A 57,671-nucleotide genomic window follows, 5' to 3' on the forward strand; every position below is an offset into this window, starting at 1 on the left:
GCGACCTACTCGACGCCGCCACCGCGATCGACGGACCCGGAACAGGCTGGGATCTACACGAACTCCGGCACTCCGGCCCGACCCACCTCGGGGAATCCGGAGTCAGCCTGCTCGAACTCATGGCCAAATCCCGGCACCGCAAAGCCGAGAACCTGCGCCGCTACTTCAAACCTTCACCGCATGTGATGCGCGATCTCACCGCGCTGCTCGGTCCGGGGGCCGACCGCCGACGCTGAGCTGCGGCGTTTCCATATCCGTTGTTTTTTCGGCGATTGCTACCGGGACCCCATATCAACGCGCGTCAATGCGGCACGTCCTGGCGGATCCCAATTTCGGTGCGCGTTGGTGGACATGCCTGGCTTGGTCCAGACCACACGCACCGGTCTGGACCATTTTCATCGGCCAGCCGGCCGACTATACAACCGAGCATCTCTCGCCGCAGGACCTCCTCCGCTTCACGATCGTCCGCAATGACGGACCTGACTGCGCTGGAAACTAACTCTGAACCACTCGAAACCACGCGGAAATTCATCACCTGAAGCCATCCCCCAGGATCCTGAATCAGTCCCAGCTCTGATAAGGATCGGATTGCTCCGGATGCCACCTCCGATATCCTCCCAGGATGCCTGGTGAGCGTGTGTCCTCGGAGTCTGGCAGCCCCGTCGTGATGCTTCGGGAGTATGAGTTCGCGGTACCCGATGAAGATCATGGATATATGTTGGCCACCGATCTGATCGATCGTGGGCACCGGTGGGTGCGGGTGCGGCCGATCTACCTCCCGCACCTGGACCCTGCAAGCGCATTGTTCGGCATGCCGGAGTTCTCGCAGCCAGAGCTCGAGGGCTGGTGGCAAGTCAGATCGGTGGTCGACGAACTCGCTATCGATGATGATGCCGCAGACCACCAGCGCGGGTGTGAACACGTCGCGGCGGTAACCCTCGCGCGCAGTTACTGCGGGTTCTTAGAGGGTGGATCAATGGCCCACCGTGAAACGCTTTTGCGCCACCTGAACCTCGACGGACTTCTCCACGATCTGCCCCAGGAAGACGCATACGAACAGCGCGGCGCCGTCACGCGGTCCTTTCCCCCGCCCCGGGACATCCCGGCCCCGACCATCGCAGCAGCAACACCGGCGCGCAAAGAGCTGCCACCACTATTGGACACCGTTCGCGCGGTCGCCACCCGACTGGATGCCGACGGCGCGGCCACCCCGAGGACGAACTGGTGGCTGACCGACGACGCCGAACAGTTCGAAGACGACCAGGAAGTACTGTCCTGCCTGTCCGACGCCGTGCTGTACCAGGGCACATGCTCGCCGGACACCGCAGAACAGATTCCCCTACTGGCCGGGATCATCGAACACGAGCACGTCTCGATACCCTATCGGGCCTACCTTGTGCTCCTGCTCGGCGCAACAGGAACCGTCGGACGCCGGCTCGCGGCACAAAACGCTGACAGACGATCCGCCCTCGGGCTCGGATCCGTCCAGAGCCCTGACGAAACGGCAGCTCAGAAAGCTGTCGAAACCGTCGCCTCCTCCATGCTGCGTCGTTGGCCGACTGAGTGCGATGCCGTCCGAAATGGGTTGGCCTTCCTCGCCGCAGCCTTTCCCTCAAGCGCGCATACCGCCGGAGTCGTCCAGTCGATCGCGGAGGCGGCCACCACCCGTCCCGAACACCACCAGGCCACAATGCTCCGACTCGCACACGCCGTCGCATCTGCCCACGACGCCGCGCTTCATTCCGCCTACTCCGCGGCGATCGCCAGTACCCCAATTGAGCTCACGAACATCCCCAGCCCCGTCGCACCCGCCACTGCCGCTGGCCTGGAGGTCCTGCACCGGATGCTCGAACTGGAAACAAACCTCGTCCTCAAAATCGATGCACGAGACGCCGACAACTCTGCTGAACGTCCCTAGCAATCAAGCGTTTCCGGACAAACATGATCGTGGGGGTATGCGGCACGCTCATTCACGGGGTCTCAGCAGTAATTGTGCGAAATCAACGACTATGGCTTGACCAGAGGTGATGGTGTGTTGATGTGCTTCGCACTGCAACTATGTCTTCGGCGCGGTGCCACTGATGATGCGGTGGATGGTGGAGCGTCCGACCCTGTATTCGTCGGTGAGATCAGCGAGGCTCGCGTCGTCGTCGGGGTCGTGGTACCGACGGTGGATCGTATTCCGGGCCGTGAGTGGAGGTTTCGGTTGCTTGCCTTTGAGGCGGCCATTCGCATGAACCCAGGCCATGCCCTCACGGGTGCGCAGATGGTTCAGGTTGGCCTCGAACTCGGCGACCATGGCCAGAGTTTGGAGGAACAGTTTACCGAACGGGTCGGCCCAGTCGTAGATCTGGCTGCCGAGACCGAACAGCACCTCACGTTCGCGCAGACCGGTCAGGATCTCGCCAGCCTCGGCCATATTGCGCGCGAACCGGTCGAACTTCGTCGTGGTCAGTACGACCTGTCGATCGGTGACGGCAGCAGCGGCGGAAGTGACTGCGGCGAGCGCGTTGTCGAGACCGGCTCGGTTCTTGCGAGTGGTTCCGGAGAATCCCTTGTCGATGAAGATCCGATCGCGCGGTACTTCGAGCGCGAGCAGTTGGTCAGTTTGGATCTCAACATCTTGTTCGTCGGTGGAACAGCGGACATATCCGACCCGGAACGGTTTGCCCATGCACCAACTGTTCCTGATAGCGAGGGTTCACCGGAACAGTTCGTGGAACACGCTACGGAACAGGTGAGAGCTGGGCCGGAAGTCGCCGCACGTGGTGTTCCGTTGGTCGATCGGCTTACGAAACAGCTCGCAGCAACACCGTTCCTTCGTTGCCAGCAAACTCTGGCAACCACGCGGAGGTTACAGGCGAAGCGCTGAACGCATCAAAGCGTCCAATTCCTTGCCCAGATCGCTGACATCGAACTGATCCTCGAAGAGCACTGCTACTTCACCGACAGCCAACTCGGGCGACGAACACAAGACGGTGTCGAAGCCGTTGCCTGTCAACCACAGCATCGCTGTCGAGTCGATGACACCCTCACGGTTCCATTCGGGGATGTCACCCAGCCAGCCCGCCCAGGTCGCGAAAGTCGACATATACGACGGCTGAGCAAGGCCGTAGGATTCGCCGTCGAGCATGGTGAACCCAGGGTGCACATCCGTGAGGAACCGGTGCACCGCAGGTGGCAGCGTCTCCCAGAAAGGTGGTGTCGGTCCGGTGAAGGTATGCGGATCCCATCCCACCCAGACCACCGTATTTCCGTCGGTGTCTTCGACGAAGTAGAGCAGAGCCTGACCCTCCGAATGCCATCGGCAGACGCGCACGTCGCGCAGCCTGGCATGCAGTTCGGAGGCAAAATCGGGGATCAAATCCAGGAAGTCGGAATCCCAGCGTCGCAGCGCCAACCGTACCCGTTCTTCACGATCACCTGCCGTGTCGATTTCTAGGAACGGCGCTGTCGCATGGACCTCCGGCACGTCGAACATGAACACGATCGGGCCATCGCCTCGATCACCACCCAATAGTTCCTGGAGTTTGTGCGTGCCCGAGACCATCGATGGGGCACCGAATTCGAGCTGGTCGAGCAACCGCGCGTCGCCTGCGGCGGCCGATGACACTGCGCGGTGCAGGTCAGATCGCACCCTGTTCTCCAACTGCACCTGCTCGGCCTGGTGGTCCTGGTCGATCCCGTTCACCACGGCAGCGCTGCGCCCGCGTTGGTGCCAGTACGCCGGCCGTGACACCCACTGCATGTTTGCTGGCGTGTGGGTCACATGCCACATCTGCTCCGGCGTGAGATCAGCAAATCCCGGGAACTGCACAAGCTCCGACAGCGGGATGATGCGCGCCGCGGCGACTGCGGAGTCGAACTTGCCCGGGCCGATCTGTCCCCCGTGCCGTAACTGCCCCTGCATAACCTCGAACCTCTTTCTCCGACCAACAGCGCCACAGCGGAAAAGGTTTGCTCAGACGGCCCGAGCGCGCCGCCTCATCCGCTGCCTGCGGCCATCGTGGCAGCACCCGACCCTGACCTCCTGAGAGATCTTTCCCAGCCACGGAGGCTGGCTCCACAACACCCTCTTCTGACAAGGCTGAATCGCCGATATCCCAAACCGATCGGGTCGCAGAACGGCCAATCGGCCTTCCCAGACATGGTGGTAATTGGACGCACCTGCACATTACGGTCAGATGTGTGGGAATCGCACACCAGTTCGCAGGCGAGTTCGAGATGCATCTGACAGTGCACCCAGACGTGGATGAAGCACGCCTGACCGACTGGGCTGTTACCCACACCCTGCGCTACTCGCACATCGTGCTCGACCGCGGCGCCACACCCGATCAACCGATGCTGACGCTCACAGAGTCCGGAACAGTCGACGGCATGAAGCGAACCGTACGAACCCTCACCGCCGCCATGCGCTCGGCAGGGTTCTCCGTCGTCCGCGTCAAGATCGAAGCCAGCCCCCACAACGCCCAGATACCGCAGTCCGCGCAGGAAGCCGAGAGCCTCTCGGCCGACTGCTATTTCGAGCACCACATCAAACTTCTCCTGTCCGGCCACGACGACCTCAGACGCATCCGGACACTCGCCGAACCACACTCTGCCCATGTCTCCCGCAATGCGCGCCGACCAGTCGGCCACGACTGCCACGAGCGATTCGTGACCCAGCGATGCCGCGGCGTCGGTCTGACGGAGGCAAGTCGGCAGTTCGAGGATTTGCGGAAAGACCTGAGCACCAACGGATTCACCATTGTCGAGGTCGAACAAGAATACGTCGTTCACGACGACCATCCCGCCCTCGACGCTGGATGGATCGCCGAATCGGACGCAGCCGCGCCATGATCGCCATCGATGCGCACCGAACCACGCTGGACCATGTCCTGGCCCTGGTCGCCAACTCGGACTGGGGTGCGGGAATGGTGCTACGTGGCAGCATGACACTGCATGCTTGGGTAGGACACCAAGCGCGGCCACCGGGCGACCTGGACTGGATCATTCCCGAACCCCAGTTGTGCGACCCGCTCGAGCCCTTCCCCTACATCGACAGCATCGAATCGGTTCAGCAATGGCCAGAGGCCGCCGCTGGCGCTGCGCGTTACCAGATCTGGACCGCCGAGGACTTCGACACCTTCGGACTGCATCCGAAACTTCCCCCGGAAGGGTTGCGATGGATACACACCGACGAATACGAACGCCCTTCACTGAAAGATGAACTGATCGAAACAATTGCCCAGGATCCCCATGCGAGCGACGACGTAATGCTCGATGCCGACGGCGTCCACACCGACGAGCACTGGCCGTATTTCGACGACTACGACAGCACCGGCACCAGACTGATCGTTCCCTGGCACAGCAAGCGGCACGGATCGGGGCAGGTGCAGCTGGATTTCGCCGTCGACCAAAGCCTTCCCGACCCGCCGGTGTGGACCGCCATACCTCGTACCGACGGTCGACTGCCTACACCGATCCTCACCGCAACCAGGGAGTTGTCCCTGGCCTGGAAACTCCTATGGCTGCATACCGACTCGGCCCAAGCGAGAAGCGCAGAGGGCAAAGACCTCTACGACGCAGTAATTCTGGCCGAATGCCCGCAAACCAACCTCACACCCCGACTACTGCGAACAATACTCGGAACCAACGTGCGCGATTTCACCCCCACAGCTGTCCGAGACTGGCGCGTCGACTGGACCAAATTCCTCGACACCCATCCAGATATCCATGGCGATCTCGGTGACTGGCTCGATCGATTGGTCCGCGCCATACCAACCCCGACCATTCGAAAAGAACATTCCTGACTGGTCAGAGCCCGAGAAGGTGGTGTTCGGTAAGCCGATCAACCACCGGAACACCAACACCAATGCATTCCGCCCAGGCCACCGATGTTCCGTGACAGTGCTCCAGGAGCTGTCCTGGTGCCCCGGCCTCATCCGGAACAATCCGAGCCATGGACGGCCACCTGCCTCGGCAACTTTCTCGATGCCTCTCCCCTTTCGAGCTGCCGGCCCCCTCGATCCCGCAACCCGACAGGACCGAACCGTGTTCTCCCGGAACAGGTTCGGTCACCACAATGGCGGATCCGGTGGGCATTCACACGCCCGTCCTTCCACCACCCGCACCACACGCACGCGATCGGCAACGCCGCGAACTCGCGTAAAGAACAATAGCGCGGCTATCGGTAGCTCCGAAGGTCACCGGTTCGCCTGACATCAAGTGTGGCGCAATGGAACCCGCCTCCGAGTGAACGTCCTTGCCGCCACGCCAGAGGCGCGCAGGTGATCCCCTTGTTCTCGAGCAGTCGCATGAGCTGGATCTGTGAGTGTTCTACAACAACCAGGTCGGGAGCAAGACTCAACAGATTCATGCTGATCCAGGGCGAACTGAAGGGGTAACCTCGATAGCCGGTATCGATCGGCTCGGGCGCCTTGAGGATCTCCCACGACTTCAAACACCTCGGTATGGTCTTCTCGGTGACCCGGGAGGGGTTGACCAGCAACAATCCCGGCCTGAGGGCTGTGAGGGTCGTATCGATGTGCGTTGATTTGTACAGATTGTCGCAAGGGTGAACGCGATACTCCGGTCCCAGAGTGTTTTGTAGCCATCGTGCACCTAAGCGGTTACCCGAATCGGAGACCAGATAGAGGATGTCGGTACCGAGGCGCAGGCAATTCGCCGCGTCGAACACAGGCTCTTCTTCTCGGAGCGCGATTTGTGACCTATCGGTCCTGTTGTACATCGTTTCACGTAACCGGGGCCGTGGCGCAGCGATCCAGCGGGCTCCGCTGTCGAGGTAGTCGAGCAGAATCTCCCGATACGCCAGGGCTTCGTGTTGGCGCGATCGCAGGGACATCGGCGTTTCGATAATCGAGTGCCCGATCGCCAACAGCGTGTCCCGAGGGCAGAAGGTGTGCATGCCATCGGAGGACCAATCCGGTGTCGAGAACACTTCCGTGTGATCGACTACCCGAGGGTGACGGACAACAATTCCAGTCGCTCGCAGCAGCGATGTCAGCGCGGCGATGTCTTCTTCGGCCTCAGCGATGCATCGGTCGTCGAACGGGCCAGCTGGTATAGCCGTGACATCGCGGCAACGGATTGTGTGTCGTCCCTTGTCCGATGTGGGAACCTGGGCACCAGAGGCGCGGCCGACGATGACTTCCTCCAGCGGGCTCCACTCGTCATGCACCGATACCAGAGAGTCGGTCATCGTCCCTCACTCGCGAGTTCGTCCCCGATGCAAGTGCTGGGTGTGGGCACCCCGCCAGCGCTTGCAGGAAAGGTGCGGGGGCCGTGGCCGACGTACCGCGCGTCCGGTCGGATGAGCGGTTGGCCGGTTCGGCGCTCTTCGACAATGTGGGCGACCCAACCGACGACTCGGTAGCAGACGTGCAGCGGCGCGGAGATATCGAGCGGAAGCCCGAGCGATTCGTACAGTAGCCCCCCGAACAAATCGTAGTTCGGTTGAGCACCGCCCTCTCTCGCGATCGCTGCGTCGAACATGGCGTTGGCTTTGTCGAGTCCCTCGTAGTTGCCCTCCCGTTTCGCGACTTGCGTTGCCACGTCACGGAACAGGCTCAATCGAGGGTCGCCCGTTCGGCTGAAGATCGCATGACCGAGGCCCTCGACCGGCTCCCTGTTGTCGAGTCGGCGTTCGATATACGCCGTGACCGCCTCGGGGCCCTCGAGCCCCTGCAGTTGTCCATAGGACGTTTCCGAGGCATAGCCGTGGCGGGCGCCCGAGAAGACGTTGGCCGCCGTGGCCACCGCGGCCTGAACCGTCGTGTGCGCGCCACTGGCCACCAGCGCAGCGAAAGTCGATGCGGTGGTGCCGTTATCGGCGTGAATGATCGCGTCCTTGGTGATGGCCTCGATGTTCGACGGCGTCGTCGGAAGGTCGAGCATGCGCAGGAGGTTCTCTATGTGACCGCCCCCGTGGCGGGGCGGTACCGGGCTTTTGTGGTGGCGCAGACGCTGGTACGCGCTCAGTATCGTCGGAAGTTTGGCGATCAGATCGAGACCGGCGCCCAGGACTGCCTCGCTCGTCTGCAGTTGCAGGCGGTCGCCCGAGCCGGAGTGTTCTGCGGCGAGTACCGACACGGCGGTGGCCAGTGTCGCCATGGGGTGGGCGTCGCGGCGTGCGCAGTGAGCCAGGATCCGAACCAGGGCGGGTTCGATTGTTCGCTTCGATGCCAGCGCAGCATTGAAGGAAACGAGTTGATCGCTGGTGGGCAGCTCGTGATGAATGAGGAGGTAAGCGACCTGCTCGAAGGTGGCGTGGGCTACCAGGTCTTCGAGGCGGTATCCGCAGTAGTACAGTGCTGCATTTGCCACGTCGTTGTGGGTTATCTCGGTGTCAGTGACGAGTACGCCTCTCAGGCTTCGATTGACCTCACGTCGGCTGGTGCGTCCACGCACGAAGTCGAAGATCCCCTGAATCGAACGCAATTGGTGCTCGTACTCAGGACCTATCGTCCTGCCGAGGCGCGTTTGAAGTTCCAGCACAACACTGATCTGGGCCAGCGAATCCCAGCCTGCGATCGAGTGCAACTGCGCACTGTCCTCTATCTCGTGCGCGGGCGTCCCCACGATACGAGCAACGACAGACTTGACCTGCGCCAACGTCATGATCGACCCAGTCGCCGTACGCGAAGTGGCCCCTTGGGATTCGGCAACCAGAACGGCCACCTCGTCACGAGCTATCTTGCCGTTCTGGTTCAACGGCATCGCCGTGACAGGGACGAGTTCAGCGGGAACCATGTACGGAGGAAGTACCTGTCGAACAGCCTCGAGATCGGTACCGAGCCCTGTCACCGCAGCAACGAGGAACTGCGGATCGCTGCTGGGCCAAGGCACTGCTACCGCATCGTGCGCGCCGGCGCCGCGCAGCGCCGCTTCAACGTCGCCGAGTTCGATGCGGTGCCCTCTGATTTTCACCTGCTGGTCGGTGCGCTGGAGATACACGAGGGTGCCATCGGCAAGACACTGGACGATGTCGCCGGTGCGGTAATAGCGACAGGGCTGGCCGCTATCGGAGCCGTGGCTCACAAAGCTGCGCTCTGTCTGGTCCTTGTCTGCGAGATAGCCCTCGAACACCTGGGGGCCGGCGATGCACAGCTCTCCTCGGTGCCCGGCACCGACCTCGTGTCCGGAGGCATCCACGATGATCGCGGTGTGGTGCTTGTAAAGTTCACCGATCGGCACGAGCCCGTTGACGCACAGACTCGGAGAGCGCTCGGACTGCCACACATGTTCGGACACAGAGATGGTCGACTCTGTGGGGCCATACTGGTTGACGATGATCGAGTGGGGTGCCGCCGCTTGCCACGCGGTGGCGATATCCTCGGGCAGCGCCTCTCCGCAGAACAGGCTGTACCGCAGGCCCGGCATACTCGCCGACCTCAACGTTCCCCCGCGGGCAATCGACTTGGCGACAGAGGGAACCGAGGACCACACGGTCACGCCATAGTTGTTGATGAAGTCCACCGGCCTGGCGATCTCACCGGGTGTCATCGTAATCGCGTGCGCGCCTACCTCCCACGCCATGAAAGGGCCGAAAATCGAGAGGTCGAACGCTGCCTCGAAAGTCAGGGCGAAGACGTCACTTTCACCGAAATCGTGCCGGCACCCAAGGATATCGAGGTAATGCCGCAGGTTTCCATGGCTGATCGGGACACCTTTGGGTTCCCCGGTGCTGCCTGAGGTGAACATGATGTACGCGGTGTCGCCAGGATCAGGCGTGGCGCATTGCTCGAACGGCAGGGGGGTGGTGTGCGCGAGATCGACCGCGTCCACAATGCGTGGAACCTCATCGAGGGGAAGCATTTTCGCCACTGCCTCCGGTAGGAAAAGGGTCGGCGCCTGGGCAGCCGATTCGATGATCTCGAGTAGCCGCGGCACCGAGAAACTGTCGGCGATGATCGTGTCCACTCGAGCGCGCGCGATGATCTCAGCGGTTCGCTGTGCGGGAAGTTTCGGGCTCAGCGGTATGAACGCCGCGCCAGCCACAAGCGAAGCGAGCTTGCCAACATGCTGGGTCGGGCCTTGAGCGGCGAGAATCGCGACCTTCAGTTGCTTACCGGGGGTTGCCGACTCGCGCAGGCGGGTGGCCCAACAGCGAGCTTCCTCCAGCATCTCCGCATAGGTCCATCGGCGACCGCGATGCACCAGGGCCGCCCAGTCCGGGTGTTGCTGTGCAGTACGGACGAACCCAGAAGCAAGGCCGCTCAAACCGCCTCGATCGTCGATCATATCGTTCCCTGTCCCAATCGATCTCGACCGCCCAGCGCGGCCCACCACGCCGCGCGACCGCGCTGGCTGCGATCGGCCGGCAGGCACACCGCGCGTATCGCCCTAGCCCGCGCACTGAGGCCAGCGGTCTCAACGGCAGATAAGGGGTGCTCTACCAATCGGTTTCGCGATCGGCTCGGAAGGCAGAGCCGTACCTGTCCACGGGCGCAGCCTGCAACTCGCCCGTGCGCTGAGCACGCGAGCGAGTGTCCTCGATGAGAGATACTGCGCTCGAGCGTATGCCGAGACCGACTGACATCTCGATCGACTGCAGGTGCGGTCACGCCGACCCCCTCTGGCATAGGTTTTATGGTGCCGCACGCCGCGGCGAGAAGAGGGTGTTTTGCCTGAACCCTAAAGGCGACACTTCCTGGGCTGAGCGTCGCCGATTTCTTGGCCTCGTCCTTCACACACCAGCACCCGTGGTCGCCCTCACCCCGAGACCACTGTCACCGAAAACGGCTGACCTGCACCAGTTCTCGAGACGCGCAACACTTCCTTGTCTACACCCGGCCCCCCGGGTGACAACGACGCCGCGACACGCGGTGGCCCCTCACCCGAGTGAGGCCCGATGTCACCGTGACAGGTCGAGTTCCCAGCCCGCACAGTGCGTGCAGACAGTAGCTATCCGAAGATCGACTCGTCATGACAGCCCCCGCCGCCCCCAGATTGCGGCAGAGGGTCACGCGCGCGCTCAACTGATCGGATCGCGACCCCGCTATCTGCGCAGGGGACTCTCACGACGAAGACCTTCGATCCACAAAATGTGCTGATCGCACAGGTCAGCCGAAGGTGGCTGCAAAGACGAGTCCCGATTCCAGTTGCAGCATCCGATGCAACACATCCAACCCGGCGAAGACAGCAGGGGCGAGCGGACTGGGGATATCCGACAGTTCGATTGGTGTGATAGTTATTGCCGCCTTATAACTATAAGGCAGAGCCGACTCCTCTGCTGAGGCCAAGGCATACACGAGCGTTAGCATCGCCGCCCGGTGGGGCTCACACGTAGCAGCGAACTCGCCGATCGACTCGATGATCCCAACCTCGTACGCGCTGTCCGGGAACGCTGCAGAGAGAAAGGCCAACCCACATCTAACGGCCTCGCATTCATCTGGCCAACGTCGCAACAGCACACGAGCAATCGCCTCGACGGCTCTCTCAACAGCCAATTCGTGCGCACTCAGGATGACGCCGAGTTCAAGAGCAGAGCGTCTGTCTGCGTCCTGCGCCGCTAGTCGTCGCCCCACAGTGCCGATCTCAGCAATCAGTAGGACGAGCCAAAGACGGAACGGCGCTGCGACCCGGTCGTTCCTGAAAACCCCCGCCAGTAACTCGATGGGTTCAACAGTCTGCGGCGTGCACCTCACCTGATGCAATACAGAGTCATGGAGTCGGGCCAGCAATTCGCGGTCATCTTTGAGCTGCGTGGCTTCCTCGCTCAGCCACCAATTAGTCACTCGCATAGCCATGGCATCAGCCTGCAAGCGACTCGCGCCCACACGGACAGTGTCCAACAGTGGAGGTAGCCCCTCAACACGAGGCGACGCTGCAGCCTCCGTCGGTGCCCTGGCGGCAGTCTCGCTGGTGACCCAGTGTGGCATTCGGCATCATCATCGCGACAGCGAGAACGCGCTGTGTGATCGTGGATGTTGATTCACCGTACGGAGGTTGCGAGAGATACGTTCAATCCCAGGAGGTCGGCCAACTCGACAAGTTTGCTCAGGGACACGCGATCCACGTAGAGATTACGGATTCTCCACAGCGTCCCGAGATCGAGGTTGAGTCGACAGGCGGTTTCGGTGGGGGTGAGTTCGAGCTGGTGGATGCGTTGGATGATTTCGGTGGCGAGTGCTCTTCTCACATGTAGATCTTGGCTGCACAGGGTTCGTTTGGGCATGGCCACAGGGTAAGGACGCTGCAAGGAACTCCGTGGGTCGATGCGGTTCCCATTTGTGGGAACCGAGCGGTCGACCGTTCCATGGAATCGAGCTGCTGAGGACCGTGCCCAGTCGGAGCCTTCGGTAATCGTTGATGATTCTGTGGGGAATCCCCGTGACTGCCTGTGCTCGTTCTCTTTTCGGCCTTCTCGAGGGTTCGAACAGATGCGCCCGCCACGGCACCGACTAGTGCGCGGATGCGTTGCCTGCGGCGCAGTAACAAATCCGACCAGGTGAGCGCATGAGAAATATCATTGCAGTCGGCAGTTCGAATTCCCATGCGCGGCATCATTATTCACCTCGATGCCGCCGATCGGGCAGGACAGCTGTCGATGACCGGTGCTGCACCGGCAGCCCAGATCCAGTTGGCACAGTGTGCATCCACTGTCCGACCGCCGATATCGGATGGGATTGTTCGTGATTCGATAGCGGAGAGTATGGTTTCGCCGTGAATACGTGGCCGCCCGACCTACCTGCTCTCACATTCCGCCCGATCTCAACGTCGGAGGACGAGGCCATCGTGAGTGGCTGGCTGGACGAGCAATCGACTCGACGTGGGCTCTGCATCCCAGATGGAATGCCGAAGACGGCGATCGTACCTCCTGCTCGACAATGGATCTTCCTGAACTCCTTCAACGAGAGGGTCGCCTACATCTCGGGAAGTACGTGCGAAACGCACAGGCACAACCACGGCCGCCGCCACGACGGGCGAAATCGTCAAGCGCTCAGGCTCACAACGATCGTTCCAGAAATGCACCGCGGGCAACGGTACGGGCCCGCTGCCAAAGTCACGATCTTCACTGCTCCCGAGGTGCGAGACATAGATATCTTCTGCTTCTGTGTTGACCAGGACAATCCAACAAGCCAGAGGAGTCTCGCGACCATGGGTTTGCGGCTCGTGGGCCCGGAGCCGAATCGGGCGAACGGTTTGTACTACCGATATGTCCGCGATATGGAAGCGTCGTAGGCCCAGTTAGTACGTCGGGCACTCTCGAGAGAGGTTCTCGCGACCGCCTAAGTCCGATTCGGGGTTCCGGTAGTAACGCGCAGAAAACAACGAAGTTCGTGTAGCTGCTGGTCAGGCAGGTGTTGGGTGATTGGCGGTGCAGGATACCGCGATTGGTGCTTGGCTGTTGGCGAGAGTTGATCAGTAGCGTGAAGGTTCGGGTTTTTGGCGACGCGGGTGTTCGCAGATGAAGAGTTGCAGCGCCTGCGGGAGTTCCCGGAGATCAGCCGCGCGGAGCTGATCCGGTTCTTCACCCTGACCCGGGGTTCCGGTAGTAACCGCGAAAAACAACAGATATGGCGTAGCCGCTGGTCAGTGTCGGCGTTCGGATCCCGGGCCCAGGATAGAGGTCAGCTCCCGCATGGCCTGTGGGGACGGTTTGAAATAGCGGCGCAGGTTCTCGGCCTTGCGGTGCCGGGATTTCGCCATGAGCGCGAGCAGGCTGGCACCGAATTCACCGAGGTGGGTCAGGCCGGAGTCTCGAAGTTCGTGCAGATCCCAGCCCGCTCCGGGCCCGTTGAGGGCGGTGGCGGTGTCGAGTAGGTCGCGGGCTTGGTCGTAGGACAGCCGAGCCCGGCCAGTGTCGAGGCACAGGTCGCGTTCGCCCAGCGCCTTTGGATTTCACCGATGCGCATCGGCTCGCCAAGTCCAAATCCTAGATGTTGAGCCGGAGCAGTCCCCTGCGCGAGCGCATGTTACATACAGCATCCGCCACAGCGTCCTCTCGCGCGCCAAGATTCACGACCGCAGCCACAGGTCCGACTGCAAGGCGCACGAGAGTGTCAGCAGCCCTAGCCCGGCCAGCGCGCCGGGGTCGGGCGCAGCTGACCGTCGGGGCGTCCAAAGCCCTGGCTCGTTTGCGTTGCAGGGCCGACGATCCGCCACAATGCGGAGGTGACAGGTTCGGACGATGAGGGCGACCACGTGTTCAACGATGTGCCTTTTGCCGAGACGGCGCTGTCCTGGCGCCAGAATCTCGGTCTGCTCACCGAGACCGAATGCGAACTACTCACCGCGTACTCAGGCAACGACTTCAAGCTACTCAACCCGGTGTTGTGGGGAGCAGTCGAATCAACACCGAGCATAGAGCGACGTATCCACCAGCTCAGAACAGCGCTGCGCAAGTACCCACTACCGATCACCGTTCGTGCGTCTCGACTGACCGAGGCGACAGACTTCGAGGTCCCGTCATTGCACCGCGCAGACGTCGAACGAGCTCACTCGCTGGTCGACGGGGTGTTCACCCATTTCGGGTTTATGTCGACAAGCGGGCTGGCAGATCCGCGTCGTCCCAAGACCGAGTACCTCAATCCCGTGATTGTGGATCTGATCATCCTGAAAGGCACGCCAGCGCTGCGTCTAGGCGAGCTGGCCGAGATACCGGCAGAGAAGGAGGTCCTGGTCATCGATGCGCGTGAGCTGCTGGTCGTTGGCGTCGCGTGGGACGAAGCGCGTACCATATGGCGAATCAAAGCAATCGTGACGGGAGGCGATGAATGAGCGCGTTGACCGAGCAGCCGATGCACCTGGTCCGTAAGAAGTTGACTCCAGCGCAGGTGGAGCAGCGTCGTAAGGAAGCCGAGCAGATCCTGGGCCACAAGCTCCCGCCGCGCTCACGGCCGGTCGGAGCGGACAAATAGGCACGACCTGCAAACACATCCTCTGCCCGTTCAGCGCGACGCTGAACGGGCAGAGACGTTTTTCAGGCATTGTGCAGGATCCCTCCCTGACAACCTCCCGCAATGACTGCCTGCGTTGACAATCACACACTGCCGAACAGAATGCGTTCGAAGCGTCCCATGCACGACTACACCGAGCGGATGATCCGGAGGCGCGGTTAACCATGCCTTTCCAGGGCTTGACCACGCTGGTGGAGCTGCCCATGCCAGACTCGCACTCCCCTTGTCTCCTGCTCTCCAGGCCACAGGCAGTCGGAGGTCGCTACCACGGTTGGAAGCGTCAATGCCATCAATGCCAGCCATCGCCCAAAGATCGGATCGCGACCGCGTCTGGCAGAAGCCGTCTCGATAGCCGTCATACAGATCTACTATCCGCGGGGGGGGCAATTCACGATAGGTCCCCGGCCAGAGCTTCCCGGTGACACCATCGCCGTAAATGCTTCCGGACTGACATCTGCACCGCTGCGCACAGCCGCTTCGAACAAGACCGGCCAGCTGTGTCGGCAACTCCTGAAGACTGACCCCTGGCGATTTGGTAGTTCCCAGCGATCAATGCAACAGGATGAGTTCCTCGGACGCTAGCAGCCGTTGGAAGATTTCCGCGGGCGTGTGGTCGTTGAGAACAGCGCGGGGCCGGTGGTTGAGTTCATGTTCGACCCGAGCCAGGATTGCTGGACTGTGACTGGCGAGGTCGGTGGCCTTCGGGAAGTACTGACGCAGAAGCCCGTTGGCGTTCTCGTTGCTGCCTCGCTGCCAGGGGCTGCCGGGATCGCAGAAGTAGACCGGCGAATCCCAGCGCAGCCGCGATTTCGTTGTGGCGCGCCATTGGTTCAGGGGTGGCAGACAGAGGGATACCGGAGGTGATCGAGATCCCGCACATCTTGCCCGGGAACCTCGAACCCGATGCGAACTGGTCGACCGGCGCAGCATCGGCGGCACCCGAGCCGATCCAACCGCGGCGATCGATACCAGGCACGCACCGAGCGCGAGGTACGCAGCGCAGCACCATCACCGAAATATCCATCACGGGAGAGGTCGCTCGCGACGATCGCGAACCCCGGTGATCAGATCCGCGACCTGACTGCAGGTCGAAATGCCATGCGAAGGGGTGACAACCTCAGTCATCGCGGGCCCATTCCTGCTCACAGCGCCAACACCGTGGTCCGCAGGTCTGCTCCCCCGAAATTATGAACAAGCTGTGCACCTTTCCCGCCCGGGAACGTCGATGGCTACCGCCGCGCCCGTCATGTTCCGACAAGCTGTCCCCTCGCCTTCAGGTCGACATCACGAACAGCAGCGACCATCGAGCCGGCAGTACCTGCTCGCGCCGAGCTACAGTGCACGCGCACAACGCACTACATGGTCCGGACTGCTTCGCATCACCACAGGAAGCGACCGACCTATCACCACCCGCCCAGAGCACACCGTGCCTTCTCACCGTGCCACGCCAATCGCTTTATCCGACAACCAGATCCAGACACTCGCCACCGAGCTCGCCGCAGGTCGATCCCCGACCGTCTGGTTCACCGCCGACGCGGTCGGTATCGACCCGAGCCGATCAGGCAAGGTCGTCGCACTCTCCGATCCCGCCGAACCCGACTGGATACGAGTCCGGCCCGCCGGATCAACCGACACACTGGCATTCTCTCCAAGCGAACTCACCCTCACCAGACCTGCCCGCCGCCAGAACCGGCACACCACCGACACTCTGTTCGACGTTCAACCCGATCTCAGACCCGACAGCCGTACTCATACTCATACGCCTATGTCAGCGGCCGAACGCGCGGTAGTGACACGCTCGAACGCGGACAGCAATGCACCTGACAAACTGCCCCGATCAGGCATTTCAGAGGGCAGTTCCACAATCAGCTCTCGCAGCGGGTAGCCGTCACCTGTGACGATTCCGGTGCTGGAACCGCCACGTTGAAACAACCTGTTCATTCCACCATTGGCGCGGTTCGTTTGCGCGAGCAGTCGAACACGCCGCTGATCGGGATGATGAACGCGCATGCCAGCGACGACACGCGAACCATGATCGAAGACAACGTTTGCTATCGCCGCCAGGGGCCTGTCCCGCAGTAGTCCTCGAACTTCCCCCGTGAAGCCCACGATGAAAATCAGTATGGCATTGGACCATTCGCCCGGTGCGGCGACGTGGCGACCGCGAAGCTCGATATCCTTGAGTCCCTCTGTGACACAATACAAGGCCTCGCCATGAGCGTTGAGCGGAAGTATGGACGACATCCCTATAGGAACATAGGTATCGTGAACGTTGGCTTCCACCACCGCAAAAGCAAGTGCATTTACTTCGAATATGCTCAGATTTCGCCGATAAATAGCCTGACGCGATTCCGCGAACGGACCCCGTAAGAAGAGCTCGTGCTCGAGACGACAGAGCAGATCCAGTTCACTCGGGCCTATCAGCCGAGTACGGTATTCCAAGGAATGACGAATTGTCAGCGGTGAGATTGCTGGACTGTCATGGTGGGTACTGCTCTTCACATCGTGTCCTTGTTCGTTCTCGCCCATGGTGTCCACCCCGCTGGCCGGAAACGGGCGGGATCGTCCGAGCGGGTTCTTCAACTATCGAAATGCCTTCCAGGTCTGGGTGAACCGACGGAAGGGCCGACATTCAGGTGCCGGCCTCGAGTGCGCGGGCGATCAGGGGCCACGCACGAGCCGACTCCTCGGCCCAATAGGGCCAGGAGTGGGTGCCGGTCAGGCGCAGGTTCACCAGCGCGGGAATGTCCAATTGTGCGAGCCGCTCGGCGAGGGCGACGGTGCAGACGAAGGCCCCCGCCTCGAGAGGACCGCCGATGGCGATGGCCTCGGGTAGGTCGGCACGCCCAGTCACGTCATGCGCGCCGGGGACACCGCTGCCCGAAGACAGGTAGATCGCGATGCCACGCAGATTCTCGGCATGAGTCAGGACATCGTGAGCGAGCCAGTCCGGATCATCCGGCAGGCCGAACATGTTGTCGGGATTGCCGCCGTACGTTGTGACGATTGCACGAGCCTGAGCCTGCCCGAAACCGGGAGCGGTACTGTAGCAGCCGCTGTGCGCGGCCACCGCCCGATACAGGCCACGATTGCGAGCAGCGAGCACCATTGCCGCTCCCGCACCCATCGAGACCCCTTGGACCGCGTTGCGCCCATTGCCTTCGAAATGCACGTCGATCAATGGTGGCAGTTCTCGAACGAGGAAGGTTTCCCACTTGTTGATGCCCAGCACGGAGTCGCGAGACTGCCAGTCAGTGTAGAGATTGGCCGGTCCTCCAGTGGTCATCACGACGTTGACATACTTGTCAGCGAAGAACTCCACTCCATGCCCCTGCATGGTCCAAGTACTCGCGTCCTCCGGCGCACCACGCCCATCGAGCAGATACACCGTCGGCCGTGGCCGATCACGATTCACCGGCAGCAATACCTGCACCTGCATCACCCGATGCATAGCCGGCGATTGCACGAACACCCGTAACCACCTATCGGTGATCGGCTCGATGCGATCGATCACAGGAAAGGCGGAAAGACCTGTGCTGCTCTCGGTCGGTGCCTGATAGCCGCCCGATGAACCCGTATCTGGACCAGAGTTCGGCAGAGCCGACGCAGTCCCTCCAGCCACCAGCGTCAACACAGTGGCCGCCGAAACAATAACGCCAGCAAACCGCCCCGCGCGCTCATGCATCACCTCGAACCACCGCCACGCCATTTTCCCGACCTCAGCGATCATGTTCCCAGCGGACTCGGACGGTCCATTCCTCGGTTCGCCTTCAACGCTCCGACAAACGGGTGCTTCACGATCACAAGCCATGTCCGCGAGTACACAACATGGACCACTGGATCGTCGCCCATGGGAAGGCAAGGCGGCTCCCTCGGACAATACGTTGGGTCGCGTGCTGGTGCACGGACCTGTGCACCAGCGACTCTCGCGCACCAGTGTCGCTCCTGATCCGATGCCAAGCCTGTCGGTGATGGACACCGATGTCCGAGCCAGTTCTCTGTGTCCGTCGGCCTTCGGGCATCATGCGAAGGATATCGCCGACTACTGGACAGTTGTCTGGGTGAGACCGTCAGTCCGCAACGGACAACACCGAAGTCCTGCTACACGATCAGCGCCTGCTTGCAACTCAACATTTTGACTTCACCGACAATGAGTGGCTGGGGCATTCCCGATATCCTTGATCAGAGCGGCCGACGCGTCATCATCACCGGCGCCAACAGTGGACCGGGTGCCGCCGCGGCCCGCGCGCTGACCGGGGCGGGTGCCGAGTGATCCTGGCCTCCCACGACGTGCACAAGGCTCGCGAACTGTACGAGCTGTCGGAGACAGTTGACTGGTACCACCTACCCACTCGAGCAGCGACGGGGCTGCTGCACGACCGCCTATTCATGAATCTCGACGTCACGCCGGTCCGCGTGTCCGATCCTCGGGTGTGTCAGAACGGTGGCGTGTGAAGGTCTTTCGCGCGATCGTGAGGTTCTGAACAACGGTGGCGAACCGGTTCAGGTCGGCAAGCACGTAGCCGTCCGCACCGAGGAAGGCATGCAGAGACCGCGCGGCAACCAGGTGGCTGTTGACTGGTCAGTGGGCATGATGGCCTTCCGAGCCGGAAACGTTGGTGGGCAACTCACCAGGTACATCGCGTCCGCAACCGATGACATCACCCACGCCGTCCTTCCCACCACGTAGAACGGGCACCTGTGTAGCGGTCCTAGGCTCAGAACAACACAACAAAGACCAATGAGGAGACTGCGTGTCCAAGGATGTTCCAGCGTGGCAATCGATCGTCAACTCTCCATCGGAAGCACTCCTCAATGCTGCGGACCGGCTCACGGAAAGCGGGGTCGTCGGAGTCTCGGCGGCATACTCCACCACATTCGGCACCGTCACCGGCGACTTCATCCTCACCACGACCGGCTACACGACCGGCACGATCAAAGACAACTATGGCCGCGACCAAGCGGAATTTCTTGCGTCGCCGACCATCAGCGCTGTGCGTGGCGATGTCGACTGGTGGGCGCGACGAGCGCCCGGCCAGATCAGTCAGCTCGCGGACCGCTGGATTCGCCTCGACCGGGACATCGACTGGACTAACCCAGACCAAGGGGGACCGTTCGCGGTCGACATCGTCGGCACACTCAGTCCCCATGGCCTCGCCGACGCCATACGGGCTGTCGCACCCCGGGCCTTAGTCGATATGTCAGAGGTATCCGACGACGACATCTTCGCCCCGATAGCTGTGACAGCAGGCAAATGGATCGTCTGGCTGCATGGGAGTGCACCGCACGACGTATCGTCCATCTGGATGCCACTCGCAGACGGTATCGTCGACCGTTCCGCAGTCCAAGACCTCGCCGTCGACCCGCAATCCGACGATGACGACGTACCCCTGTGGGACGAAGCAGGTAGGCCAGTAGGAATCCACATCTCGATCACCGAACGGTCCGGCCACGCTGGGGCGCTTCAGATCCGAGCCGAACGCGTGCTCACGGACGCCCTCCGACTCATTACCGCGACCGCTGCCCAAGTTGGTCTCACCGAACACGCGAGCCGCGTCGGCAACCTCCTCCTGGAAACCGCGCCCGCACTCGATGACCCCGACAATCCAGGGCAGGCACTCAATCACGTTCTCGCCGGCCTCACGGATCTGGAACCGGTAATCGTGACGAAGCCTCCGGATGTCATTGTCGAAGTTGATGTTTCACCGGTTCTCACCCCCGCCATTTTCCTGATCAATGTACTCACAGCCCGCGTCGCTCACCTCGAAAACACGTCCCGAGACGCGGTCATCTCCACCCTCCGCGATCAACTCGACGCCACCGCCCGACACGCACCCCCACCCAGCGAATCCCCCGCCGCGAGGTAGGGGTTCCGGTAGCAACCGCTCGAAGAACAACGAATATAGCGAGGGCGCAGTTCAGCGTCGACCGTCGGCTCCCGGCGCCAACAGCGCGGTGAGATCGCCCATCGCCTACGTCATGGTTCGACGTAGGCGCGCAGGTTTACGACTCGGCGGATCCAGGACCGGGCCATCGATTCCAGCACACTGACCCCGCGCTCCCTGAGACGCACCCTGCCGCAATTGCGCGAGTGCAGGTTTCGTAGAGCATCCGCCACAGCGTCCTTTCCCGCCGCGACTATCAACTCTGGGAGGATGGGCCGATCTTGGTGAGCACCGTACGAAACGTCACCGACACCCGGCGCCCGCGTGGCACCCGCCCCGCTGAGGAGGGATCGCTTTTGCGCGCGGGAATGGTATGGCGCCACTGATATCGCGCGGCGCGGGTCATTTCACACAGACTGCCTTTTCCTAGCCTGACCGGGACGCGGACCCCGCTGTCGGGGTCCAGGAAGTCCATCGTGCATGCCGAGCCGAGACTCAGCGTCGCTACGATCGGCCCGAAACAGGGCACGCAGTCAACATGTGGGCTGATGCCCTGACCGGGTAGGTATTCGTTGACGATGACCTGATCTGGTGGGACATCCCACCCCAGGCGGTCAACCAGCATCCGGGACCACCCGGGAAGTGGTGGTGCCGGGTCATGTGCGCCCACCGAGCGACGACCGTAATCGTACCGATGACCGAAATGCTGGACCCGGCGGCGTAATTCACTCGACCACGGTGTCACATCGATCGCGGCCAGCAGCTGTACTTGATCGGAGGCGTCGAGCCAATCCGCCGCGTACCGGAGACCCGCCACGGCAACGACCTCGTCGAATTCCACTGTCACGCAGTCACTGTCCCACCGCAAACTGCATACACCGGTGCCGCCTGTCCCCAACAGTGAAAACGGACCCGAAAGCACGCAACGATCGCAGACACCGTGTGAACAGCGATGTTCGCTACAAAATCTTCCGCCGAAATCGAGCACCGTTTAGCAGACGTCGTGAGACCAGAGCAGACAGGAACTGACACGCCGCCAGTCACGCCGTCGGTGGTCTCCACCGAGTACGGCGCGACGCGGCCAGGCTCAGCGTGTGGCATCGGAACAGCTCCTCGCAGCTGATCGCAGGGAGGTCCCGTAGACGATCGAGTCCTTCGTCTGCGCACACTCGGGTCGCCACGAACTCTCACCCCCAAGTGCGCCGATCACGATCATCGGCAGAGCCAAGCACCATCGTGTACAACACCGTGAGCGCCGGCCACACCGTCACAGTGCAAGCCCCAGTGAACCCGAGTCACGCCGGAGAGAACCGTTACCGCGACTTCGGCCACATTCAAGCTGCCCGTTCAATACGCACAAAATCACTCGGACGGCAACAGCGCCATCATTTGCTGCGTGAGCGTTGGCTCTTAGGTGCCGGCCTTTCGAACCTCCGGCATCTACAGGTGCTCGCCTGAACTCGGTGGGGGCGCAGCGCACACTCGTGTCACTGTTGAGAGGTTCCCGCAACTCGCGACGCCTGGTCCGCACCCGGATCCTCGCTGTCGCGCGCAGTCTCGAACAGGGGCCTCAAACGCTCGCCCAATCCAGGCTCCCCCACGACATTGAACAACACTGTGACCATGTTCTCCCACGTCTGCAACTTCGTGGGGTCACCGTGCACCCTATCGACCAGGGACGAAATCACCTCCGCGAAAGCCACTTTCAGGTCCTGGCTACGGTCAGCACTGTCGATCACAGGGCCGATGTGCTCATCGAACACAGACCACTCCAATCGCGACCCCTCGAGATGGTCCACTTGACTGGCCAACCACCACAACTTCGCTCGCCTGCGGTCACCCAGGATGTCCTCGCCGAGATACCGCAATCGCTCCTTGCGTACCACCGCCTCCACGTGAGCAGCACGACGAGCCAACGCGCACTCGTGTGCTCGCCGCGCGCTCTCCGGCCCCAGCGACACCTGCAACTCCGCCCGAACCTCGATACCCTCGTTCCCGGCCACACCGACCCACTGACCCAACGCGATCGCCAGACGCTGCCCGGTCTCGAACAACGACTCGGGCGCCGCCGCGCACGTCACCTCGCTCGCCACCTCACACACAGCAAGCAGCGCGATCGCACGCGCAATCCGCACAGGGACCTTCGATGCCTGAGCTGATGATCGCCGGAACCACACTCGTCCTCGCACTGACATGAACACATCAGGGGTATCTGTAGGAAGGTCCGCCACAAACCGTGCTCTGCGCACCAGGCGCCACCCCCGAACCCGCGCCGGCACTAGCCCTGGTTCCACAGCGGCTCGGTAGCTTTGGCCAGTACCTGCGCCCAGAAATTCTTGTCGTCGAACTGACCGGGGGCAAAGAACCGCTGAAGGATATTGTCCTTCAACCGCGGCGCCAGAACGACCCCGAACGTGTCCACCGTGGCATCCCAATCCAGAACGCCGTCCTCGGCGAATCCCGCCCACTGCTCCAACACAACATTCACTACCGACTCGCACCCCCGATGCCTCAGCGCGGTCCCGAAGTAGCGAACAAGCACATCGGTGCCAGTCAGCATCGGCGAGTGCACCGATGATCGATCAGAGAGCAACCGCGCACCTTCCGCATCAGAAGCGAGCGCCAAAAAAGCATGCACGCCGGAGATCTCAGCGGTGGACTCGCCCATCCACGCGCAGATTGCCTGCAGGGTCTTGCTCGGCTCGGCTACGGCAAGCCTGTTCACCGCACCGGCCAGAACCACACTTCCCGGTGCCGAACGCTGCGCCGTATGCCGAAGACGCACCAGCGCCGGCTCGGGCATGACCTCACCGAACCTACCCCCACAGATCTCGGTCACCAGATCGATATCCGAGCTGGATGTTGAACGCGCCCACGTGTTCAGACACGCGCGCATATGCGGACCGAACCGCGGATCCAACGCGCCGCGAGTGAACACCTCCACAGCCAAGGAACGCCGCTGACCGACCAAAGCATCACGCAACTTGCGCAACAGTGCGTCATCGCGGAAGCTCACGACAAGATCGAAGACCGCATCGGCAACCCTCTTGGCATCCTCGACCGGCAGCGACCCCGCCTGCCCCACGATCCAGTCACCCAACAGCCCGGTCTGACCGTTGTACTCCTCCCATAGATGACGTCGCACAGCCGCATCGAATTCGGGACGACCCGACTCGAACCCGATACCCCCCTCCTTGTTCGCAAGTTTCGCCTCCTGCAAGCGACGCGTGGTCGGCAGATCTGTCAAAACATCCAAGCTCGAACGCTTTTCACCCAGCTTCTTCCGCAGTGACTCGGCCATCCCCACGATCGAGGTTTGCCTACCACCCTCACAGAACGCACACGACCACCACAGGGCGCGCGCCCCCACACCGTCCGGGATCTCCGCATCGATCAATCCACGCCAGTCGGTGTACTCCGCGACAATATCCGCGACCTTCCCATCTGGGCGGGCGCGAATGATCTCCACCAGTCGGCGAGCATCAGCGGCGGTGGGGTGGGACTCGAATACCGGCGAGAACTCTGGATCAGCAACGATCGACGAGGCATCCACCACACCAGCGTCACTCAACTCCTTGATAACGAGCTGCTTCGCAGACGGCGACTCCACATCGATGATCACCGCCTCATCCACGCCCGTGGTCCACGCCCCTGTCCACGCCGCACGGGTCGTGGTCACCACGAGAAAGATGTTGTTGTTCTCCGCGTACTGCTGAAGCTGGACCGCGAAATCCTCCGACGCCTGCTCGGTGGTCGGCTCGGACATATCCATCAGGTAGCCTTCGCCGCCGCGAACCGAGTTCGGCAACAACTGCTTGCGCGGGCGAGTCCACTCGGGAGTAAGCGCCCAGATCCGGCCGATACCACAAATCTGCTGCAACAACCACAATGCCGCGGTCTGCCGTCCCGTACCACGCTCACCTCGTAGCACCAGCAACCTGTTCAACTCCAAACGAGAACGGGCAGTGAACCATTCGCCCGTCCGAGGGATGAAGCGCTCGTGTGAACACGGGCCGAATTTCGTGGGAGCGATCGTGTCGGTCCGCACGAAACCGTCCACATAGTGCGCGGTGTTGAACACCTGGTCCCGATGCGCAACGTACAGGGGGCCGTGATTGTTGATACTGGTGCTTGCGTCGGTCACCGACACTCCTCGATCTGTTCACTCGAAAGGGAATACGACTGCTGAACACCCCGGCAGTCAGAAGTTGAACGTGTTTCCATGAAATACCTGGTCGCCTTCAGCCACGATGGTCGGGCCGTTGCCGTAGCTGTTCACCACGATGCCTGCGCTGCGGCGCGCGAAATGTCCCGTTGCAGGCAACGAAAGATCGACACCGTGTCGACTGCGCATCGCTGCACGCAAGTGCGCCGCGTCGATATCTCCGCTACGGGTTCCGTACTCCTGCACCAGCTCACGCAGACTGCCGAGCAGGTTCGCCGGCACGATCTCAGATCCGGCCGTCACGCCGGTCAGGCCGTCGAGCTCACCGCGCCAGTCCCGATTGTCGTGGCCAACATCGACCTGCCACACATACAACGCCTTGAGTACTCGATGAGTCAGACCGTCGATGTCGGATGCGTTCTGCGGCGAGCAGACCCGACTGACAACATCGGCGATCTCGCCCAGACGATCGCGCAGAGACTTGTTGGTCACCTTCGGCCGAAACAGGTCGTCGAAGGAGGACGGAGACGCGTGTGCTCGCGCGATCGAGGTCAATTCGGCCAAACCCGCCAACCCGGGAGTCGACTCTGCAGCAACCAGTCCCAGCATTCGCGACCCGTCGGCAACCTGCACCGGGCACTGATCGACTACCGTGCACGCCGACCGCATCACCTCCGCGAAGTACGCATCACCTGCTGTGACCTGAAGTTTCCGCTTCACCTGGAACTCGATGGCAACCGAGGAACCCCCCGATTCGGCGAACGCAACCACATCATCCAACGGATATCCACTGTTGCGTTGCTGCAGCGCTATGCGGGAGATGGGCAGATCGATTCCGACCGGGACGTGCGCACCACGCAGCAACTTACTGAACAACAGAGTCGCCACATGAAACTCGAATACGAAACCGGCGCCTCCCGAGGCCAAAGGAGAAACCAACTGCTTAGTCATATTTTCCTATCCCGCAACAGCTTTCGTTTCACGAAGGCTAACCGAGCCGACCGACAAAGCTCAGACCCTCGCCAGCGCGGACACATCTGCAACCACTCGAACCACCCCGACCGACCACCCTGATCCGCCCGCAGCAGTTGACATCGACATGTTCGATGCTGCACAAACCACAATCACGGGCCCATGGACAAGCAGGCGATTCTCACGCTGAGCGCGCGACTGTCGGCCCCGACGGGGCATCGGAGTCAGCACGATCCTGGTCTCCCGATGCCCACGCCGCGACGACCGGGAAATCTCAAGCGCGACCCGGACCACCAGCTGCCGTGGCGGTGTCGCAATAGGAACCGTTCGCCGCAGTGCTGCGTCCAAGAAAGGGCGAGCCGGCGAACGTCGTTCTGCTGTCGCTGCGTCCGGAAGGCGTGAGACCACCGCCGCGACGCACACCCTGCGCGACAGCGTGTGCGTCGCGGCCGGCCACGAGCTCGACAAGCACCCGTTCCGCACCACCCTGACCGTGCTGCACCCGCACTACCAGCCGTACACGCACTGCGGTGAACTCACCCCGTGGACCACACCCATTGTGCCGGCGCCGCGCTACAGGAGGGAATGCCCATCGCCGGCACGGCCATCGACGACACACATTTTCCCCGTCGAGCACGAGCTCACCGACATCCTGCGCCGGGAACACGAATCCCTTCCCCCACAACGGATCTGAACCGATCCCACGCCCCCGTCGTGGCCACGCCTCTCCGCCGTCGCACGGCAAAGGGAGCCCGCGCCCATGATCACCATGCGTACTCTGGACCGGCGCCGATGTCCGAGCGCTGCGCGAACCACGCCGCACGACTTTTCGTGTTTCCTCGGCGATGAGAGGGCACATGATCCAACCGTTGTGTTCGTTCCGTGTTGCCCGCTGGGGATAGCGAGAGGTTCTGGTTCTCCCGACTGCCGGCAGCAAGCCTCATGTCGGTAGGGCTGTGCGGATTTCCAGCACAACTCGTGTGGGGCAAGAGCCTTGTCGCTCACCGGTTCCGAAGTCGACGGCGCAGGTAGAGCCGGTCGATCCTGCAGTAGCGGGCCACTTCACCAGTGCTGCGTGCAATGACCGCGGACTGTGGCTCGCGATCAGACTCTGCGGTGCGGCAGTGGGGAGGCAGTTTGTTGTCGGTACTCGATCAGAGCAGATTCGTTGCTCACTTCAGCCACGCGTGGCGAGAATCGTTGTCGCATTGCGGTGACCCGAAGAGGTGATGCAGTTTGCGCGAGTGCCGCTGCTCGTAGCGAGGGAGGGGCAAAACTTGCTCGTTCGGCGCTGAGTGGCTTGCTCGATCCATCCCAACGATCCGACGGCAGGTCGAGCGTGCTGGACAAGCAGCGCAATCGATGCTTGCGTGGTGTTGTGATTGCAAGTCGAGGCCTTCACGTGCTGAGAAGTTCGTTGCTGGCGTGAGGGTGCTCGCCCCTCTGAGGAGCGATCAGGGTCTGCTTCTGCCTTACAGCGCTGTTTCGTTGTCGAGGAAGGCTTGTGTCCAGAGTGAGTCTGCTTTGGACGGTTTCGTAGAGTGTCGACGACCCGATGTCTGCCTGAGCTTTGGAGTCGAACATGTTGCACTGCACCGGCTTTGGCTTCTTGCAACAGCCTGTGGAGTGATCCTGCCCCGTGTTCGGTGACACTGGCGCAAGGTAGTGCGTCACTGGTGAGATCCACCAGTGGTGCGTCCAGTGGAGATTTCTAGCACCTTCACCTTTGATTGTTCGGTAAGTTTGCTAGCAGCCACAGCCATGGACGAAAGACCAAAAAACATCTTTGACCTGCGATTTCAGCGTCTGCAATCAAGTGCGTCGCAGCAGAATTTGGCATGAGAGCTCAAGCACGGAACTTCATGTTTGAGGGTTTTTTTGGCTATGCTCGTCAGTGCGACACGAGCGAGCCTGTTTTGGTTGGTAGAGAGTCGCAACAGGAACGCCCCAGAGCGCCAACTCTGGGGTCGAACCCGTTCACCACTGATGCGAACCTTCGAACACGCAGTCGAGTCAGGTAAGCAGCAGATACAGCTGAACAACCAGCCTGGTGATCACGATGATTGCTGGGCTGGTCTCAGACTGAGACATGACCCAGGCCACTACGTGACAGGCCTTCACCACCAGGTCGACACACGACAGGATCCACAAAGCGGGCTGAAGCGCGTCCCACAGAGCACGGATCAAAATCCAGCGCCGCGGAGGTGGCGGTTGTTCCGGTTGCCGAGTCAGGGTCAACTCGGCCTCCTCTCGGTCGGGCCGCGAGACGTCGCGGGGCGCCACCGTGTTTGCGCGGCGGCCGCGGCTACCCCGGCAATGCCGGAGGAGCCCCGATACCGTGCAAGCCCTTAGGCTGCCTTCCCCGGCATGCCGTTCGCACGACACTCCGGGAACCAAACCGAAAGGTTCCCTTCGGGAGCGAAAGTGCTTGCGCCGTCCGGGAAACCGACGCCCACATTACCCGGTCGGACCGAAACAACCACACCCACTCTGCGTCCCATATTCGAACCGTGCGCAAATTATGCAGGTCGAGTATCGAATTGGGCCCACGACGAATTCCGAGTCCGAGCCTATCGAGTGACGGGGCTCACATAACCGGCTGGCAATATCGCGGGGCATGTCCGCCCGTACCGGCCGGTAACGTCGATTCCGGACGAGCGCGCGCCGCGAATAATCTTGTGCGGCTGCACCGGCGCCAATGCCGGCCACCGGACTTGCGCGGCCGCCGCCGTGCACCGACCGGCTCGAGGACCGTGATCGGGTTCGACAACAGATGCCGCAATCAGGCGAGGTACTACGGCAGCGTTACCACAACCAAACGTCGGGAGACTCACTCAGGCAGCAGAATCTCAAGAGTCGCCTGATACTCCTCGATCGTCCTCCCCGACGGTCTCATCGCGTCCGCAGCGCAGGGTCGACAAGGCGCACTCACACAACGTCAGCTGTACTACCCGGATCGGTCCTGGACATCGAAACCAACGCAGCCGATCCTGCAACCGCTGCAGTCCACCCGCGCCGCGAACACTCACAACGTTCCACGCTCCCGCGCCCAGGGTCCTGGCTACCTCAACCAGTTCCTCTGCGGCCGTAGCCGTCCGCAAGTGCCACCGTGTTTGACTACACGTCGTCCGCCACTTTCGTCGACATCTCATCGCGCCTTCCTGCCGAACAATCGACGTCAGTCGATCAGCCCCCAGAGCCGACCCGCGTACCTGTTCGCCCGGCCCCTACCAACGGGCGATAACGGAGCCGTCCTCGTGGTAGTCAGGTTCGGTGCTGGTCCCAGCGATCGTGGGCTTCACCGAGGAGGTTTCGCGCGGCGAGGATGCCAGTGAACGACGCGAAGTCTTGCTTGTCGTAGCAATGCAGACCGTTGCGGGCGACGGTTTAGACGTTGGGTACCACATGTTCCCTCCAAGCACGGATCGCGGCGATGGTAGGGGACGTTCACTGTCATACACCGGTATAGATCAGATACACGCAAGACGCGAGTTGTTGTGACACAGGCATTTCGGTTGAAATGCAGAGCCGCGAAAGGCGCGGACCCATGCGGTGATCTCCTCGTCGCAAGCGTGGCACATCGGGTCATCGGGGCCCACAAAAGTACTCCGTACCGACCGTCGAACGATCCGAAGGAGACAGCGACGGGTCACGCTGCACTCACCCGACCCGCAAGGCCGGGTCGAGGATGTGCAGCCACATGTCCTCCCGATCGACGGGACGGTCCAAGACCGAGTCGACGGTCAACACCGATACCGGCCAGAGGCGGGCTACCCACCGATGTGGATCTATGCCGGCGGCTGCTCGGGCACGGTATCCCCGCAGCCGCACAGGCAGACAGCGGTCACCTACCAGTAGAACAATGCACCCGAACCTTGCGAATGAACCCGAGCACCGTCTCCACCCGGCAATCTCTACTGGCCCCTTCGCCACACGACGACCGTGAACGCGAGGACAGGCGTGCCTCTTCGCGGCCACTCGCCGACGCTATGTCCCCCCTTGAACCACTCGAGGGCGAGCGCGCAGTCGTGCGGTCGATCGGGGCAGACACGCCGGACACTTACCCGTACCCCACGCGCGTGAGCGAACCGGTCCCGCCGACTGAACCGCGCTCTACCGCTCGATCTTGGCGTCGAGTGCACACTTTTGTTCCCGAATCGCTCTTACCTTGCATGAACACATACCAGACCGCCGGACTGCTGCTCGCGGGCGGTGGGGGTCACGCGATGGTGGTAAGAGGGCTGTGGCTGCGATTCACCTCGACGACACTGGAACTCACACGGCACCGCCGCCATATCGCCGACTTGCTCCGAGCTTTGCCCGAGGGGAGCGAGGTCGAGTCCAGCATCGACAGTGGCGCCCTGTACACCAAGGTGACCATCGCCGCGGTGACGACACCCCAGAATCGAGGACGTCGTGGTCGATGAACCTCACCAAATCGCCACGGGCTCACCGGGTGTGCCCGAGGACCTCGTCACTGTTCCGGCGATCTCACCTCAGGAGGCGTTCTCCGCGTTCTACCGCGAATACACCCCCAAGCTCATCGGCTCTCTTCTCAATCGGGGAGCCCGGATGGAGGACGCCGCCGAGGTAGCCCAAGAGACGATGACCAAAGCGTGGCAATCCTGGTCGGCGATCACCTTCGCCCCGGCGTGGGTGTTCAAGGTCGGCCTCCGCGATTACGGACAACGCATGGCCTCAGTGCACGAGACACCCATCGATGACGCATCCGAACGCTCGGCGCTGATTGCAGCCGATTCCGATATCGACCAATGGGTCGAGAACAACCACTACCACCGAATGATCCTGTCCCTGCCGCCGCGCCAGCGACAGGTGATGCAGGCGCATCTGCTCGGCCTGACCGATCCGCAGATCGCGCGAGAGCTAGCCATGGACCCCGCCACCGTGCGCTCTCACCTTCGTAAAGCCCGGCGTGCACTCATCGTTCATCGAGAAGGAGGCAAACACCGATGACCCGCAACCAGTACGACGCAGCCGAGATCGATCGGTGGCTGGCCGGCGAGCACCAAGACTTCATCGACGGGCTCGCTGCCCGACTCGACCTCGACGCCGGACTGGCCGAGGTGTTCTTGGCTGATCAGGCACAAGAGTTCTCCGACGGGCTCGCTGCCCGACTCGACCTCGACGCCGGACTGGCTCAGATCCTGCCGACGACGACCGATGACGAGGTCGCACTGATGGGAGAAACTCCGCAGGAACAGACCCTGGCAATGCTGCAGGAAGTTCCTGTGCAGCAGCGGCTTCAGATCCGTGCGATCTACGCCGAATCGTTCGAAACCCTCGCTCATCTCGGGTTCAGCGTCACTCAGACACGAGTCTCAGGTGAAGCCATGATCGACCAGTTCTCCACGAAATTCGGGGACCTCCTGCGAACGGCGAGGCGGCTCGACAAAGACCTGTCGGTGAGGAGCGACTCTGCAGAGCGCTGGATCGCGACAGCGAAGCGGTACATCGACGCCGCGACCGAGACAGATCAACCGCACTTCGACGCAAATAGTGAAAGGGCCAGTGCGCGCGCCGGGTCGACGGAACCATCGGAATTGGAGCCCACACTCGTGCATGCAATCCAGGCGATGATGCATGACGGGGACCGACCGCGAAACTCGCGAACGTGGTGGCTCGGCGAGCTTCAGAAGTTCGTGGAACAGGCCATGAACCAACCCGGGGCGCGGTCGCAGGCACCCGCCGTCCTGAACGAAGTCGCCGCACATTTGAAGGCGTGCGCGAATACGCTCAACGACTTCGTCGGTGCGGACCTTAGCGAGGTCGAACTCGATGGTGTTCCCTTGGCCGGGCTGCGCTGGTCCTCCGCATCGACTCGATGGCCACACGCATGGCAAGAACGCATCGAGCAGGACTCGATTCGGGTCGAGAATGAACAGGACGTGTTCGAGATCCGTTACGGCACAAACGTCCATCAGGACGTATTGACCTGACGAAGCTCGCAGTCCCCCCATCCGAGGCATCGGCGATGCCAGGTGAACAGGCAGTTACGACCTTGCCGCCGAGCCGACCTCGGCGGCCTTCACCTCCGCGTGCACCATTGCGAGGCTGACACCGACGCCGCGCGAAATCTCGCGCAGAAATCGGCCTTCAGCCCGGCGGCCAAGGACGACCCGGCGTTTATCGGCGTCGACCATCCGCGGCCGGGCGCCAGTACGGCCTGGGCGCCGCGCTGACTCCAGCCCGTCACGGGTCGTGCGGACGATGCCACGGCACCGGTCCTCGGCCGGAGGCAAAGGCAAGGGCCAAGTCCAGAATCAGGTCGCGCTCGATGTGCTCGCCCGCGGCGATCCCCGTGAACCCAAGCGCGTTTGAGAGACAAATGTCGGCGAATTCGGCACCACACCTCACCGCCGAAGCGCTGACTCATGCAGTCGTGAAATTGCGTCGCGTCGGTTCGGCGAACCCCGCTAGTCTGCGGCAACGGCGCATGCGACCAACGCCCGGATTGCAACTCCACAGGCAGGGATATCGAGATGAGCGTTCGGCGATTGGGTGGCAGCTGGTGGCTTGCACCCCACGATGACGACAGCACCGAAGTCGGCGGTGTTCTCACCATCACTGCGGCCGGGCAGGTGCTACTCGAGGTGACGAGTGCGCTCGTGGACAGAGGGTACGGGCGGTCGAGAGGCCAACGCCGGCGGTCTGCCGACGAGCCGACGGTCATCCACGGTGCGGCCGAGGGCCAGGCGGTGACGCTCCTGGGATGCACGCCAACCAACGGAGGCACAGTGTCGCTGTTGCCACTACCCACCGAGATCCAGGTGTTCCGCGCGGAGGCGGCGCTGATCGGATGCTGGCTCAACGACGCGGACCAGGCCGAGTTCGACGGCATGCGAGTAGAGATCTCACATCTCACCCAGTGGGCCCGCCACAGCGGGCTGTCGTACGACATCATCGCAGAACGTCCCGACAGCACCGAGCATGAGCCCTTCCATACAGTCGAATTGCGCTCGGTACCGACAGTGACAGTCGAGCTTCCCGGTGAGCAGGCGACCGTGAGCTTGCTGTGGGCGCAGGGGTTCAATCCGGGCGGCAAAGACAACGCGTGGGGCCGTCAGCATCGTGTTTCCGAACGCACAGTTTTCGAAGTGCGGTCTGATACCCCGCGTACGGCAATGGGATTCGAGTCCACGGTGCGTCCGTTGCAGAATCTGCTGACCGCTGCGACCCAGAGTGCGTGCGCAGTCGGCGCCCGTCACCTGATTCCCCGTCGAGCCGACGGTGAGGACGAGAGCTCGCGGCGCCGAGACATCGAGCTGTATTTCCGTGGCGAAGAGATCGAGATCAAGCAAGACTTGCATGATCACGAGTTACTCTTCACGCTCGCCGACATCAACCTCGCGACAGCCCTGCCGCGTTGGTACGAGCTGAGAAACATGATCGGCGGCGCGGTTGACGTGCTATTCGGCCTCGACTACGCGGCCGGCGGCTATTACGAAACCGCGCTGTTCAGTGCGGCAACCGCCGCGGAGGGCATCCACTCGGCTCTCGTGCCCGCAACCACGGCGATCGATCCTGAGCAACACCGTACGGTCAAGAAGCTGATTCGACAGGCACTCAAGAGCGACGCCACGATCGACGATGTCACGCGCCAGTGGGCAAGCAACAAGCTCGGTTACAACAGCCCCGGATTGAACCAGCGCCTGCGCGAACTCGCGCAACTTCCGGACCCCGAAGCTGTCCAAGCCTTGCTCGGCGATCCGGAAGTCTGGGCCCGCTGGCTGACAATTGCTCGCAACGCGATCGGTCATGGCAGGTCAGGTGCTGCACAGGCCAAAAGCGCTCCGGAGGAAGCGCACTACCGATTGGCCGACATCACCAAGTACCTGCTGCACCTCGTCCTGCTTTCACAGATGGGCCTGAGCGCGCACCTTCAGCGGCTGGCAGTGCACCAGATATGGGGCTACCAGGCGAGGCGATTCCGGGCCCTCATCGAGGAATCGAAGCCGATCCCGCCGCAGCAAGCTTAGTAACGCCAGCTCTTCACAAGGTGAATACCGCTGCACCACCGAAGTATCGGGCGTTCGCGTCGCCGCGGTCTCGCTGCAGGAATGCACGCCGTTGCCTCGTAGTCGTGCTGTACAACGAGCTGCGTCTCACACCGATCAGCGATGAATACCGCACGGACACTGACGCTCCCCACACCATGTGCCCGCGCACCGTCACCGCGCTGTCGCCGGAACGAGCGGCGGTGAACTGCCCGGTCACGCGGGGCTCGACGCGACGGCGGAAACGCTCGGTTTCGTCGTGGAGGTCACCCGGACGACCCGCAGGGTTTTGTTCGACCCGACGCCCGCTGACTCAGTTCATGCGGGATCCTGCATGTGTAGTTTGCAGGAACGGGGCTTGCGGTGGGCACGGTTGTGCAATTGGAGTGTGTGCGCTGGGCACTTCCCGTCTATGGCAAGAAGCGTGAACTGGTCGTAGCATGTGCCCGCATTCGGCTCTCGACGGCAGGACGCAAATGCGTGATGGCACCCAATTCCGAATGTTCGTTCGTCTCGTGGCTGGTGTGATCGTTGGACCGGGGGGTAGTTCTGGCAGCGCTGCGGGTGGATGCAGTCGAGCCCGATCCGGAGGGTATCGCGGTGGTCGGCGACGGCGTCGAACGGATGACCAGGCTGTGGATACACGCAGCAGTCGCTTGGCGCGCAGGCCTGCCAACAGGGGTGGACTCGGAGGATCTGGTAACCGCGGGCCGATCATCGGATTCATCTAGAACCCTTCTCATTACACATTACTATCGAAATGGTATTCAATGTCCCATGAACCGATGGATAAGGCATCCGGATCCACCGAAATCCCCCCAAATAATGGAGGTGAAACCTCCGGCACAGAGACACTATGGTTTGACGCGCATGACCTAACCCAGGCGATCGACGATCTTTCCAAGACATATTATCTCATGGATCCTCCATGGAATTTCGCCGAAACTTTCATTTACGAAGAATACGGTGACATCAATACACACTTGCGAAGATTCGAAAATGGAATGAGACACCAAACAAAATCCTGGGCACTCGCATGCTTTGAATTGGAGACCACCCTCAAGAATACAACCTGGGAATACACACATACCGATGCTGCCAGCGGAAAAGGTATACCAAATTCATATCCTGGACCACCCCCCGTTTCGGGGACTAACCCGAATTACAATCCAGACGCGCCGGAAGCTACTCCCGCAGCTGACCCGAAAGGGATTTCCGATCCACAGCCTGACGTACCCGATAGTACGCTGCCTATACCCAACGATGACAAGAACACCGATAACACGCCGGAACCGGAGGATAGGAACCGTTGACTGGTTGGTACTCCGACGAGATCAACCTTGTCCAAGAATTGTTGGATCAATTGGATCAGATTTCCGGTGATCACTGCTCCGAAGATGCCCTTCAGTCAGTTATTCAACTCTCGTACTCCTTTGAGCGCCCGAAAGGAAATCCCGCAGACATACGCGAACGGTCCGAGAATCATCGAATAATCTCCGAACGAGCCCGCGATGCCGTCTCACTGCTCCGGAAAATGACGTCACCAGAACTGACCAGCATTTGGCGCGGTAGTGCCGCAAAACGCGCTGGACTGGCTGTGGACACCTTGTCCACTCAAGTTTCGACGGTCGAATCAGTTTTTCAGAAGAGTCATCTAGAGCTGGCCGCTTGGGCCAACACACTCCAGTCCGCACAGAAGAACTACGATTCAGGACGCGAACAGTTGGATGGCATCCTGAGCAATCTCAAGCGCACATTTCACGAAGAGGACATGTCAACCAAGAGTCCCGTGGATCTTGCACTGGCCTGGCAAACAACCCGCTTCGGCCTCAAGCGCTTGCGCGATACCGCCCTCCACTTGGACTTTGGTTTGAAGAGTGCTGCGGAAGCACTCAAAACCCCGTATGACAGCTATACAGTCGGAGAACCGGTAGTGCCGACCCTAGTGCATGACGACACGTTCATCTACGGAACGAAGGCGGGCAATCCACAGGACGTGCGGACCATGATGAATTGGCGAGCAAAGTTGCGGGGCGCCCAGTTGTCAAGGCCCGATCTCAAAGATGCGACTGCGATGTATCAGCATTACTGGGACAACGATGGGGAAGAGAAGCAGTTTGACTACGATAAAGCCTACCGTGAGGACGAGGGCATACGTCGATCTGTCGATGCGGAAATAGCGCGGGCATGCTTGTCCGCGGATGTTCTCGCGAGGTCGGGAAATCGGAACTTCAAAATTTCCGGTGAACCGAATACAGTTTCTTCGGTCTGGACCGAGAATTGGCAGAAGACGATAGGGGGCCACCAACAGTGGAGTCACGCCAACATACACGTCGAAGGAAAAAAGGTGACCATGGACGTTACCGTGGAAGCGCAGGACTATTACGACTTCGATCGGGGAAAGAATGACATTGTCACCGGAGTCAGCGATTCGGAAAATGGCAGATTTACCGAGATAGGCTGGGCGAAACCATTTGAAACACGAGGTAGGCTCACTCGGACTATCACCTGGGACATCGGCCAGCCGCCATAGTATGTCGCCCGGCTCGCTGCGCCCGGCACGCTGTCGTGCGAGCGATGGCAACAGCTCTACCGCAATGTCGTCAATGATGCTGGCAGGACGAGCCGATGGCTGGTCGAAGGTGTTCTCGCGCCCAGGACCAGGAGTTCGCCCCTGTGCCAGATGAGCTCGGGCAGAAGATCTATCACGCGATCGGCGATGAGGTTCCCTGGCCGCTCTCACGCGGGCAGTACGAACCACCAGCAACCAGGTACGAGCTTGCAAAGTTGGCGGCGCTCTACCCCCCACCCCCACCACCACCACGGACACCGTCTGGCAGACCCCATCGCGACCATAGCCGCCGAGCTCGCAGGGACGAAGGAAGAGGCGGTCGTGCACCTCGCCGAAGCGGTCGTACGCGGTGATCAGAATCGAACACACACCCTCGTCAACGAAATCTGCGCATGGTCTGATATCGATTTCGATATCCCGGCCTCGAATCCGACGTGAAAGCCGCCTTCGTACTCGCCGAGTGCGGCATTGCTATCGACCACGCGTGACGTGATGCACAGCCATTGATAGCTCGAATCGGCATAAGCCCGCTTCGCTTCGTCTTCCGGAATGATTCGAACCTCGCAGCCCGCACTCGTGATCCCCGCGGGATCCCATATGTTTGCCACTTTCTGCCACCCCGCTGACAACCTGTGCCGCACCGCGCCAACCTCACGGCCGTACCGACTGTGGTGCCGTAGCGTCCCTCGCCGGTCGGGAAATCCCAAGCTTCCCGAAGGAAGCTGTTCTTGCACAAGAAATTCGAGAGTGACTATGAAATTCAGATCCTTCACACTGCGCATGATGCTGCCCGCGATATCGGCGGGCGTTCTCACTGCCGCGGCGTTGCTGGCTCCCGCCGCACAGGCTGCACCCCTGCCCACTGCCGCATGCGGGAGTGGGCAGTATCAGAACACAGCCGGGGACTGCGTGAACCGCCCTCAGCAAGCCCCGTCCGCACCCGCAGGGGCAAGCGCACGTTGCAAGGACGGCACCTACAGCTCCAGCAAGACACGCAGCGGAACCTGCTCTCATCACGGCGGCGTCTCCGAATGGCTATAGCAACGCCCAACGACTGAACGGTTGAGCTCGCAATACCGCGAGCCCAACCACTGGCTCACCCGTCAACCACACTGACCCCCAGCCTGCATTACAACCGAACGCGCCCGACAGACTCAGAGAACCCCGCACCAACCAGCAAACCGAATTCCTTGCATGTGCCGAACAGTCGGGATAGGCCCCCACCCCCAAGCTCGATGCACCAACCCGCCAGCCGAACGGCCGACAAGGTCAACGAGCACTCTGCTCCGTGCGACATGTATTACGTTGAGCAGCAGAGGATTACGAAGGACAGGTGCGAATTCAGGCGGGATCCAAGTTAGCAGACTACGTCACCGGGCGGCTCCTGATCAGGCACAAACAAAACACCAAATCGCTTGCCCCGAGAGTTCGAGCCGAGGGGCGGACCCCACCGTGGGAGTTGCGACCCCGCCCATGGCCCGGCTGGCTGGCGGTTCCATCCCGGTAGAACCAGCTTGTCAGCGAGAGGTACCACCCGTTGCTGCGGAGCAACGATGCACCCGCGCGCCCGGCGCGCTACGACCACTCGTCGAGTGACGTGGCCGCGAAAAACTGCAGGTAGAATGGTTGATTCTTGTGCTCACACCGATACGCGATCTACACTTGCTATTTTCGCAAGAATGGTAGATTTCCAGACATGAGCCTCAGTACCGAGACACTCGCACGGCGTGTGCGAGACAAGGTCACCGCCTCGGGACGCAGGGACGCGGAAGTTGCAGCGGCAATCGACATGGATCCGACCGCGCTGTCGAAGGCACTGTCTGGACGTCGGCAGTTCAAGCCCCTCGAGCTGGCTCGTCTTGCCGACGAGCTTGGCGCTTCGATCGACCTGCTTCTGGCCGACGAGGACGAAGCCCTCGAACCGGTCCTGGTTGCAGCGCGGGCCCAGCACGACGGGCCCGCTATCGACGAAGCTAGCAAGGTTGTCGAGCATCTCGTCCAGCTCAACCGCCTGCTGACGGATGTCGGCTGCGACAATCAGCCTGCAATCAACTTCCCGGTCAGGGGCGTCGCCGTTTTCGAGCAGGGGAAGGCCCTCGCTCGCCAGGTACGCACCTCGGTGGACAGGGATTGGCTGCCCGAGGAATTCGACGAGCTTGCCGAGTTGGTCGAGACTTCTCTCCGCGTCGATGTCGCGGTAGCTGAACTTCCGTCAGGTCTGGACGGACTGAGTGTCGTGCAAGGGGACTTCAGACTCGCGTTGATCAACAGCAACCTCCCCCCGACCCGACAGCGATTCACCCTCGGCCACGAATTGGGGCACATTTTCGCCGGCGACACAGAAAACGTGCTCATCGATGAGAGCGTGGTCGGTTCGAGCACACCCCGAGAGATTCGGGCCAATGCCTTCGCTGCCGAGTTCTTGGTCCCTGGTGAGCAGCTTCGTGAGGAGCTTTGGGGGCAGACCGAGGATGAGTCGAAGATCGAAAAACTACTCTCCAGGTACCGGGTCAGCTTGGACGTCTTGGCTTTTCATGCTCACAACTGCGATATCGTTGATGCGGTCGGCAGGGACAGGATGCGGCGGATGAGTTCGGCGCGATTCATCACTCGGGCGGGACGGATGTCAGATCTGCAGACGATCAACGGTCGACGCGTACCTGGCCGGCTGCTGTTCCGAGCTGTCCACGCGTACGTCGCCGGTCGGATCAGTATTCGACCGATCGCGGGCTTGCTGGACACTGAACCCGATCTTTTGTTGACGCAACTAGCGCCGATTCTGTCTGGCGAAGAGTCTTCGGATGTGATGGTGCCCTGACCCTTGAGCACTCAGCCTGATCGCGTCTTTTTCGATGCGTGCACGTTGTGGAACTTCGCGATTGTCAAACGAATTGACCTGCTGGAGCAGCGATTTTCTGGTCGCGCGTGCTGGACGCGGTCAGTTCGCCACGAGATCGAGCGCGTTGTCAGCGACCACCCCTACCTTCAACAGGTTCTGGATGCACATTGGCTCGGCGAGCCGATCGAACTCCCGAGCGGTATTCCCACGATGCAGAAAGTCAACCTCATTCGCCGCGGTTTGCTCAAAGGAACGCCGCCGGACAAGGCGACTGACCACCTGGGCGAAGCAGAGTCCATCTATCTGCTGGAAACAACCTACAGGTACGGAACATTTGTAACCGATGACCGGCCTGCGCGTGACTTCGCGCAGCGCCGTTCACTGAAGACGTTGGAAACTGCCGACGTCCTGGCGGAGTGTTTCGCAGCGTACGAGGTTCTTTGCCCTGCGGCATACCAGCTGATCGAAGAGATGGTCGATCGTGGTCGCGGTGTACGGCTACCGCCAAGCCACATCGAGGTCTGCCCATAGACCCAGCCGCAGCACGGTTCCGGGACAGGCCGCGACCGCCCCGGCGACCGCGCCCAGGCGGGCACTCGCATGTGATGCAGAGAGCGTCGCAGTCACCGTGGCCGATGTCCTTGCAGCCGACCCCGTTGGGGTCCTTCCACTCACCGACCTTCACTTCTTCTGCACGTAGAACGTCAGCGAGATACATCGGGTCGCCATGGTCACTCGAAAATGAGTCTGGTCGCAGACATTCTCGACCTCGCCATCACGAGCGCCTCGGACGATACCGCCGCCGAAACAGTCATCGACGCTACGACAACCACTTCGGCCTCGCCCCCACCGCACTCCTCATCGCCTCGCCCAGCCAACGTCCGAACAAGCATCGACCTGACGCCGAAAACACAACTGCCCGTTACGAACAGGCCGCACGCGGCCATCGACAGCGCCTATACCAAGCCAACGTGCTCGCTGTTCATTGTTGTCAGCGCATGCAGTGTGGTCGTCGCAGCGGTCCGATGGGGCATCTCAGGCGAGGATTCTCAGATCCTCGTCGCGGTCGAAGTCGTCTATGCATGTTCAGAACCATCGCGTCATCCCCTTCGATGCTCTTCAAAGATGCGCGAACGAACGTCTGCCGACCAGAGCAGCAGGTGTGGATCACAACCCGGGGCGGGCCATCAACCGAGGATGCAGGTCAACTGCAGCTCGAACCATGCCGATTGAAGATGCTCGCCATACCCACGACGTATAGCTGCCTGACGTCCACAGTCGTAGGCTCGGTCCGCTTTCAGCCAGACTGCGACAACCGTGTCCAGCCCAGCAGGTCCGAAAACCCCAGAAGGAGAAAAGCCGTGAACACCCAGAGCAAACCAGGCGAGGTAGCAAAGCCTTTGCGGCACACACTGATCGGTGATGTGCACCTGATGCTCCGGCGCGGAGATGAGTTACTGTTCGGACGCCGACACAACACTGGTTTCGAAGACGGTGCCTGGCACCTGCCCTCAGGCCATCTCGAAGTCGACGAATCGATGGTCACCGCGCTCGTACGCGAGGCGGCCGAGGAGATCGGCGTCCGCATCGCGCCGCATGACGTGGCGTTCAGCCACGTCATGCACAACTCGTCCGCCGGCGGCCGAATCGCCTTCTTCTTCGCCGTACACAACTGGCAGGGTGAACCGATCAACCTCGAACAGGACAAATGCAGTGAATTGGCCTGGTTTCAGCTCGACTCTCTGCCCGCACACATGATCCCTTACTGCCGAACCGCACTCGAATACGTACAGTCGGGCCAGCCGTTCTCGACATACGGGTGGCAATGACGTGGCGGCACCAGAGCGGCCCATAGTGTGCGTCAGCTACCTCGCGTCAGCTGAGCTGTGGCATGTTCCGCACTTTCCTGAGGCCAACCACGGTGCCGAGATCCGGTTCGCGGAACACTCGATCGCCGCCGATGGCCCCATGACCGCTGCGGTCCTGGCGGCACTGGATGTTCCGACCATGCTCATCGCCAACGATTTCGGGTGCGACGCAGACGGGCGACAGGTCAGCGAGTGGCTACAACGGCATGGTGTCCAGACCACAGCGGCTGTCAATGCTGGCACTGTTACTCCGCGTGTCGTGGTCGTCGCCGCCGACGACGACACGCGCACGTGGTTCGCTCATCTCCCCGGGGTCGCAGGCAGCCTCGAACGTGTGGATCTGTCCACTATCGCTTGCGCTTCGTTCGTGTACCTGGACGCCTATCAACTCATCGAGAACGCCGCCCTCCGGGTCATCCGCGCGACCCGCGCTGGTGGCACACCGCTGCTCCTGAATCTGGGCGGATCCCCGCTCTCTGATGCGCTGCAGCTCGAGCTGCGCAACCACGAGAACTTACTGATCCAAACCAACGTCGATGATGCTGCCCGGTACGACGCATCCGAACTTGCCAGACAGTTGCTCGCTCACACGAGCGCGGAGTGGGCGGTGGTCACCGCAGGAGCCGCCGGCTCCCTCGCTGCCAGTCGGAAACAGAGTGTCCTCGCGGTACCGGCCTTTCCCGTCCAGGTACACCACACCCACTGTGCCGGCGCCGCGTTCTCCGGGGGATTGCTCTACGGGCTACGGGAGGGAATGTCCATCGATCGAAGTATGCGACTCGGCGCGGCCAGTGGGGCGCTACGGTGTACTCGCCACCACAGCGCCCCACTCCCAACACTCTTCGAACTCGAGTCAATCGCCGCATGCCTGGACCGACTCGCCGCTGACTAGAACAACTTCCATTCCCGCATCGAAGCGATGACCTCGAGAAGTTGGGCCGGCGTCATCCGCTTCCGCTGGGCTTCCTCCGGCGACTCCTGGGTCGCACCGTACTGCCACCACGCCTCTCCGGTTTTACGGTCTGCCACCAGAAATCGGTCCTTCACCGCCGGGCCACGAACGACCAGCGACACCGTGTGCGGCTCGGCAACGACAGCGTGCACCATAGTGTGGTGCAGGGCATATGTCGCGCCGACCGGTTCCTCCCGTGCCTGCAAAACAGGCAGTTTCGCCGGTTCGATGCTCTCGTCGAGTTCGGCGTCGCCGAACAAATAGTGGCGGTAACGGCCGCGGAGGATTCGGCTGGCGTAGGACCAGCGATGGTTGTGCGGGCGGTCGAAGTAGCCTGGCAGAAAGACGTGCAGGCGCACGCGGATCCCAGAGTCAGGATCGCTGAACAGCACGATCTTGTCCAGGATGTCGTAGTGCTCGCACAAGGTGAGCAGGGCCGGGTTCGCGACCAGGTTGTCGAGCCGGGCGCGCACGATACGCGGGTGTGCGACCAGGTGATCGAAGAAGTCTGACGTGACCCGCTCCACCTCGTCGATGTCACTCCAGTCGATCGTGCACAAACCTGCGGCAGCCCAGTCCATGGAGTCTGCCTCTGTCGGATAGTTCATCGGCCGTCCTCCGGCTTGGCACTGGATTTCCACAGTCGACATACGGGAACGATGTCCTCATACGCGTTGCACGACGATGTCCCCAGCACAAGCTCCTCGGCGGGACAACCACCACCACAGGCACCGGCTTTACATCCGCCGCAGCTGCTTTCACTCAGCACGCTGGTGAACAATTCGAACTCGTTGGCTCCGTGATTGAGCTGCACCTGCCCATCGGTCATCTGTGCGAAGTTCATCGTGGTGTCGAACAGGTACGAGCACACGTAGCAGCGGCCATCCGGGAAGATCGAGATCCGATCCAGTGTGCGCCCAATACAGCCCTGATAGCCCTCCCCCGCGTAGCGCTCCACCTGATCGCGTCGAGCGTAGGTCGGCTGAAACCAGACCCGCGACTTATATTCCGGCGCAGCATCACTAAGCTTGTCGCAGAACTCGACCCACTCGAGCGGGTTCATCGCAATGTCGGAATTGCCATGGCCAGTGCCGATGGTGCTGAACACGTGGAACTTCACCAGGCTCACACCCAGGTCATCGGCGATGTCCAACAGCCGCAGGGCATCGCCTTCGTTCGCTTTGTTGACCGTGCAGATGATTCGCGTGTCATACCCGCGGCCGGCCAACTCTTCGGTCGTGTCGATCGCGATGTCGAACGTGCCCGCACCGCGGACCGCGTCGTGGGTGGTCGCGCTGCCACCATCCATGCTGACCTGAACATAGGCGAAGTCCGCCGGCTCCATCTTCCGGAACTTCCGCGCAGCCGGCACCTGAGCGTTCGTGGTCGTGATGACGTCCTCATAACCGAGTTTCGCTGCGGCCCAGATAGCTTCACAGAAGTAGGGGTGCAGTGTCGGCTCGCCGCCGAGGATGGTGACCTTGCTTCCGCCCAGCTTGCGCCAGGTCCGTAGCGTCTCGACGATCTGCGGCAACTCCATCTTCAGTGCTCGATCGAGACGCTCGCCCATATAGCAGTGCTCACACCGCAATTGGCATGCTTCGGTGATGTACAGGTAGACGTTGCGGAATCGCCCGTAGGCCACTCGGTCCACACGCGCCGGTTCCGGCATGTCGATCCGACGCGGCATCCGCGCATGACCGTAGGCGTCGCTGCGAATGGTGGGGCGGGGCAGGGGAACAGAAGTCATCGCGCTGCGCTCCGTGAAATCACCAGTGGAACAAGCAAATTCGCCGCGCCGTCGATCGTCGTGGTGGTATCGAGCTGGGAGACCGGGATACCCGAGCCATGGAAGCCTGTGCGGATCCCCTCCGCAGCCTGCTGGTACCGCTTCATCCGCGCCCTCCTCAAACTGGGCGAGTCGCTCCGTCGGGGGTGCAAGGTCCCCGCGCAGCGCGAACACTTCCAGGGATCACCTTTCGCGGGGATGGCTGGTAGCCGCGGATCAGAGATCGGGTCACACTCGCAGCGATGGCAGACCTTGCGGGTCCGTGCCCGCTGTTCGAGGGTCTTGTTGTCGGTGAACACTTCCACCGCTTCGATACGGCACGTCGGCTCGCACTCACGAACGACACTCACCAGCTCATCTACCTGACTTGCCGATCCCGGAAAGTTGTCCAGCAAGACGGTAGTGACAGCTCGATCAGCTTGCACGCCAACGAAGTAGCGGCTCAACGCCTCGTCCACCGTGAACGGGTCGAGCCATCCCGGATGCTGGCTGTTGCCCGCCGATATCGACAGCAGATCGCGTGGAACGTGCTCCCGCAGGCGAAAGACGCTGATGCCGGGTTTCCCGGCCAGCATCATCGTCAACGTCGTCTTGCCTGCCGCCGGCGGGCCGAAAAGCGGTACTACCAACGACAACCCCATGGTGTTCTCCTTCGCTGATTCGAAAAACGAACAGCAAAAGGATCCGGCGAATCGCCAAGGCCAACCACCACGTTGGCGCATGCGCGATATGCGTCGAACGCATACTCCTGCGAATCGAGCGGTGGTATTTTCCGCTGATCAGGGTTAACGAGGGCGGCGCTACCCACACCATTCGGAGCGGTCACATGACACAGGATCCGCAGTCCAACCGCTATTGCACCCGATGCGGTACACGGTTGAGTCAGTACAACACCGAAACCTGCTGCGGCTCTTGCGAAACGAAGTCGCGAGAACAGCTCGAGAGCCCTTACCGGACCCCGCCGGGGTTCTGGCACACCGACCAGATTCGCGATGCGCTCGCTACCTGGCATATGGGACGGGTCATCTTTGCCTATCGCACACACCCGTTTCACGCCCGGCCATTGGCCCAGGAAACCATCGCTACCTGGCTGAGTCTCACCCAGGCTCAGCTCAGCAGGATCGAGAAGGGACCGGCGCCAGAGCAGCTCAGCAAGCTCATCCGGTGGGCTCAGATCCTTCAGATACCTGCTGACCTCTTGTGGTTCCGGTTGCCACCGAGAAACGTGGATACCCTCGAAGACGTGAACCGCCAAGGATTTCTGCGCGTCGCCACAGTCACGGTCGCCTCCCCTGCGGCGCTTCTCGATGCCCTGACCGCGATTCGACCCACCCCCATCCCGTCGATCGTCGGCATCGACGAAATCGAACAGATCCGCAAGGCCGCGAAAGTCTTCAGCTCGATCGACGCCTCAGGCGGTGGCGTTGTTCGTGAAGCGGTCCTGGCTCAGGTCCGATACGCCATAGGCCTGCTCAATACGACCTGCGACCCCAAGTACAGGGACAGTCTCCATTCCGCAGTCGGCTACCTGACCCACACCGCCGCATTCATGGCATTCGACCGATACGAACACGACGACGCCCGCACGATGTTCTCCCTCGCCCTCACCTGCGCCGAAGCTGGCAACGACTGGCACCTGCGCGCCAAGATCCACTCCTCAGCCGCCAGACAATCCATTTGGTGCAAGGAACCCGACGACGGGTTGACCGCAGTCGGGCTCGCGTTCACCCGTCCTGATCGCCTGACAGCCACCGAGCGCGCCATGCTGCACACCACTCATGCGCGTGCACTGGCAAAGTTGGGGCGAGTCCAAGAAACACTCGCGGCAATCGGCCGCGCTGACGATGAGTTCGCACACGCCAATCCGAGCGAGGATCCGCCCTGGATGACGTATTACGGCGCCGCCCAACATTCCGGCGATACCGGGCACGCGCTCTTCGATCTGGCTATCCACGGCCGATTCGTCAACGAAGCCCGAACCCGGTTGACGACAGCGGCACAAGGACATAGCGACGCTTACCTGCGATCCCGCGCAATATCCGCGACCAAGCTCGCTTCACTGATCATGGCAACCAGCGATCCCGTCGAGGCCGCAGCCGTCGGCCACCACGCGCTCAGAGACGCCAGCCATCTGCGCTCCCGTCGAGCGGCAGACGATTTGCGCGAACTGCGCGCGTTCGCGCAATCACGGACCGACCAACCCCATGTCGCGGAACTGACCGACACCATCGACGAACTGCTGCCGCTCGGATGAGTACCACCGATCCCACCGAGGATGTCCTTCGTGAGGCATGCGCTCGCGCGGGGCTGAGCTCCCACGGCGCGAGGGTTCTCAACCGCAGCGAGAATGTTCTCTACCGCCTCGACGGGAAGATCGTGGCCCGGATCGCCCGCGCGGGACAACAGTCAGCAGCTCGACGCGAAGTCGCGGTGGCCCGATGGCTCCAATCCTCGGAGCTCGCCGCAGTCCGAGCGGCACCCGGGATCGAGCAGCCCGTGGAAATCGGCGACCGTGCTGTGACGTTCTGGAAGGAACTGCCCCCGCATCGACCAGGAACTCCAGCGCAGATCGGCGCCGCGCTCCGCCGACTGCACGATCTCACTCCTCCGACCACCATCGAACTGGGCACACTCGATCCGTTCGTCAGGCTCCAGCAGCGAATCGACGCGGCCACCACCGTCAGTTCCGATGATCGCGAATGGATGGGTGAGCACCTCGCCGAACTGCAGGAACGATGGGCCCACGTACCCGCCGGCCTGCCGTGGTGTGTCGTTCACGGTGACGCATGGTCCGGAAATGTCGTCGCCACAGATGACGGAACGGTCGTTCTACTCGACCTCGAGCGGACCTCTCTCGGTCCGCCGGAATGGGACACCGTCCACACTGCGATCAAGTGCAAGTCCTTGGCTCAGATCGCCGCACCGGAATACCGATCATTCTGTGATGCATACGGTTCCGATGTCACCACGTGGGGAGGCTATGAGCTGCTGCGCGATCTTCGCGAATTCCGTATGACTACGATGGCCGCGCAGACCGCCACGACCTTCCCTGCTGATCGAGAACAAGCGGATCACCGTATCGCCTGTCTCCGAGGGAAGTTCGGACCCCGCCCGTGGTCTGGATGGCACGCAGTTCCATCCCAGTAGAATCGCGCTGCAGGGCGAGGAACCCGATTCTCGACCTACGACGACGCGCACAAGCGAGCCAGCGCTGACAGTCGAGCCCGGCCCGCTGGACACCGCCGGCACGGTCACCCTATTGATCACGATGACGTTGTCGCTCACATGACGTTTGGCACCTGGAAGAAACTGCTGCCATCCAAGTATTCAAAGCACCCGTCCGGAATCGGGAAAGATGCCCAGCGTGACTTCTGGAACGACGCGATCTGCCAGGCATTCCCCCATCACCCGGACCCGTTGGTGATCATGTACTGGGTGGACAGACTGCACGGCCTGCGCAACCGTGTCGCCCACCTCGAACCGCTGTGCGACACCGTTGTCATGGGCTATCACCGTACAGTCGCCAGGCTGCTGAGGGCGATCGATCCAGAACTGGCCCAGTGGTACAGCGGCGTTAGCCGGATTCCTGAGGTGTGCAGGCGCAACCCCTTGCTTTGAAGCCCTGCACGGTCGACGAGCACACAGTCCCACCGACCTTCGTCCTGGTCGGCAGCAACATGGGCCACGATCCTGCCAGCATCGAAATAGGACGAAACTTCAGGACACAAGAGCCCGGACACCCATTACTTCTCTCGCCCAGATTCGAATCGCCGGCCACTGTCACCGGGCGCTGTCATGCTGAACGCGGTCTACGGGGAAGGGGCGAACGATGATCTACTACCTGTGCTCGAATCCGGGGTGCCTGTCGAACTCGCACATGATGCCGTACTGCCCGAACCGGGGACCGGAGGTTCGGTCGTACACCGCGTCCGAGCGACGCGCCGCCGACCATCTGTGGAAGCTCAAGTCCCAAGGGCGAATCTCCGCGCCGATACCCGGATCTTCCAGCGGCTGGAGCTGGGCACTGCCGCGCATGCTGCCAATCCTGTTGCCGGCGGCCATCTTTCTGTTCTTCGTCGTGCTGCTGGTGTTCGGATCCCGGTAGAACCACCCCGACCTCGGTGATCCAGAGGTGCCCTACGCTCGACAAGCGACAGCCCCCGGTGGATAAAGGCCGTCGGGGGCTGTCGCGGACAGAAGGGGCTACCGGGGTTATCAGGTGAACAGATCTCGCAGATGCGCGGTACCAGTGGCGAAGTAGCGGGTCACGCCCGCCGTAGTGACAAGCGGCCACCAGCCATCGACACGGGTCACCCGCGGTCGATCAGTATGTCGTCCAGCCCGTCCAAGGTGGGCGAGGTGTAGAAGTCGGTGGCCAACTCGATCCATCACCAGGCCAGGCTCTTGCCCGTGGTTAATCGCCCTTCCCGCTACTACGTCCGCTTTGACTCTCGGACCGAGCTATTCGTCGCCGGTTGCGATACGCCCGTTGTCTGCAGGCGTTGTCGCAGTGCTCGGGCGGGCGACCTCTGGCCTTGGCGCCGGACCGCGCGACCGCAGCCCTGACGCGGGTCCTGCACACGTACCACGTGCTGGAGCCCCATCAGGAACTCCTGAGGTTCAAGCCGCTTATCCCCGGAAACCACCGCAGACGCTACAGCTCTTCGTCCGCGAACACCCGTGCCGCCACGAACCCACCTCCGGCATACCCACCAACATCATCGGCAGACAAGCCAAGCACCACCCGCACACAGCGCCCTCGAATGCGAAAACTGGTGTCCACCAGCGAGCGACGCCATATCCGCCCGATTCTAAGCGAAGGCTAAGGCGACCTCGAGTCAGACAAGCGGACCCTCGACAGGAAACATTCGGAGCTGTCGCCCAATTTGTTGTAACGAACGTTCTCGTGGAATCGAAGATCAGTTGCGGCGAGAACCTCACTTCCGCTTGATCAGGAGAAGCTAAGCTTCAACGGTGCAGTCATCGATCCGGATCCGATTGCAGAATATCATCGACCGTATAGCCGATCCAGCGTTCGTACCGGTCGGCAGGGGCCAGTTTGGGGAAGAACTCACGCCGTAGATCGCCGATAAGGCTTGAATAGTCAGAGTTCTCCACGTTCAGTACGGTGTGGAGAACCCTGAACACGGCCTGGAGTGGCTCGGGCTCGTTGGCATCGGATAGTGCGTTGAGGACGGCCAACGCGGCGGTCGAAGTTTGTTCGCCGCTGTCCGAGGTGGTCCATAGCTGGATACGAGTGTCGGAGTTGAAGGCGTCCCAAAGTTTCGTGGCGTTTTGTTTGTCGAACGGAGAGGGCAGCGGGGTACCGTGGTCCAGTGCTGCCAGGCCGTCGCGGATCCAGTCGATGTCTACGATGCCAGCGATCGTGTAGGCCCGTCGCGCTGCCCAAGCGGCAATTTTTCGTAGTTTCGGTGCCCGGGCGCGCGCTAATGCGTCGACAAGCATTCGGTCGTGACCTGCGAATTGTTTAGCGTAGGGTACGTATTCAATTTTGTCGGTGGGCGGTCGTCCCCCCCAATTGATGGCGTTTTGCTTGATTGAGCGCGCCATCTGCTCGTAGCCGTACTTGATGTACAGGGTAGCGTCCGCAGCAGGATCGGGATCCCACCAGTTTCGCCTTTTGTGGACGGTGATGTCGTTGTTCCATGCCGCGTCGGACTTGTGGATTCGACACATCGCCGCGGGTTTCGTGACCTTCCAGATCTGGACGAGGTATGACTCAGTCGGCTCGGTGACGGTCAAGTCCCAGTTCATGTCTCGCCCTGTCGCGCTGACCCGGACGGTGTTGAGTCCTTTCTGGATCGACAGCGTCGGGAAATCCCGGGCAACGTCGCCACCCAGTGTGAGGACTCGGAACGGTTTACTCACTTGGATTGTGGCTTCTTCGATGACTTGCCACGCGTCGACCGCGCTGAGGCCATTGGGCTTGGTGGTGAGCACCTCGACCGTTACGGACACCGGGCCGTATGCAACCCCGGTCATGACAGTCACGAAGTTGGGCCCTACTTCGATAACGCTGCCTGTCGCGGCAGGCTCGTAGGTCACTGCGGACGGTGATCCGATGACGAACTGATGGTGATCGGCTTCGACAGTTCCTGTGTGCATCACGAGAGTGGCCTCTCAAAAGTGGCTGTCGAGCTGCTCCACCAGTGCGGACTGTTGTGATACGCCCAGCTGTCGATGCATATTCTCATGCTCGAAGGCTACGAGACGACCACCTCATTCGTCTGGTGTGTCGAGACGGCATGGCACCGACCGGCAGGCTGTGCTGATCACCATAAAGTTCGACCGGTTCGCCCACACCGGGGCCGGGGCCGGGGCCGGGGAAATCCTGACCGGACTACGCAAACGCGACGTGCTGTTCGGGCTCGGCCACCAAATCCACGATCCTATCCAGGACGTGCGCGTCGTGAGCGGCGCCACTGCGGCGGATGCGAGGTCTCGCGTCGTTGGACGTCACCAGGGCCCAGCGGCGCGTCTGGTCCATGTCCTCGATGTTGAGTTACAGCAGTTCCTCGGCGCGAGCGCATCTCGCCCATAGGATTAGGAATTTGACCGCCGGTAGCATTCACTCATCGGCGGCCAAAAAGGAACAACTTGGTGCCGCTCGCGTCGAAATAGGTGTCACTGTTCGAAACCGCCTTCAGCGATGTACAAACTGGACTTCAGTTCATTTGGTGTCGCCGTTCACGCTGGATCAGCTGCCGATGAGACGTGTGTGGCGATTTCCCGGCTTCCAGGCACCCCACCGCTGTCGAATCTCCACCCAGCATTGGGAATATGGCCCGGCCGGGTCTGGCTGCCATGTGACAGGATCGACTATCTGCGATTGGGATGCGGGCTTGCTTCGTTCCAAGTCTATGCACTTCGGATGGCCGATGGCTTGTCCGCCATAATTCGAGGAGATAGCGATGGGGGCTAAGACGGCCTTGCTGGCGTTCACGCACGGCGACATTCGTACTGAGCTGTCGGGGGCGCCACAGTCGGAAGGGCCGAAGCAGAAGCGCTGATACGCCGGGTCCACCCGGGCTACGTGGTTGAGCCGGCCGAGGACAGCACGCTGCTCGCCTGTGTTTATCCCCCGGACGATCACACATACGCCACGGTGCTGGCCGGGGCGGAGGTCCTTTGCGATCAGAGGTTCATGCTCGACCGCCCCTCTCAACTAGCCGAGCACCTGCGTAAGGCGGGAACAGGTCGGCGAATCATCATGCACGCGATGCACTCGGTAGTCGACTGGCTGGCCTTCGCAGTATGGGAGGACGGCACATTGATCCGATCGCTGAGCGTGTCACCAGAGGATGGCATCGTGGAAAATATCGGCGACCCATTCGACTTCGAGCTGCCCTATTGGGCAGGCAAGCATCCTGTGGAGCCTGTCCCAGGTTGGCCTGATCAAAGTCCGTATCCGTTGCCGTTCCATCCGCTTGAGCTGGGCGAGCACGCCTTGCGTTGCCTGTTCGGTTTCGTCGTGGAGGGCTACGACGACCCCGCCGATGTTCGTGCGGAAGATATTCGCGCCCATGGCTTTCTGGTGACCGACCCAACGGGCGAAGAACACTCCGCGCAAGAAGCACTGTATGCGAAGGCGGAGCAGACGTTGGGGCTGCCGCAAGTGTTCCGCATCGGCCCGGACGGGTTCACGCAGGCGAGTCTCGGAGATTTCTGATTCCGCTAAGCAGACGAGCAGACCACCACTCCCCGGCCAGACCGCAACCCCCGTCCTGAAGACGAGTTACGAGCTGAGAGAACCAAACTGCCGACGAGTCCGAGACACGCCGACTATCCACAGTCCCGTTCAGCCGCAAAATAATCCGCACGTCAGCACTGAACAGGACTTCCTACAGTTGCGGGCGCGGTGTTCGTGTTTGGCAGACGGTCGTTTTCCGAACGCTCAAATCGTGTTCTGGTTCGGAACACGCTATGGAGACCGCGATGGCGAACTGTGCAATCCACAATGAGGGGACTAGCCAGGAACAGAAGCGCGATCTGCTCATTCATCTGCGGGACCTGCTCGACAAGGCCATCGACACCATCGAGCCGAGGCCATTTGAAGCGCCCGGTAGCGCGGCAGCGATCCGCGCCGACTACCTCAGCCAGCTTCAGCGCACGTCCGGCTGGGCGATACGTGCCGCGGTGACCGCGGGCATGAGCAATGGGCATGACATCGCGGTGGATGGCGATGAGCTGCCAGCTGCCGGTTGGCACCATGCACCGCCAGTATGCGGCGGGCCGTCGGATTGTCGTGCGCGACAACGTCACTCAGGAACTCGACTACAGCGACCCCACCGAGGAAGACGGCGTAGCTATCGAGAATGACACTTCTCACTAGTGAAACTGGAGGGGATCCTGCGCGATCCGGTCTCGGTCTGGCTCACCCGGGCAGGGCGCGCCACCGCCCGCGTCGGCACCGGAATCCGCCCAGCACCAACCACGCCACCCAAAGGGCTACTGAAAGGACAGCTTTGGCGGCAACTGGCCGAGGCCTCCGAGGCCGAACGCGACGGCCCCGCTACGGGCCGCTGCACGGGCAGAACCACCTCTACCTGTGTGTCGGGTACGAGCAATACAACGGCCGCGGCTATCTACGATACGAAAACTGCGGGCCCGGCGGGCACCCGGTGATCCTCTGGTGCGGTTGGTGCCGCGCAAGGTCCCGCCGGATCATTCGCGGTCGATGACCCGCGACGAGGTCACCGGGTTGCTCGCGGCGGATGCGCCACTGCGGGAGCGCATTCCGGGCCCGCCCTTGCGGGTGACGGACCCGCACCGGTTATCCATGTCCAGATCCGGGTTGACGAGCATCAGCAACTAGTCGGCGCGAGCCGCAGTCTCGTACAGCATCGTCCACAACACCTGGTCATTCGGCCGAGCGGCACCGCACTGCTATTGCCGCGCCTGCTGGCCTGCCGGAAGTCCGGGCCGGTGTTCGTGACCGATCGCAAGGCCATACCTGGTGTGGCCGTGCCCGCTCATCCGCATCAGCATCGTTGTCGACGCCCCGTCGTGGGCATGGGCGTAGTCCAGGGCATGCGCGGCATCAGTGACCAAGCGCATGATTCGCTCCACCTCCAGCCCGCCGGGCCTGTGGTTCAGCGCTCCCGCCAGGTCGCCGCCCGCGACGTGACGCATCGAAATCCACAAGGGCACGGCATCCACGTCGCTGCAATCAAACACCTGCACGATATTCGAGTGATCCAGCCCCGAGGCGAGCTTCGCCTCACGCGCGAACGCGGTCCGCGATTCGTCGCTGGCGGCGAAACTCGCATCCAGCACCTTGAGCGCCACAGTGCGTTTGAGCCGCGGATGACGAGCCGCGTACACCGACCCCATCCCACCAGCACCGAGCACACGTTCGATGATGAACCCGGCCAGCTCCGACCCTGCTCGCAACTGCATTCTTCCCTCCCCGTCCGATCCACTCGAGCATGCCCCCAACTGCCCGTCCGCGCAGTCGATTCCGAGCCCGCACACCCCTGGAAAATATCCGGAGCCGCACTTTCACGAGTACCGGATGGACCTTGTCGAACGCTTACGATCCGGCAGCCTCGGCAAGCGGAGCGCGGGGAACGCACCCGATTCCGGGCCACCGACAGACGAATTGGCGGGGGCTGCCGGTGGCGCCGCAGGCACGCTGGTGCCCTTCCCGGAACGCACGGCCCGGCGGGTTCGGCCAGGATATTATGTCCGGGGGTCGGCTTCGCTTGCGGGACAGCACTTTTGCCCGAACTGCCTGCGGGAGGTTGGTGTGGACACCGGGTACGCGACAGTGGACGTGGACACGTCTGTTGTCTCGGCGGCTGATCGGATCGATTACTGGAGCGTCCACAGTCGGATGAACCAGGGCGACATGCGACTGAGCTTCGTGAGCCCGCAACAGTTCGCCGGAACCATGTGTGTGCAGCGCGGCGGCGGATTTCAGTTTGTCGATGCGACAGCCGACGCGGTCGATTACATCAGAACACGCCGACAGGCGCTCTGCGATGACTACGGGGCCGCTCTTCTCATCGTCTCGCACGGTGCCGACGTCGTGATCAGCCATGGCGACAACGAGATCGGGGTTCCCTGCGGTCGGCTCGGTTTGCTGGACATGGGACGTCCGCTGTGTGTGTCGATTCCCTCCGGTACACGTGTTTGGGCGATAGGCGTTCCCGGGGAGTATGTACCTCGCGGTACGTTCCGGGACAACGCCCCGCCGCTCCTCGGCGCGGGTTGTGGTTCCACCGCGGCGGTGCTCGCCCTGTCGCGCACGATATCCGATCACTCGGGCTGCCTGACCGGCCACGAATTCACCGAGATCAGCGCACGATCGATGGAACTGCTGAATCTCGCACTGCATATACCGAGCAGAGCGGAACAATCGCAGTCCGCCGTCCTTGCCCACACCGCCCGCTCCTATATCGCGCAGCGCAGCAGCGATCCGCGACTCACCTCCGACTCGGTGGCCGTGCACCTCGGCTGTTCGCGGCGAAAACTGGAGTACTCGCTGCGCAGCATCGGCGCGCCAGCGCCAGCTCGCTTGATCGCCGACACCCGAGTCGAGCGCGCATACCGAAGGCTGACCGATCCCCAGGAGAACGCGTCGATCAGCGAGATCGCCTATGCGTCGGGGTTCGACGCCCTAAGCACCTTCCACCGTGCCTTCGCCCGCCGCTTCGGCAGATCTCCCACCGCGGTACGTCGAAGGCAACAGCGCTCACCCGGACCCAGCAGCCTCGCTGATGACCCCCATGCGCAAATCGGGAAGGAGGCTGCGCAAAATGCGCAAAAAATACTCTGACCTGCCAATACTCTGAGATCGAGGCCACGAGAGGCACCCTCGGATTCGGAAGTTGGGTTAACAATGTTCGGTTCCACACGTGAATTGAAACGAGAGGTCGGTGCGACCTTGCCCTCGCGAGCGAGACCGATTGGCCGTGCTGACAATTGGACAAGGGGGGCCATTCGTACGCGAGTACTTCGCCGCGTCGGCGTGCTCTGTGTTACCGCCTCAGTCGGTCTCGGCATCGGCGTGTTCGGCATGGGTACCGCGGCAGCGTGGCCTTGGCCTGCGGGTGTCTCGTGTGGATACGACAGCTTCCACGTCGGCGACATCTATTACACCCATGACCATGTGCAAGATCCTGGCAATGTCCAGTGGTATCGCGTCACTCGGGACGCCTATTTCCCCGTGGGCCGCGCGATGGACAAAACCAACGTCTGGGGTTCGGACAACTGGACCTCTTGCCCGTTCCCGGAGGGTTAGCCAGAGGCCGGAACGCATGTCCGGCGGTCGTCGTCGCGCCTTGGTCCGGAATTCGACGTGGTCCAATGGTGATGGGTGAACCTCCTTGTGTTGCTGTGATCGACCGTGGTCCGAGAGTATTCAGGGACGAAACCCTCTGTGCCGCAACGGTCGAACGCCGGGTCACGGCGGGTGATTCGACGCGACGGATCACATGCTCACGGTGTTGGTCACCGGCGGCGTTCGCCGCGGCGGGTGGTTTCGGTGCTGGCGTGGCCGAGGCGTTTGCGGGACGACAGATCAGCGCGGGTGACGAGTCCGATATGGCTACCTAGGTAGATAGATATCTAGCTAGCTATCACGGCCCGGCCACCGCCGCAACCCGTCCACACCCGGTTTCGGGGTGAAGGCCGAAGGCCTGGGAATGTACGGATCCCTGCTGCACTCGAGCGATTCCATGGCGTGGAGCAAAGCGGCGTTGTACGACGCGCCCTTGCCCGGGTGCGCCCACAAGTCGTGCTCGAACTGCCCGCGGTACGCGATGCGCTGGCGCACGCACGTAGTGGCCGCGGCCGCCGCGCACGCGCGCCATCCCCGCGGGATTCAAATGAGCCTGTTCACCGCAGCGTGAGTCGATCACCGAAGAACGCGAAGCCGGTTACAACCTGCGGATCGTCCGGCTGACCTCCGCGACGAAACCGAGCGTTTGCGCCGCCGCGTCGAGCTCCGCATCATCGGGCCGATCACCACTGCTCGTGCCGGCGACAGCGGGCCCGGCGGTGCGACGGTAGGTCAGGACATGGCCGAGGAACGGGTGCCCGGTGCGCGCGTACAGGCTCATGAGAGTGTCTGTGTCCGTGCGGCATTCATCGCTGATCGGAGTAAGACCCAGCTCGTCGTACAGCACGACCTGCAACTGCGGGCACTCCCGCAGCGGGACCGCTCGTGCGATCATCGCGTAGGCGGCATTCTGTGCGACGGCGGCAGCGTCGTCTGCGATCGGCATGAGCCCATCATGCACGACCGGTCGTGGCGGTCACGACCTATTCCAGGTCCCCGGGCTGCCACGCGTAACCGGTTCGGCGCCACCGCGTCGTCCGTATCGGCGGCAGTGGAATACCGTTGCGCCACATCACATATCGCATGTATGCCACGCGAAGCTGTTCGCGCAGGTCGTCCGGGCGGATTCCCCGGGCCCGCAACTCTTCGCGCTCATCGAAGTCCATACCCGTATTCGACGCACACACCGCCGAACGGTTCCCAGCGAGTTCGTGAGCGCGCGGCGGATGCGCGTTCGTGGGACAGATACGAACGTTTTCGCCCAGTCCACCGCGCGCGATCGGCGGCAACGTAGTGCGTTCTGTGTTGCGGCATGATTGGCGGATGGAGTTTCAGCTCGCGGTGTCGGCTCCGCCCGACAGCCACCGGTTCACCATCGTGATCGAGCCGGAGGCAATGCAATACGAGTTTCCAGGGGAAGGCAAAGTCGTCCTCGCCTTCCGCGGACCCGATGCGATGCTGGCCGAACTCAGCCATTACCCCGATACGGTGGTCATCTGGCGGCCGGCCGACACTCAGGTCTGGGCTACCACCGCCGACGGGAGATCCGAGCAGATCGCCGGATTCGCAGACAATCCTGCGCCTGGCCTCGACACCGGTGGAAAGCCACTGGATCGCCCACTACGTCAATCACTTGAATCAATCTTCTACAGCCAGCCCGCAGACCACGATCCCTCGCACTGACGTACTGCCATTCGCGAATGACACCGTCCACCAGCCCAGCACGGTCACCTTCGAGCTGCCCACCCCTCGATCCCGTAACCCGAGGAGGACCGAACCGTGTTCTCTCGGAACAGGTTCGGTCACCACAGTGGTGGATCCGGTGGGCATTCGCACGCCCCGTCCTTCCACCACCCGCACCACACGCACGGGATCGGCAACGCCGCGAACACCCCGCTCCCGAGCCACTGATTGGCCACCCGCCCCGGCGTCCGAATCAACGGCGGATCCCCCAGATCCACCATGATCACCCGATCGGTCTCCCCGCGCGCGAGCGCGGCCGCCGCCAAATGCGCGATATCGGTGATCGGCACCGCGATCGCGGCCGGGCGTACCCGGGACATGGGCAAGAGCCCGGTCGGAGCCGTCTCAGCGACGGCGTCCTCCGGCTCGTCTTCGTCGCCGAGCCCCGCGACCACACGATCAGCATCGCACGCGTCACCAGCGCGCGTCCACGCCACAATCGGCGTTGACCTGCACCGATCTGATCAGAAGAGGCGGTCCGGGCCCGGTCGGCGGGGCGGTGCGGGGCGGTCGCGGACCTGCTGGTGTGCGATACGGCCACGGCGATCCAGTTCTGCGCTGATCGCGTCCTCGACCTCGGCGGCCTGGCGCGTCCAGTAGACGATTTCCTTCGGATCGGTCGCCTTGCTCAGCTCGTCGAGGATCTCCTCGCGGTTATCGCGT

The 57,671-nt window shown here is 61.9% G+C and carries 48 protein-coding genes and 2 pseudogenes (2 of these 50 cut by a window edge); 28 read left to right on the forward strand and 22 right to left on the reverse strand.

What is annotated here, in order from left to right; translation table 11 throughout:
• Together NJ1_RS16195 and NJ1_RS16200 are read left to right on the forward strand one after the other, a co-directional pair.
• Positions 1 to 236, forward strand: partial view of a site-specific integrase gene (locus tag NJ1_RS16195; protein WP_245717411.1) — the 3' portion only. It extends 94 nt beyond the left edge of the window; 236 of the gene's 330 nt are visible here — the last part of the coding sequence; its start codon lies off the left edge, out of view; the stop codon is at positions 234 to 236.
• A gap of 479 nt (positions 237 to 715) precedes the next feature.
• On the forward strand, positions 716 to 1,918 hold the full coding sequence (locus NJ1_RS16200; protein ID WP_157574016.1) for a hypothetical protein: 1,203 nt from the start codon (positions 716 to 718) through the stop codon (positions 1,916 to 1,918).
• A gap of 138 nt (positions 1,919 to 2,056) precedes the next feature.
• Here the strand turns inward: NJ1_RS16200 and NJ1_RS16205 are convergent, their stop codons facing one another.
• Entirely contained in the window at positions 2,057 to 2,674 is a 618-nt protein-coding gene (locus NJ1_RS16205) for a recombinase family protein (RefSeq protein ID WP_067694387.1), read from the reverse strand.
• Between the two features lie 180 nt (positions 2,675 to 2,854).
• On the reverse strand, positions 2,855 to 3,910 hold the full coding sequence (locus NJ1_RS16210; protein ID WP_067694390.1) for a hypothetical protein: 1,056 nt from the start codon (positions 3,908 to 3,910) through the stop codon (positions 2,855 to 2,857).
• Positions 3,911 to 4,188: 278 nt separating this feature from the next.
• Between NJ1_RS16210 and NJ1_RS16215 the strand changes: the two genes are divergently transcribed.
• Together NJ1_RS16215 and NJ1_RS16220 are read left to right on the forward strand one after the other, a co-directional pair.
• Positions 4,189 to 4,839, forward strand: coding sequence for a hypothetical protein (locus NJ1_RS16215; protein ID WP_218025208.1), 651 nt, complete (start codon positions 4,189 to 4,191; stop codon positions 4,837 to 4,839).
• Positions 4,836 to 5,792 (forward strand): nucleotidyl transferase AbiEii/AbiGii toxin family protein, encoded by a 957-nt coding sequence (locus tag NJ1_RS16220; RefSeq protein ID WP_067694725.1) that lies wholly within the window; start codon positions 4,836 to 4,838, stop codon positions 5,790 to 5,792. The genes NJ1_RS16215 and NJ1_RS16220 overlap by 4 nt, the downstream gene beginning before the upstream one ends.
• Positions 5,793 to 6,166: 374 nt before the next feature.
• Here the strand turns inward: NJ1_RS16220 and NJ1_RS16225 are convergent, their stop codons facing one another.
• The 4 genes from NJ1_RS16225 to NJ1_RS38140 all read right to left on the reverse strand — a co-directional run bounded on the left by NJ1_RS16225 (position 6,167) and on the right by NJ1_RS38140 (position 12,178).
• A complete protein-coding gene (locus tag NJ1_RS16225; RefSeq protein WP_067694393.1) occupies positions 6,167 to 7,201 on the reverse strand; it encodes an inosamine-phosphate amidinotransferase 1 in 1,035 nt (344 codons plus the stop codon).
• A complete protein-coding gene (locus NJ1_RS16230) occupies positions 7,198 to 10,242 on the reverse strand; it encodes a citrate/2-methylcitrate synthase (RefSeq protein WP_067694395.1) in 3,045 nt (1,014 codons plus the stop codon). The genes NJ1_RS16225 and NJ1_RS16230 overlap by 4 nt, the downstream gene beginning before the upstream one ends.
• Positions 10,243 to 11,063: 821 nt before the next feature.
• On the reverse strand, positions 11,064 to 11,750 hold the full coding sequence (locus tag NJ1_RS16235) for a hypothetical protein (protein ID WP_067694396.1): 687 nt from the start codon (positions 11,748 to 11,750) through the stop codon (positions 11,064 to 11,066).
• Between the two features lie 185 nt (positions 11,751 to 11,935).
• The gene (locus NJ1_RS38140; protein ID WP_157574017.1) at positions 11,936 to 12,178 is read right to left on the reverse strand and encodes an XRE family transcriptional regulator; all 243 of its coding nucleotides are present in this window, start codon (positions 12,176 to 12,178) and stop codon (positions 11,936 to 11,938) included.
• 1,211 nt (positions 12,179 to 13,389) lie between these two features.
• On the opposite strand from NJ1_RS38140, the gene NJ1_RS39980 reads away from it, so the two are divergent.
• The 3 genes from NJ1_RS39980 (at position 13,390) to NJ1_RS39145 (ending at position 14,864) form a co-directional block, all read left to right on the forward strand.
• On the forward strand, positions 13,390 to 13,767 hold the full coding sequence (locus NJ1_RS39980; RefSeq protein ID WP_174557084.1) for a hypothetical protein: 378 nt from the start codon (positions 13,390 to 13,392) through the stop codon (positions 13,765 to 13,767).
• 351 nt (positions 13,768 to 14,118) lie between these two features.
• The gene (locus NJ1_RS16255) at positions 14,119 to 14,724 is read left to right on the forward strand and encodes an ADP-ribosyltransferase (protein WP_169813157.1); all 606 of its coding nucleotides are present in this window, start codon (positions 14,119 to 14,121) and stop codon (positions 14,722 to 14,724) included.
• Entirely contained in the window at positions 14,721 to 14,864 is a 144-nt protein-coding gene (locus tag NJ1_RS39145) for a hypothetical protein (RefSeq protein ID WP_157574018.1), read from the forward strand. Before NJ1_RS16255 ends, NJ1_RS39145 begins: the two co-directional genes overlap by 4 nt.
• Before the next feature lie 588 nt (positions 14,865 to 15,452).
• On the opposite strand, the pseudogene NJ1_RS38150 reads toward NJ1_RS39145, so the two are convergent.
• From NJ1_RS38150 to NJ1_RS16265, 3 genes and pseudogenes are all read right to left on the reverse strand, one after another.
• Positions 15,453 to 15,704, reverse strand: a pseudogene (locus NJ1_RS38150) (IS30 family transposase); the annotation flags it as partial.
• A gap of 954 nt (positions 15,705 to 16,658) precedes the next feature.
• Positions 16,659 to 17,432 carry a hypothetical protein gene (locus tag NJ1_RS39150; RefSeq protein WP_157574019.1) on the reverse strand — a complete coding sequence of 258 codons (774 nt, stop codon included), beginning with the start codon at positions 17,430 to 17,432 and terminating at the stop codon, positions 16,659 to 16,661.
• Between the two features lie 103 nt (positions 17,433 to 17,535).
• Positions 17,536 to 18,633 (reverse strand): alpha/beta hydrolase, encoded by a 1,098-nt coding sequence (locus NJ1_RS16265; protein WP_245717412.1) that lies wholly within the window; start codon positions 18,631 to 18,633, stop codon positions 17,536 to 17,538.
• Positions 18,634 to 19,657: 1,024 nt separating this feature from the next.
• On the opposite strand from NJ1_RS16265, the gene NJ1_RS16280 reads away from it, so the two are divergent.
• A complete protein-coding gene (locus NJ1_RS16280; RefSeq protein ID WP_067694419.1) occupies positions 19,658 to 20,770 on the forward strand; it encodes a hypothetical protein in 1,113 nt (370 codons plus the stop codon).
• Between the two features lie 274 nt (positions 20,771 to 21,044).
• Here NJ1_RS16280 and NJ1_RS38155 read toward each other — a convergent pair whose 3' ends face one another.
• The 4 genes from NJ1_RS38155 to NJ1_RS16295 all read right to left on the reverse strand — a co-directional run bounded on the left by NJ1_RS38155 (position 21,045) and on the right by NJ1_RS16295 (position 25,904).
• Positions 21,045 to 21,635 (reverse strand): alpha-ketoglutarate-dependent dioxygenase AlkB, encoded by a 591-nt coding sequence (locus NJ1_RS38155; RefSeq protein ID WP_218025209.1) that lies wholly within the window; start codon positions 21,633 to 21,635, stop codon positions 21,045 to 21,047.
• 640 nt (positions 21,636 to 22,275) lie between these two features.
• Positions 22,276 to 22,923, reverse strand: a complete 648-nt coding sequence (locus NJ1_RS16285; protein WP_067694421.1) for a hypothetical protein — start codon at positions 22,921 to 22,923, stop codon at positions 22,276 to 22,278.
• Between the two features lie 143 nt (positions 22,924 to 23,066).
• Positions 23,067 to 24,932, reverse strand: coding sequence for a hypothetical protein (locus tag NJ1_RS16290; RefSeq protein WP_157574021.1), 1,866 nt, complete (start codon positions 24,930 to 24,932; stop codon positions 23,067 to 23,069).
• Positions 24,933 to 24,989: 57 nt separating this feature from the next.
• Positions 24,990 to 25,904, reverse strand: a complete 915-nt coding sequence (locus tag NJ1_RS16295) for a hypothetical protein (RefSeq protein ID WP_157574022.1) — start codon at positions 25,902 to 25,904, stop codon at positions 24,990 to 24,992.
• Positions 25,905 to 30,097: 4,193 nt separating this feature from the next.
• On the opposite strand from NJ1_RS16295, the gene NJ1_RS16300 reads away from it, so the two are divergent.
• The 6 genes from NJ1_RS16300 to NJ1_RS16320 all read left to right on the forward strand — a co-directional run bounded on the left by NJ1_RS16300 (position 30,098) and on the right by NJ1_RS16320 (position 36,473).
• Entirely contained in the window at positions 30,098 to 30,352 is a 255-nt protein-coding gene (locus NJ1_RS16300) for a hypothetical protein (protein WP_067694432.1), read from the forward strand.
• A 31-nt stretch (positions 30,353 to 30,383) separates the two neighbouring features.
• Positions 30,384 to 30,899, forward strand: coding sequence for an RNA polymerase sigma factor (locus NJ1_RS16305; protein ID WP_067694733.1), 516 nt, complete (start codon positions 30,384 to 30,386; stop codon positions 30,897 to 30,899).
• Positions 30,896 to 31,882, forward strand: a complete 987-nt coding sequence (locus NJ1_RS16310) for a histidine-type phosphatase (RefSeq protein ID WP_067694436.1) — start codon at positions 30,896 to 30,898, stop codon at positions 31,880 to 31,882. Before NJ1_RS16305 ends, NJ1_RS16310 begins: the two co-directional genes overlap by 4 nt.
• A gap of 543 nt (positions 31,883 to 32,425) precedes the next feature.
• Positions 32,426 to 33,922: an ApeA N-terminal domain 1-containing protein gene (locus tag NJ1_RS16315; protein WP_067694440.1), complete on the forward strand. Its 1,497-nt coding sequence runs from the start codon at positions 32,426 to 32,428 to the stop codon at positions 33,920 to 33,922.
• Between the two features lie 803 nt (positions 33,923 to 34,725).
• Positions 34,726 to 35,253, forward strand: coding sequence for a hypothetical protein (locus NJ1_RS39155; protein ID WP_157574024.1), 528 nt, complete (start codon positions 34,726 to 34,728; stop codon positions 35,251 to 35,253).
• Positions 35,250 to 36,473: a hypothetical protein gene (locus NJ1_RS16320; RefSeq protein ID WP_157574025.1), complete on the forward strand. Its 1,224-nt coding sequence runs from the start codon at positions 35,250 to 35,252 to the stop codon at positions 36,471 to 36,473. Before NJ1_RS39155 ends, NJ1_RS16320 begins: the two co-directional genes overlap by 4 nt.
• A 392-nt stretch (positions 36,474 to 36,865) precedes the next feature.
• Here the strand turns inward: NJ1_RS16320 and NJ1_RS40200 are convergent, their stop codons facing one another.
• Complete coding sequence (locus NJ1_RS40200) at positions 36,866 to 37,285, reverse strand: hypothetical protein (RefSeq protein ID WP_157574026.1); 420 nt, start codon at positions 37,283 to 37,285, stop codon at positions 36,866 to 36,868.
• Between the two features lie 10 nt (positions 37,286 to 37,295).
• On the opposite strand from NJ1_RS40200, the gene NJ1_RS40205 reads away from it, so the two are divergent.
• The 5 genes from NJ1_RS40205 to NJ1_RS16340 all read left to right on the forward strand — a co-directional run bounded on the left by NJ1_RS40205 (position 37,296) and on the right by NJ1_RS16340 (position 42,111).
• Positions 37,296 to 37,553 carry a DUF3761 domain-containing protein gene (locus NJ1_RS40205; protein WP_245717419.1) on the forward strand — a complete coding sequence of 86 codons (258 nt, stop codon included), beginning with the start codon at positions 37,296 to 37,298 and terminating at the stop codon, positions 37,551 to 37,553.
• Positions 37,554 to 38,208: 655 nt separating this feature from the next.
• A complete protein-coding gene (locus NJ1_RS16325) occupies positions 38,209 to 39,330 on the forward strand; it encodes a helix-turn-helix domain-containing protein (RefSeq protein ID WP_067694446.1) in 1,122 nt (373 codons plus the stop codon).
• 3 nt (positions 39,331 to 39,333) lie between these two features.
• Positions 39,334 to 39,882 (forward strand): PIN domain-containing protein, encoded by a 549-nt coding sequence (locus NJ1_RS16330; protein ID WP_067694447.1) that lies wholly within the window; start codon positions 39,334 to 39,336, stop codon positions 39,880 to 39,882.
• A gap of 830 nt (positions 39,883 to 40,712) precedes the next feature.
• Entirely contained in the window at positions 40,713 to 41,180 is a 468-nt protein-coding gene (locus NJ1_RS16335; RefSeq protein ID WP_245717413.1) for an NUDIX hydrolase, read from the forward strand.
• Between the two features lies 1 nt (position 41,181).
• Positions 41,182 to 42,111 carry a carbohydrate kinase family protein gene (locus NJ1_RS16340; RefSeq protein WP_067694449.1) on the forward strand — a complete coding sequence of 310 codons (930 nt, stop codon included), beginning with the start codon at positions 41,182 to 41,184 and terminating at the stop codon, positions 42,109 to 42,111.
• On the opposite strand, the gene NJ1_RS16345 is transcribed toward NJ1_RS16340, so the two are convergent.
• Genes NJ1_RS16345 through NJ1_RS16355 form a run of 3 tightly spaced genes read right to left on the reverse strand, consistent with a single transcriptional unit; the run spans position 42,108 to position 44,601 of the window.
• A complete protein-coding gene (locus NJ1_RS16345) occupies positions 42,108 to 42,752 on the reverse strand; it encodes a hypothetical protein (RefSeq protein WP_067694453.1) in 645 nt (214 codons plus the stop codon). The genes NJ1_RS16340 and NJ1_RS16345 overlap by 4 nt on opposite strands.
• Positions 42,753 to 42,775: 23 nt before the next feature.
• Positions 42,776 to 43,921 carry a radical SAM protein gene (locus NJ1_RS16350; RefSeq protein ID WP_067694456.1) on the reverse strand — a complete coding sequence of 382 codons (1,146 nt, stop codon included), beginning with the start codon at positions 43,919 to 43,921 and terminating at the stop codon, positions 42,776 to 42,778.
• The gene (locus NJ1_RS16355) at positions 43,918 to 44,601 is read right to left on the reverse strand and encodes an AAA family ATPase (protein WP_067694458.1); all 684 of its coding nucleotides are present in this window, start codon (positions 44,599 to 44,601) and stop codon (positions 43,918 to 43,920) included. The genes NJ1_RS16350 and NJ1_RS16355 overlap by 4 nt, the downstream gene beginning before the upstream one ends.
• Positions 44,602 to 44,786: 185 nt before the next feature.
• Between NJ1_RS16355 and NJ1_RS16360 the strand changes: the two genes are divergently transcribed.
• The 4 genes from NJ1_RS16360 (at position 44,787) to NJ1_RS16375 (ending at position 48,065) form a co-directional block, all read left to right on the forward strand.
• Complete coding sequence (locus tag NJ1_RS16360; RefSeq protein ID WP_245717414.1) at positions 44,787 to 46,214, forward strand: NsdA family TPR-like regulatory protein; 1,428 nt, start codon at positions 44,787 to 44,789, stop codon at positions 46,212 to 46,214.
• Positions 46,211 to 47,107, forward strand: a complete 897-nt coding sequence (locus NJ1_RS16365) for a phosphotransferase enzyme family protein (protein ID WP_067694461.1) — start codon at positions 46,211 to 46,213, stop codon at positions 47,105 to 47,107. Before NJ1_RS16360 ends, NJ1_RS16365 begins: the two co-directional genes overlap by 4 nt.
• 138 nt (positions 47,108 to 47,245) lie before the next feature.
• Positions 47,246 to 47,578: a hypothetical protein gene (locus NJ1_RS16370; protein ID WP_067694463.1), complete on the forward strand. Its 333-nt coding sequence runs from the start codon at positions 47,246 to 47,248 to the stop codon at positions 47,576 to 47,578.
• A gap of 211 nt (positions 47,579 to 47,789) precedes the next feature.
• Positions 47,790 to 48,065 (forward strand): hypothetical protein, encoded by a 276-nt coding sequence (locus NJ1_RS16375; RefSeq protein ID WP_067694466.1) that lies wholly within the window; start codon positions 47,790 to 47,792, stop codon positions 48,063 to 48,065.
• An 875-nt stretch (positions 48,066 to 48,940) separates the two neighbouring features.
• Here the strand turns inward: NJ1_RS16375 and NJ1_RS16380 are convergent.
• Positions 48,941 to 50,086, reverse strand: coding sequence for a transposase (locus tag NJ1_RS16380; RefSeq protein WP_067694742.1), 1,146 nt, complete (start codon positions 50,084 to 50,086; stop codon positions 48,941 to 48,943).
• Positions 50,087 to 50,975: 889 nt separating this feature from the next.
• Between NJ1_RS16380 and NJ1_RS16390 the strand changes: the two are divergent.
• Both NJ1_RS16390 and NJ1_RS39170 read left to right on the forward strand, forming a co-directional pair.
• Positions 50,976 to 51,650 (forward strand): annotated as a pseudogene (locus NJ1_RS16390) (DUF6928 family protein); the annotation flags it as partial.
• Positions 51,651 to 52,136: 486 nt separating this feature from the next.
• Positions 52,137 to 52,313 carry a hypothetical protein gene (locus tag NJ1_RS39170; protein WP_218025211.1) on the forward strand — a complete coding sequence of 59 codons (177 nt, stop codon included), beginning with the start codon at positions 52,137 to 52,139 and terminating at the stop codon, positions 52,311 to 52,313.
• A gap of 554 nt (positions 52,314 to 52,867) precedes the next feature.
• On the opposite strand, the gene NJ1_RS16395 is transcribed toward NJ1_RS39170, so the two are convergent.
• Positions 52,868 to 53,380 carry a protein kinase domain-containing protein gene (locus NJ1_RS16395; RefSeq protein WP_067694472.1) on the reverse strand — a complete coding sequence of 171 codons (513 nt, stop codon included), beginning with the start codon at positions 53,378 to 53,380 and terminating at the stop codon, positions 52,868 to 52,870.
• Between the two features lie 349 nt (positions 53,381 to 53,729).
• On the opposite strand from NJ1_RS16395, the gene NJ1_RS16400 reads away from it, so the two are divergent.
• Positions 53,730 to 54,761, forward strand: a complete 1,032-nt coding sequence (locus NJ1_RS16400) for an AraC family transcriptional regulator (protein ID WP_169813158.1) — start codon at positions 53,730 to 53,732, stop codon at positions 54,759 to 54,761.
• Positions 54,762 to 55,608: 847 nt separating this feature from the next.
• Positions 55,609 to 55,836: a deazapurine DNA modification protein DpdA family protein gene (locus NJ1_RS41175; protein WP_067694478.1), complete on the forward strand. Its 228-nt coding sequence runs from the start codon at positions 55,609 to 55,611 to the stop codon at positions 55,834 to 55,836.
• Between the two features lie 27 nt (positions 55,837 to 55,863).
• Here NJ1_RS41175 and NJ1_RS16410 read toward each other — a convergent pair whose 3' ends face one another.
• Entirely contained in the window at positions 55,864 to 56,211 is a 348-nt protein-coding gene (locus NJ1_RS16410) for a hypothetical protein (RefSeq protein ID WP_067694481.1), read from the reverse strand.
• A gap of 377 nt (positions 56,212 to 56,588) precedes the next feature.
• Here NJ1_RS16410 and NJ1_RS16420 point away from each other — a divergent pair, with 377 nt between their 5' ends.
• Positions 56,589 to 56,948, forward strand: coding sequence for a hypothetical protein (locus tag NJ1_RS16420; protein WP_067694487.1), 360 nt, complete (start codon positions 56,589 to 56,591; stop codon positions 56,946 to 56,948).
• Between the two features lie 119 nt (positions 56,949 to 57,067).
• Here the strand turns inward: NJ1_RS16420 and NJ1_RS16425 are convergent, their stop codons facing one another.
• Together NJ1_RS16425 and NJ1_RS16430 are read right to left on the reverse strand one after the other, a co-directional pair.
• Positions 57,068 to 57,403 (reverse strand): hypothetical protein, encoded by a 336-nt coding sequence (locus NJ1_RS16425; protein ID WP_067694490.1) that lies wholly within the window; start codon positions 57,401 to 57,403, stop codon positions 57,068 to 57,070.
• 69 nt (positions 57,404 to 57,472) lie between these two features.
• Positions 57,473 to 57,671: the 3' portion of a hypothetical protein gene (locus NJ1_RS16430; protein WP_157574029.1), read on the reverse strand. Its footprint extends 29 nt past the window's final position; 199 of the gene's 228 nt are visible here — the last part of the coding sequence; its start codon lies off the right edge, out of view; the stop codon is at positions 57,473 to 57,475.

The organism is Nocardia jejuensis NBRC 103114 (assembly GCF_001613145.1).
GTDB classification, from domain to species: domain Bacteria; phylum Actinomycetota; class Actinomycetes; order Mycobacteriales; family Mycobacteriaceae; genus Nocardia; species Nocardia jejuensis.

Bases quoted from the DNA above. Each gene is read 5' to 3' on its own strand.
- NJ1_RS16265 (WP_245717412.1), bottom strand. From the start codon at position 18,633: ATGATCGCTGAGGTCGGGAAAATGGCGTGGCGGTGGTTCGAGGTGATG.
- NJ1_RS16380 (WP_067694742.1), bottom strand. From the start codon at position 50,086: ATGCACACAGGAACTGTCGAAGCCGATCACCATCAGTTCGTCATCGGA.
- NJ1_RS39155 (WP_157574024.1), top strand. From the start codon at position 34,726: ATGGATAAGGCATCCGGATCCACCGAAATCCCCCCAAATAATGGAGGT.
- NJ1_RS39145 (WP_157574018.1), top strand. From the start codon at position 14,721: ATGAGCGCGTTGACCGAGCAGCCGATGCACCTGGTCCGTAAGAAGTTG.
- NJ1_RS39150 (WP_157574019.1), bottom strand. From the start codon at position 17,432: ATGGGCGAGAACGAACAAGGACACGATGTGAAGAGCAGTACCCACCAT.
- NJ1_RS16210 (WP_067694390.1), bottom strand. From the start codon at position 3,910: ATGCAGGGGCAGTTACGGCACGGGGGACAGATCGGCCCGGGCAAGTTC.
- NJ1_RS16230 (WP_067694395.1), bottom strand. From the start codon at position 10,242: ATGATCGACGATCGAGGCGGTTTGAGCGGCCTTGCTTCTGGGTTCGTC.
- NJ1_RS16345 (WP_067694453.1), bottom strand. From the start codon at position 42,752: ATGGACTGGGCTGCCGCAGGTTTGTGCACGATCGACTGGAGTGACATC.
- NJ1_RS16365 (WP_067694461.1), top strand. From the start codon at position 46,211: ATGAGTACCACCGATCCCACCGAGGATGTCCTTCGTGAGGCATGCGCT.
- NJ1_RS16355 (WP_067694458.1), bottom strand. From the start codon at position 44,601: ATGGGGTTGTCGTTGGTAGTACCGCTTTTCGGCCCGCCGGCGGCAGGC.
- NJ1_RS16310 (WP_067694436.1), top strand. From the start codon at position 30,896: ATGACCCGCAACCAGTACGACGCAGCCGAGATCGATCGGTGGCTGGCC.
- NJ1_RS16225 (WP_067694393.1), bottom strand. From the start codon at position 7,201: ATGACCGACTCTCTGGTATCGGTGCATGACGAGTGGAGCCCGCTGGAG.
- NJ1_RS16420 (WP_067694487.1), top strand. From the start codon at position 56,589: ATGGAGTTTCAGCTCGCGGTGTCGGCTCCGCCCGACAGCCACCGGTTC.
- NJ1_RS39170 (WP_218025211.1), top strand. From the start codon at position 52,137: ATGGGCATGACATCGCGGTGGATGGCGATGAGCTGCCAGCTGCCGGTT.
- NJ1_RS16395 (WP_067694472.1), bottom strand. From the start codon at position 53,380: ATGCAGTTGCGAGCAGGGTCGGAGCTGGCCGGGTTCATCATCGAACGT.
- NJ1_RS16410 (WP_067694481.1), bottom strand. From the start codon at position 56,211: ATGCCGATCGCAGACGACGCTGCCGCCGTCGCACAGAATGCCGCCTAC.
- NJ1_RS38140 (WP_157574017.1), bottom strand. From the start codon at position 12,178: ATGCCCAAACGAACCCTGTGCAGCCAAGATCTACATGTGAGAAGAGCA.
- NJ1_RS16370 (WP_067694463.1), top strand. From the start codon at position 47,246: ATGACGTTTGGCACCTGGAAGAAACTGCTGCCATCCAAGTATTCAAAG.
- NJ1_RS16375 (WP_067694466.1), top strand. From the start codon at position 47,790: ATGATCTACTACCTGTGCTCGAATCCGGGGTGCCTGTCGAACTCGCAC.
- NJ1_RS16295 (WP_157574022.1), bottom strand. From the start codon at position 25,904: ATGACTAAGCAGTTGGTTTCTCCTTTGGCCTCGGGAGGCGCCGGTTTC.
- NJ1_RS16350 (WP_067694456.1), bottom strand. From the start codon at position 43,921: ATGACTTCTGTTCCCCTGCCCCGCCCCACCATTCGCAGCGACGCCTAC.
- NJ1_RS16200 (WP_157574016.1), top strand. From the start codon at position 716: ATGTTGGCCACCGATCTGATCGATCGTGGGCACCGGTGGGTGCGGGTG.
- NJ1_RS16235 (WP_067694396.1), bottom strand. From the start codon at position 11,750: ATGGCTATGCGAGTGACTAATTGGTGGCTGAGCGAGGAAGCCACGCAG.
- NJ1_RS16300 (WP_067694432.1), top strand. From the start codon at position 30,098: ATGAACACATACCAGACCGCCGGACTGCTGCTCGCGGGCGGTGGGGGT.
- NJ1_RS16325 (WP_067694446.1), top strand. From the start codon at position 38,209: ATGAGCCTCAGTACCGAGACACTCGCACGGCGTGTGCGAGACAAGGTC.
- NJ1_RS16220 (WP_067694725.1), top strand. From the start codon at position 4,836: ATGATCGCCATCGATGCGCACCGAACCACGCTGGACCATGTCCTGGCC.
- NJ1_RS40205 (WP_245717419.1), top strand. From the start codon at position 37,296: ATGCTGCCCGCGATATCGGCGGGCGTTCTCACTGCCGCGGCGTTGCTG.
- NJ1_RS16205 (WP_067694387.1), bottom strand. From the start codon at position 2,674: ATGGGCAAACCGTTCCGGGTCGGATATGTCCGCTGTTCCACCGACGAA.
- NJ1_RS16360 (WP_245717414.1), top strand. From the start codon at position 44,787: ATGACACAGGATCCGCAGTCCAACCGCTATTGCACCCGATGCGGTACA.
- NJ1_RS16315 (WP_067694440.1), top strand. From the start codon at position 32,426: ATGAGCGTTCGGCGATTGGGTGGCAGCTGGTGGCTTGCACCCCACGAT.